We start from the raw sequence: 53,779 nt of genomic DNA, 5'->3' as shown, positions 1-53,779 counted from the left end.
TGCCGTCGACCTTCTGGTCGATCGCGTTCTGCACCAGGGTGGCCTGGGCGCCCGCGTTCGGGTCGGCGGAGTAGACGAGCTTGACGTTGTCCTTCGCCGCGGCCGCCTCCGCACCCTTGCGGACGATGTCCCAGAAGGTGTCGCCGGGCGACTGGTGGGTGACCAGGGCGACCGTCATCCGCGGGGTGTCGGCCTTTCCGGCCGAGGCACCGGCCGCGCTTTCCTCGGCCTTCTTGCCGCCGGAGCTGCTGGAGCAGCCCGCGAGGGTCAGCGCCGCCGCCGCGGCCACGGCCACGACGGGGGCGAATCTGCGGGAGCGGGAGTGCGAAGAGCGGTCCATCTTTCCTGCACCTCACTGTGCTACGGGGGAAAGGCAAGGCGGATCACGGGGATCCGAGGCCTGGATCTGCGATAAGTCCGGGTCGTACGCCACAAAAGCGGCTGCTGTGCTGGGACGGGATTCCACCCCTTGACGCGCCCGCTGTCAATACTTTGTTAAGACATCATTTCACGCTCAGGTCCGAATGTAAGTACAAAGTATTGACAGCGTCGCCCTCCCGGACCTACACCTGGGGGGCGGCAGGCCCCTCGGGACCCGCCGCCCCGGCATAGTTCGAGGAGCGTCGCACATGGCCGAGTCAGCACAGTCCTTCGATCTGATCACGATCGACCGTACCGGAGTCGATCTCTACCCCCTGCGGTCGGGCGTACCCCTCGCCCGGACGGCGGCCCTCCGGGGGACCTCCGGCCGTTCCGCCGCACGGGTGGCCGTGGCCGCCGCCCGCCTCGGCCGCACCAGCGTCGTGGTGCACGCCGACGCACCCGACTACTTCGCCATCCGCGCGGCCCGGATCTTCTGGGTCACCGGTACGGGCCTCAGCGAGGAGCCGAGCCGCTCCGCCACCCTCGCCGCCCTCAAGGCGCGCGGCCGGGCGGGCACCACCGTCTTCGACCTCGACTGGCGCCCCGCCCAGTGGGCCGACTCCGCCTGGAAGGACCCGGAGGAGGCCCGCCCCTGCTACGCCGAGGTGCTGCGGCACGCCACGGTCGCGGTCGGCGACCTCGACGCCTGCGAGATGGCCACCGGCTCACGCGAACCGCGCGCCTGCGCCGAGGCGCTGCTCGCGGCCGGCGTGGAGCTGGCGTTGGTCCGCCAGGGCTCCCGGGGCGTGCTGGCGGTGCACCGCGACGGCACCACCGCCGAGGTCGTGCCGGGGCCCGCCGGGACGGCCGACGGCCCGGACGCCGACGCGGACACCGACATGGACGACGCGTTCGGCGGCTCGCTGTGCCACGGACTGCTGTCCGGCTGGGAGCTGGACCGGACCCTGCGCTACGCCACCGCGGCCGGCCGGCCCGCCGCCGGCGAGGGCCCCGGCTGATCCCCGCCCGCCCCTGCCCGTTCCCCGTCGTTCTCCGTCGTTCCCCGTCCCTTCTCCGTGAGGTCCCCCCGATGAGCGAGTCCACGACCCGGCGCCTGACCGTCGCCCAGGCGCTGGTGCGTTTCCTGTCCGTCCAGTACACGGAGCGGGACGGGGTGCGCCGCCGGCTGATCGCCGGCACCTGGGGCATCTTCGGCCACGGCAACGTGGCGGGGATCGGCCAGGCGCTCCTGGAGGCGGGCGAGGCGGCGATGCCGTACCACCAGGGCCGCAACGAGCAGGCCATGGTGCACGCGGCCGTCGGATACGCGCGTCAGCTGGACCGTCTGTCCGCGCAGGCCGTGACGACGTCCATCGGCCCCGGCGCCACGAACCTGGTGACCGGCGCGGCCCTCGCGACGATCAACCGCCTGCCGGTCCTCCTGCTGCCCGGCGACTACTTCGCCACCCGCCCCGCCGATCCGCTGCTCCAGCAGCTGGAGCACCCCGTCGAGGCCGACGTGTCCGTCAACGACACCCTGCGCCCGGTGTCGCGCTACTTCGACCGGGTGACCCGCCCCGAGGCGCTGATCCCCGCCGCGCTGAACGCGATGCGGGTGCTCGCCGACCCGGCGGAGACCGGCGCGGTCACCCTGGCGCTGCCGCAGGACGTGCAGGCGCAGGCGTACGACTGGCCGGAGGAGTTCTTCGCCGACCGCGTCTGGCGGGTACGGCGTCCCGTGCCCGACCCCGCCGAGCTGGCCGAGGCGGTCCGCGTGATCCGGTCCGCCGCCCGCCCGCTGATCGTCGCGGGCGGCGGGGTGCACCACAGCGAGGCCGAGGAGGCGCTCAGGGCGCTGGTGGACACCACCGGCATCCCGGTCGCCTCCACCCAGGCGGGCAAGGGGTCCCTGCGCCACGACCACCCGGCCGACCTCGGCGGCATCGGCCACACCGGCACGGCGGTCTGCGACGACATCGCCCGCACCGCGGACCTGGTGATCGGCGTCGGCACCCGCTACAGCGACTTCACGACCGCGTCCGGCACGCTCTTCCAGCACCCGGACGTCCGGTTCGTCAACCTCAACATCACCGCGTTCGACTCCCACAAGCTGGCGGCCCGAACGGTCGTCGGGGACGCCAGGGCGGCCCTGGAGGCCCTCGGGGCGGCCCTGGGCGGGCACCGGGTGGACGGCGCGTACGAGGCCGAGTACCGGGCCGGGAAGGACGCGTGGGGGCGGGTCGTCGACGCGGCCTGCCGCGCCGACGACGACAGCGCCGTACCCACCCAGACGCAGCTGCTCGGCGCGCTGGACGCCGTCGTCGGCGACGAGGACGTGGTGATCAACGCGGCCGGTTCGCTCCCCGGCGACCTGCACAAGCTGTGGCGGGCCCGGAGCCGGCGCCAGTACCACCTGGAGTACGGCTACTCGTGCATGGGCTACGAGATCCCGGCCGCGATCGGCGTCCAGCAGGCCGCGCCGGGCGTCCCGGTCTGGGCCCTGGTGGGCGACGGCACCTACCTGATGATGCCCACCGAGATCGTCACCGCCGTCCAGGAGGGGCTGCCCGTCAACCTGGTCCTGGTCCAGAACCACGGGTACGCCTCCATCGGCGGCCTGTCGGAGTCGGTGGGCGGCGAGCGCTTCGGCACCGCCTACCGCCACCGGGCCGCCGACGGCACCTTCCGCGGGGCGCCGCTCCCGGTCGACCTCGCCGCCAACGCGGCCAGCCTCGGCATGGACGTGCTGCGCGCCAAGACCGTCCGCGAGCTGCGCGAAGCACTGGCCACGGCCCGCGCCTCGGACCGGCCGACCTGCGTGTACGTCGAGACCGACCCAGCGGCCACCGCTCCCGGCGCCGAGGCCTGGTGGGACGTGCCCGTGGCCGAGGTGTCCACGCGCGAGGCCGCGACGGAGGCCCGCGAGCGGTACGAGCGGGACGCCGCCGCCCGCAGGCGCCACCTGTGACCCCCGTGCCGGCCCCTTCTGACTCCTCCCAGGGAGGTACGTCCATGGTCAGGACCCACGGCTACCCGCGTGCCGTGACCGCCTCCGCACTCGACTCCGTGGACTTCGCCCTGGACCGGGGCAGTCCGGTGCCGCTGTACTACCAGCTCGCACGGCAGCTGGAGGCGGCGATCGAACACGGCGCCCTCGCCCCCGGAAACCTCCTGGGCAACGAGATCGACCTGTCCGTCCGCCTCGGCCTGTCCCGGCCCACGGTCCGCCAGGCCATCCAGACCCTGGTGGAGAAGGGGCTGCTGGTGCGCCGCCGCGGCGTGGGCACGCAGGTCGTGCACAGTCAGGTGAAACGCCCGCTGGAACTCAGCAGCCTGTACGACGACCTGGAGGCCGCCGGACAGGGGCCGACCACGCAGGTCGTGCGCAACGAGAGCGTGCCCGCCTCCGCCGACGTGGCCGCCGCCCTCGGCGTCGCGGAGGGCGCCGAGGTGACGATCCTGGAACGGCTGCGCAGCACCCACGGCCAGCCCGTGGCCCTCCTGTGCAACCACCTGCCCCCGGACCTGGTCGAACTCGACACCGGCCGGCTGGAGTCGACCGGCCTCTACCGCGTGCTGAGGTCCGCCGGCATCACCCTGCACAGCGCCCGCCAGACCATCGGCGCCCGCTGCGCCACCGCGCGGGAGGCGGCGCGCCTGGACGAGCGGGAGGGGGCCGCCCTGCTGACCATGCAGCGCACGGCCTACGACGACACCGGGCGGCCGGTCGAGTACGGCACGCACATCTACCGCGCGTCCCGGTACACGTTCGACTTCCAGCTGCTCGTCAGACCCTGACGGCGCCGTCGCCGGGTTCGGCGGGGCCGGCGAACGGCCCCTCCAGCGCCGCCCACTGGAGCAGCATGATGGTCTTGGCGTCGGCGATCTCCCCGGTGCGGATCATCTCCAGTGCGCGGTGGAAGGGCAGTTCGAGGATCTCGATGTCCTCGCCCTCCTCGTCCAGGCCGCCCCCCGCGTGGGTGCGGGTCGACGAGCCGTAGGCGGCGGCGTAGAAGCTGACGCGTTCGGTGACCGAGCCCGGACTCATGTAGACGTCGAAGACGTGCCGGACCTCGCCGATGGTGTGCCCGGTCTCCTCGACCACCTCGCGCCGGACGGCGACCTCCGGGTGCTCGTCCTCGTCGTCGAGGAGTCCGCCGGGCGTCTCGATCAGCATCCCGTCGGGATGGCCGTTGACGTACACCGGGAACCGGAACTGGCGGGTGAGCAGCACGGTCCGGCGTCGCGCGTCGTACAGCAGCATGGTGGCGCCGTTGCCGCGGTCGTGCGTCTCGCGTTCCTGGGTGCTCCAGGTGCCGTCGGCGTTCCGCACGTCGAAGGTCGTGGTGCGCTCGACGTACCAGTGGCTGGACAGGAGGGTCACGTCCCGGACCTTGACGCGCGGGTTCCCGGTCAGGTCGCGGCCGGTGCGGTCGAGCCCGGTGCGGCCCCGGCGGTCGGGGGTGTCGACGCCGGCGGTCATCGGGCACCCGCGGTGCGGGAGGAACAGATCAAGGTGGTCATGCTCGCTTCTACCATCCGTACGACACCGCGGTCGCGCGGATTCTCCCCCGCGCCGGTCCGGCGGGCGCCCGACGGCACCCACCGGACGGGAGTTCAGCGCAGGGCGGCGGGGCTGTCGTCGAGGAATCCGCCCGACTGGTGCCGCCACAGCTTCGCGTAGGCGCCGTCCGCGGCGAGCAGCTCCTGGTGGGTCCCCTGTTCGACGATCCGGCCGCGGTCCAGGACCACGAGCCGGTCCATGCCGGCGACCGTGCTCAGCCGGTGCGCCACCACGAGCGCCGTCCGCCCCTCCATGAGCCGCCACAGCGCCTTCTGGACGAGGATCTCGCTCTCCGAGTCCAGCGCGCTGGTCGCCTCGTCGAGCAGCAGGATCGGCGCGTCACGCAGGATGGCCCGGGCGAGGGCGACGCGTTGACGCTGTCCGCCGGACAGCTTGACGCCCCGCTCCCCCACCATCGTGTCGAAGCCCTGGGGCAGCCCGTCGGCGAACTCGGTGACGTGCGCCGCGTCGGCGGCCCGGCGGATCTCGGCGTCGGTGGCGTCCGGCCGGGCGAAGGCGATGTTGTCCCGCAGGGTGCGGTGGAACATCGCCGGGTCCTGCGGGACGTAGGCGAGCAGCCCGCGCAGGTCGGCCTGGCGCAACCGGCTGATGTCCCGGCCCCCGATGAGGATGCGGCCGGCGTCGATGTCCGTCATCCGCAGCAGCAGCCGGGTGAGCGTGGTCTTGCCGCCGCCGGACCGGCCCACCAGGCCGATCCGCGCCCCGCCGGGCACCGCCAGGTCGAGGCCGTCGAACAGCGGACGCCCGCCCCCGTGGGAGAACGTCACCCGCTCGAAGCGGACGTCGGCGTCCGCCGGCACCGGATCGGGCGACGGCGGGTCGAGCACGGTCGGCGGCACCAGCAGCAGTTCGGTGAACTGGGCGGCCTCCGTCATCGAGCTCTCCAGCCGGCGGTAGATCTGGTTGAACTCGAACATCATGCGGGTCGCGTTGGAGTAGTAGGTGAAGGCGACCACGACGGCCTCCACGCCGTGCCCACCGCCGGTGAGCGTGACCGCGAGCAACAGGCCCAGCCCGTTGGTCAGTACGGACATCGGCGCGACCAGTGTGTCGATGCGCAGGTTGCCGTAGTCCCACGACCGGAGGGTGAGGCGCCGTGAGGCCGCGACGCGCGAGCGGTGCTCGGCGGCCTCGTGCTTTTCGGCGGCGAACGCCCGGACGGTGTCCATGTTCATCAGGCTGTCGGCGACATGCCCGGAGACCCGCGCGATGGCCTCCTCGCGCCGGTCGACGAGCGCCTGACGGCGGCGGATGAGCGGCACCACGCACAGCGCGGTCAGGGTGATCATCACCAGCAGTCCCACGACCAGCAGCGGCTCGTAGCGCCACAGCACCACGGCGCCGAAGACCAGCGGGACCAGAGCGCCCACGACCTGGAACGTCATCGTGTCGACCCACTCCTCGAAGCGGGAGGCGAAGCTCAGCACCCGCTTGGTGAGCGACCCGGCGAAGTTGTCGTGGAAGAACGCGGCGTCCTTGGCGAACAGTTCGTCCATGCCGATCACGTACAGGTGCTCGATGCCGAGGGCGTCCAGGCGGTTGAGGTGGTGCAGGCCGAGGCGCCACAGCCCCTCCGCCAGCAGCAGCGTGCCGCCGAAGCCGAGGACGTAGGGCAGTGTCGGGCCGAGACCCGTCGCGCTGCCGCCGGCCAGCCGGCCGACGAGCTTGGCGACGATCAGCGGCGCGACGTAGTTGGTGCCGATGATGCCCAGGGCGGGCAGCAGCATCGCGGGGAGCGTCAGCCGCCGCAGGCGGACCAACTCCCGTCCGTAGTACCGCAGGGCGAGCAGCACCGCGCCCCTGCCCGGCGCGGACTCGCGTGGTCGAGGCGATCCCATCCCCACTCCGTGGTGTGTGGGCGGCGGCCCGCCCCCACACCGGTGGGAGGGGGTGCCGCCGCGTCGGTGGCCGGACGAAGCTTCGGTTCGGGTCGTGCTCCCGCGCGGAGCCGTCCGGCGGGCGGGCACGACGACAAAGCCCCCGCGCGACTCGCGGGTGAGCGGGCGGCAGGGGGGCCGGAGACCGAAGTGTCCCGCGACGCCGTCCGCACGGTCCAAGCGTTTTTCCCGGCCACCGGCCGGTCGCGGAACCCCGCGGTCCGTACGCGCGGGGTGGCGGGCGGGCTCACAGCGGAGGCCGTCTCCTCGTCCACGAGGAAACGGCCTCTGATCTGCGACTTCGTAAAGTCGGGACGACAGGATTTGAACCTGCGACCCCTTGACCCCCAGTCAAGTGCGCTACCAAGCTGCGCCACGTCCCGGTGCGTTGCCCGCGGCTGAACCGCGTGCACGCGCGGACAGTACTTTACCCCACACGGGGGCCCCGCCGGAGCGGTCCGGGGCGGGGGGACAATCGGGGCATGGGCAGCACATCGTCAGGACGGCCGGTGGACGCGCGGGACCGGGACAACGAGGGGCGGGCGCGCAACGCCAGGCCGCGGGACGGCCTCGGGCGGCCCCTGCCCTACGGCGCGACGGGAGTGGCCCGGCAGCCCGAGGGCGTGGTCCGGGCACCGGAGGCGAGCGTCACCGAGGCGCAGGAGCTGCTGGACGCCGGCCGCCCCTTCCACGCGCACGAGGTGTTCGAGGACGCGTGGAAGTCGGGGCCGCCGGAGGAACGTGAGGTGTGGCGCGGGCTCGCCCAGCTCGCCGTCGGTCTCACGCACTCCGCGCGGGGCAACGTCACGGGCGGCGCCCGGCTGCTGCGGCGCGGGGCCACGGCGGTGGAGGGCTGGGCGACGGCCACCGGACGCGGGCGGCCGTACGGCATGGATCTGACCGGCCTGGCCGACTGGGCGCGCGAGCTGGCGCGGGCCGTGGAACGGGGCGAGGGCCCGGTGGACGCGCGGGAGCGGGCACCGCGGCTGCGGGGGGCCGGGACGGCGTAGCGGCCGCACCGCGCCGGACACGTCACCGCCGGACCGGGCGCCCCGGATCACCGCATCGCCGGACCCGGCACCCCCGGATCACCGCATCGCCGGACCCGGCACCCCCGGGGCGCCGCACCACCGGGCCGGTACCCCCGGGCTCCGCATCGCCGCTCACCGGCGCCGACGCGGTGTGCCCGCTGTCAGTGGCGTGCGGCAGACTCGGGGCGTGCGAAAGATTCATGTCATCGGTATCGGCGCGGGCGACCCCGACCAGCTGACCCTCCAGGCGGTGCGGGCGCTGCGCGGCACGGACGTGTTCTTCCTGCTCGACAAGGGCGAGGTGAAGAACGACCTCGTGCAGCTCCGCCGGGACCTGCTGGACACGCATGTGCCCGAGGGGACGTACCGCGTGGTCGAGGCCCGTGACCCGGACCGGGACCGGTCCGCGGGCGGCGCCGCCTACTCCCCCGCCGTCGGGGACTGGCGCAGCGCCCGCGCCGGCATCTACGAGCGGCTGATCACCGAGGAACTGGGCGAGTCCGAGACCGGCGCGTTCCTGGTCTGGGGCGACCCCGCGCTGTACGACAGCACGCTGGGCATCCTCGACGAGATCCGCGCGCGCGGCGCGGTCGACTTCACCCACGACGTCGTGCCGGGCGTCAGCAGCGTCTCCGCGCTCGTGGCCCGGCACCGGACCGGCCTCAACCGGGTCGCGCGGCCCGTGCAGATCACCACCGGGCGGCGGCTGGCCGAGGGCTTCCCGGAGGGTGTGGACGACGTGGTGGTGATGCTGGACGCCCACCAGACCTTCCGTCAGTACGCCGACCAGGACATCGACATCTACTGGGGCGCCTACATAGGCACCCCGGACGAGATCCTCGACTCCGGCCCGATCGCGGAGGCCGCGCCGCGCATCGAGCGACTGCGCGCCGAGGCCCGCGAACGCAAGGGCTGGATCATGGACACGTACCTGCTGCGCAGGCATCCGCGGGAGTGAGACGCGGGACGCGCGGGGGCACTCGCGCGTTCCCCGCGCCCCTCTCGAAAACCGCGCGCCGGGCTGGGGCCGCCGCCGCGGGCGATCGACCCGATGCGGGGCTCGGTGATCACTCCGGGCTGAGGTCCCCGGCCGCCCGGCGGAAGGGGGCGGGTCCGGCGGCCAGTCGGTCGAGGACGCCCGCCACGTCGGGGACCGACACCACGCCCTCCGGCAGGGCGGGCCGCCGTACCACCACGACGGGCAGGGCGAGTTGTCGCGCGGCCGTCAGCTTGGCCGCCGTCGCCGCTCCCCCGCTGTCCTTCGTCACCAGGACGTCCACGCGGTGTTCGCGCAGCAGCGCCGACTCGCCGGCCACGGTGAACGGGCCCCGCGCGAGCAGCACCCGGGTCTGCGGAGGCAGCGGCGGCTCGGGTGCCTCCACCGACCGTACGACGAAGTGAAGGTCCGTCAGCCGGGCGAAGGCCGCCAGGCCCAGGCGTCCGGTGGTGAGGAACACCCGGCTGCCGAGCCGTGGCAGCAGGTCCGCCGCCGCGGCCAGGGACGCGACCGGGTGCCAGCGGTCCCCGGGACCGGCTTGCCAGCCCGGCCGGCGCAGCACCAGGGCCGTGACCCCGGTCGCCGCCGCGGCCCGCGCCGCGTTCGCCGTGATCGTCTCCGCGAACGGGTGGGTGGCGTCGACGAGCGCGTCCACCCGGTGCTCGCGCAGCCAGTGCGCGAGGCCGTCCGCACCGCCGAACCCGCCGACGCGGACCTCGCCGGGGAGCGCTCCCGGCCGTGCCACGCGGCCCGCGAGGGAGGTGGTGACGCGGGTCCCGGGGCGGGCGGCGAGTGCGGCGGCCAGCTCCCGGGCCTCGGTGGTGCCGCCGAGGATCAGGACGTGGGGGGACATGCGGACGAGCGTACGAGGGGTCTGTCCCGGGGGTGCGGGGCGGGTCAGCGCAGGAGGAGCTGCAGGCCGCCCACGACCGTCGCCGCGATCACCAGCCGCTCGAACAGCCGCTGGTTGATCCGGGTCACCGCCCACTTCCCGAGGAACGCGCCGGGCACGACGAACAGCACGAGCGCCGCGTCCAGCAGCAGCGAGCGGCCGTCGATCAGGCCGAGGCCGACGCTGAAGGGCACCTTGGAGACGTTGACGATCAGGAAGAAGAAGGCGGAGGTCCCGAGGAAGCCGAGCTTCCGGAAACCCGCGGACAGGAGATACAGCGACATCACCGGGCCGCCCGCGTTGGCGACCATCGTGGTGAAGCCGCCGAGGACGCCGTAGGAGCGCGCCCGGACGCGGCCGGCGCGGGTGGTGACCGACTCCGGGTCCGGCCGCGCGTCGGCGGCGCGGCGGCGCCACACCGTCACCGCGGCCATCAGCAGCAGGATCGCGCCGATCGAGGTGCGTACGACCGCGTCGTCCGCCCACACCAGGAACAGCGTGCCCGCCACCACGCCCGCCGCGACCGCGGGGAACAGCCGCCACAGCGTCGGCCAGTGCGCGTGCCGCCGGTAGGTGAGGACGGCCAGCACGTCCCCGGCGATCAGGATCGGCAGCAGCACGCCGGTGGAGGCGCGGGCCGGCAGCACGGCCGCGAAGACCGCGAGGCTGACCGTGTTGGCCCCGCTCACGGCGGTCTTGGAGAAGCCGACGAGCAGGGCCGCGGCGGCGAGGGCGGCGAACCCCCAGGCGGTGATGTGCCAGAGCGTCATGGTGTTCATGGGGACGCTGATGCTATGTGCACGCATCGACCCGGCGTAAGGAGCGTCTCGACAGGTGGCCGATGTCTGGGGCGGGCGCTGGGGGACGGTCAGTGGCGCTCGACCAGGATCGCGCTGCCCTGGCCGACGCCCACGCACATGGTCGCCAGGCCGCGGGCCGCCCCCGTACGCCGCATGCGGTGCAGGAGGGTCGTCAGGATGCGGGCGCCCGAGCAGCCCAGCGGATGGCCCAGGGCGATCGCGCCGCCGCTCGGGTTGACCAGGTCCTCGTCGATGCCGAGCTGGTCCACGCAGGCGAGTGCCTGGGCGGCGAACGCCTCGTTGAACTCGGCCTCCTGGAGGTCCCCGGTCTCCCAGCCGGCGCGGGCCAGTGCCTTGCGGGTGGCGGGCACCGGCCCGATGCCCATCACGTCCGGGTGGACCCCGGCCGAGGCGCCGGCGACGTAGCGGCCCAGGGATTCGAGGCCCAGCTCGCCGAGGGCCTCCTCGCTGACCAGGAGCAGACCGGCCGCGCCGTCGTTCATCGGTGAGGCGTTGCCGGCCGTGACCGTGCCGTCGGCGCGGAAGACGGGCTTCAGGCGGGCCAGCTTCTCCAGGGAGGTGTCCTCGCGGACGCACTCGTCGCGGTCCACGACCACGCCGTCGGGCCGCCGGACCGGCAGGAGTTCGTCGTCGAAGTGGCCGTCCTTGGTGGCCAGGGCGGCCAGCCGGTGGCTGCGCAGGGCGAAGGCGTCCTGCCGTGCGCGCGGGACGCCGTAGCGCTCGGCGACCTCCTCGGCCGTCTCCCCCATGGACAGCAGTCCGTGCTGCTCGCTCATCGCCGGGTTGACCAGGCGCCAGCCGAGGCGGGTGTCGACGGTCTCGATGCGGTGCGGCAGGGCCTCGTCGGGGCGGGGCAGCACGAACGGGGCGCGGCTCATCGACTCGGAGCCGCCGGCGAGGACGACGTCGGCCTCGCCGGCGGCGATCGTGCGGGCGGCGAGGGTGACCGCCTCGAGCCCGGAGGCGCACAGCCGGTTGACGGTGGCGCCCGGCACGGTCTCCGGCAGGCCGGCCAGCAGCGCTGCCATCCGGGCGACGTTGCGGTTGTCCTCGCCGGCCTGGTTGGCGGCGCCCCAGTACACGTCGTCGACGCGGGCCGGGTCGAGCGTGGGCACGTCGGCGACCAGGCCGCGGATGACGGTCGCGGCGAGGTCGTCGGGCCGGATGCCGCTGAGGGCCCCGCGCAGTTTGCCGAGGGGGGTGCGGCGGGCGGCGGCGAAGTGGACGGGACGCACGGCGGACTCCTGACAGTCGTCGCCGGCGCCGCGACAGGCGGCGGCACCGGCCGGGCGGAGCGCGCGGCCCACCCTTAATTAGCACTGCTAGTTTTACGACTATAGCCCGACCACCGGCCCCTGGGAAGCGGTGCTCCATCCTGCGCGGACGCGGGGCCCCGGCCGGGAAGGCACCGCGTTTGCGGGAATTCGCCCGGGGCACCCGCGTACGCATGGAGTGGTTGCGACAGGCGGCCTGCGTGGGCGAGGATCCCGACTTGTTCTTCCCCGTGGGCAACAGAGGGCCCGCGCTGCGGGACGTCTCCGCGGCGAAGCGCGTCTGCGCGCGCTGCCCGGTGAGCACCCAGTGCCTGGACTTCGCGCTGCACGCCGGGCAGACCGCGGGCGTGTGGGGCGGCACCTGTGAGGAGGAACGCGACGCACTGCTCCGGATCACCATGGACGACACACGAAGGAGAAGCGCGCTATGACGGTCGTGAAGAGCACGCTGCCGGACGACGCGCGCCGGGTCGCCGGCGCCGCGCTCCAGGACACCCTGGTCGATCTGCTCGGCCTGTCCCTGACGGCGAAGCAGGCCCACTGGAACGTGGTGGGGCCGAGGTTCCGCTCCGTCCACCTCCAGCTGGACGAGACCGTCACGGCCGCACGCGACTTCGCCGACACGGTGGCGGAGCGCGCCGCCGCCCTCGGCGTGTCCCCGGACGGCCGCCCGGAGACCGTGGCCGCCGCCTTCGGCCTGCCGGGTCCCAAGGACGGCTGGCTGCGCGACACGGAGGTCGTGCAGCTGATGGTCGACTCCCTGGGGGCGGCGATCGGCCGGCTGCGCGAGCGCATCGCGACGACCGAGGAGCCCGACCCGGTGACGCAGGACCTGCTGATCGGCATCACCGCGGAGCTGGAGAAGCAGCGGTGGATGTTCGAGGCGGAGAACTTCCCGCGCGACTGACCGGTGCCGGCACGGACACGGACGGACGTGACGAGACGAAGGGACCCCGATGACCGACGCCCTCGAACTCGACGCCCTGTGGGAGGACTTCCACCGCGTGGTGAACATGACCTCCGTGGAGCTGGCCACCTGGCTGCGGGTCCGGGACGCCGACGAGAACGCGGAGCCGCTGCCCGAGACCGCCGGCTCCCCCACCGGCGAGCACGTCCTGGCGATCCTGCAGAAGCGGCGCACCGACCTCACGGACGACGACATGCAGGTGATGTACGAGGTCGTGGACGCGGTCGACGCGATGGCGGACGCCGGGAACGAACCCGAGGCGGCGAGGACGCGCCGCCGGCACCGGCTGATGGCACTGGGCCACGACCCGTCGCGACCGTGAGTCGCCGCCGCGGGCACCGCGGCACGCGGCCGCCGGGCGTCCACCGATAGGGCGGACGCCCGGCCGTCGCGTGTTCGGCGGGGCCGGGCGCCCTTCGCACGGTCGCGCCCCAGCGTGCCCGTGAGCCCCTGGCCCGTACGGCGTCGTACCGTCAGCCGCCGTCAGCCGCCGTCTCGCTCGGCCAGCAGTCGTTCCAGCCGGTCGAAGCGGTCGTGCAGGGCGTGCGCGGCCTGCTCGCCCATCTCGTGGGCGTCGTGGGCGAGGCGGTGCCGGCGCCCCCGCTCGCGTCCGACGAACCAGGTCGCCAGGGCCGCGGTGACCATGCCGTACGTCGTGATGCCGACGACCATCACCACCGCGCCCACGGATCGGCCCCACCAGGTCACCGGGTAGAAGTCGCCGTACCCGACGGTCGTCGCGGTCTCCACCGACCACCAGACGGCCTTCGGGTACGTGGTCAGGTTGGCGTTCGGCGCGCCCCGCTCGGCGGCGACCGCGGCCCACGAGCCGGTCAGCATCACCACCAGCAGGACCAGGGTCGCGGCGCCCGCCGCCTTCACGTGCAGCGAGCGGCCCTCACGGGCGAGCAGTGACCGGACCGCCCTGGCGAGGAACGCGGGCAGCATGGCCACTCCTTCGGGTCGGGGTGCCGGTGTGGCCCGGGCCCCGGCGTGCGGCAAGTGTCCTCGCGCGGGCCCGGGCGGGCATCCCGGGCGGCGCGTTCGAGTTGCCGTACGACGTGCGGTGCTGTGCGCTGGGATCAGGGGTGCCGCTCCGGCGCCCGTCCGCACGACCGAGCCGACGAAGGACCACGCCCATGCCGGCGGAGCCCCGATCCGTGCCGGAGACGTTCGCGTTCGCCTGCGCGACCTGCGGCAACACCTGGCGGACCGCCTTCCGGGTCATGTTCTTCACCGACCCCCTCGACCCCTTCGGCCTCACCACGCAGGAGTACGTCGACGAGGCGGGCCGGGCGGTCAGGTCGCCGCTGTCGGAGGCGGTCTGCCCCCGCTGCGGGGGACGCCGGGTGCGGGTCCACGACGGCGACGCGCGGTGACGCGCCGCTCACCCGAACAGGTCCTTGCGCTGGTGGGCGGGCGGTGCCGGTGGTGCGCTGGAGGGCACGTACCTCGTCCCTCGGAGGCAGCCGCGATGACCCCTCGTCCGTCCCGTCCCGTCCGCCTCCTCGCCTCGGTCCTGACGGCGGGCGCGCTGCTGATCACCACGGCCTGCTCGGACGACGGCGACAGCGGCTCGGGCTCCGCCGGGGTGACCGACTCCCCCGCCGCCCTCACCCCGGCCGGGGCGCAGGCCGCCCTCGTCACCGCGGGCGACCTCGAGGACCACTGGTCCGAGGTGGGCGACGCGGCCGGCTGGCGCGACAGCATGCTCGTCGGCACCGTCGACGTGGCCGACTTCCTCACCGCGAAGGCGGACGCCGCCGACTGCCAGAAACTGCTCGACTCCCTCCACGGCCAGGACCTGCTGGGCAAGCCGTCGGGGGCGTCCGCGCTCACCGGCTTCGAGCAGAACGACTCCCGGCTGCTGTACCAGGTCGCCGCCTACGACCCGGCCGCGCTGGACACGTCCTTCACCTGGCTGAAGTCCCTGCCCGCCAAGTGCGACAGCTTCACCGTGACCGACGGCAAGGACAAGCGGACGGTGCAGGTGATCGAGACCTCGCTGCCCGAGGAGGGCGACGCCCGGCAGGGCCTGCGCGTGACCGTGCAGGGCACCTCCGGCGGCACGCCCGCCACCCTCGCCCTGGACGTCGCGGCCGTGCGCGTGGGCACCGACGCGATCACCGTCACCGGCGGCGGCCTCGACGGGAACGAGTCCGACTCCGTCCAGAACGCGGTGCAGCAGGGCACCCCACGCCTCGAGGACGTGCAGGCCGGCAAGACGCCCGCCGGCGAACCCAGCGAACAGGACTGACTCCCGCACCGCGCCCCCACCCGGCCACCGCCGCTCGACGCGTTCACCGGACAGCGTGATCACCGGACGGCACAATGGCGGTGAGGGCGACAGACGTGCGAAGGAGCAGAGACGTGAGCGAGAGCCACACCCCGGCAGGCGGGTCGGCGAGGCTGAACACCGGTGTGGCGCACAACGCCCGCGTGTGGAACTACTGGATCGGCGGCAAGGACAACTACGAGGTCGACCAGCGGGTCGGCGAGCACGTGGCGACCATGTTCCCGCTGATCAGGGACATCGCCCGCGCGGACCGCGACTTCCTCGGCCGCGCGGTGCGGTTCCTGGCCGAGGGGCGCGGGGTGCGGCAGTTCCTCGACATCGGCACCGGACTGCCGACGGCCGACAACACCCACGAGATAGCCCAGCGCGTCGCCCCCGACGCGCGGATCGTGTACGTCGACAACGACCCCATCGTGCTGGTCCACGCCCGCACCCTGCTGACCGGCAGCCACGACGGCGTCACCGACTACATCGACGCGGACGTCCACGATCCCCAGGCCATCCTCGAACGGGCCGCCCGCACCCTCGACTTCACGCGGCCGGTCGCCGTCATGATGCTGGGCATCCTCAACTTCGTGCTGGACACCGAGAAGGCGCTGGACATCGTGCGCGGGATCATGACCGCGGTGCCCTCGGGCAGCTTCCTGGTCCTGACGCACCCGACGTTCGAGGCGGACCTCGGCGGCGAGGGGCAGATCCCGGCGATGGAGTTCTGGAACGAGAACGCCACCCCGCCGATCACCGCCCGCAGCCGTGCGGACATCGCCGCGTTCTTCGATGGACTGGAACTGCTGGAACCGGGCCTGGTGTCGTGCGCGCAGTGGCGTGCGGAGCCCGATTCCCCCGCCCCGGTACCGCAGTTCGGCGCGGTGGCCGTGAAACCCTGACCCACGGCGGCCGCCGGCCCGACGCGGCGCCCGCACTCCCCGCGGGTGCCCGGCGCCCCAGGCCGGCGGGCGCGCCCGGACGCCACTGGGCGCCCGCCACGACCGGAAAGTATGATCAAGCAATGTCTGACATGACCGATACCACGCCGGGTTGGCTGACCGACGACGAACTCGGGATGGCCCGCGCCCGGATGCCCATCCTGTACGTCGAGGCGGTGCCCGTGCGTGTGGACGACAGCGGCGAAGTCACCAGCGTCGGCCTGTTGCTGCGCATCGGACCGGACGGAACGGTCAGCCGGACCCTGGTCTCCGGCCGGGTGCTGCATCACGAGCGGGTCCGCGACGCGCTCCTGCGGCACCTGGAGAAGGACCTCGGGCCCGTGGCGCTGCCCCGCGTCCCGACCTCCCTGCAGCCCTTCACCGTGGCGGAGTACTTCCCCACCCATGGGGTGACGCCGTACCACGACCCGCGTCAGCACGCCGTCTCGCTCGCCTACGTCGTGCCGGTGACCGGTGACTGCCGGCCCCGCCAGGACGCCCTGGACCTGGTGTGGTTCAGCCCGCAGGAGGCTCTGTCGCCCGCGGTGGAGAGCGAGATGCCCGGTGGTCACGGGGTGCTGCTCAAGCAGGCGCTGGCCCATGTGGGCTGCGTGATCTGAGGCCGGAGCGCTCAGATCCGGTCCCGGTCCGCGGTGTCCCTCGCGAGCATCTCGCTGAACGGGGTGACCGGGCGGGCCACACGTTCGCCGTCCACGGTGATGTCGACGGCCTCGTTGAAGAAGGCGAGCAGTCCGCGGACGGCCGCCACGTGGGGCAGCGGGTCGGGGTAGCTCCAGACGACGTTCGGCGGCACCCCGGCGTCGCCGCGCCGGGACCAGTAGCGGGCGGTGCCCTTGTACGGGCAGCCGGTGCGGTGCTCGGTGGGGGCGAACAGGTCGAGGCGGACGTCCTCGCGCGGGATGTAGTACCGGGTGGGCAGGCCGGTCTCGAAGAGGAGCACCGGGCGCCGGGTGTCGGCGACGGTCGTGCCGTCGATGTCGACGCGGACGTGCCGGCTGCTCGCCAGGGCGTCGACCCGCTTGTGCGGGTCGCGCGGGTGGATGAAGATCTCCTCCTCTTCCTCGTACCAGTGGTCGAGGCCCGTGTCCCGGCGGCGGACCCACTCGAAGGCGATGTGGCCGGCCAGGTCGTCGGCGGGGAAGGTCCAGGCCGCGTTCGGCGAGAGCTCCCCGCCGGCCTCCAGGTCGTAGAAGACCTGTGAGCCGGTGTGGGTGCCGGTCGGCGGGTTCTTCGCCGGGCGGAGCAGGTCCTCGCGGACGTCCTCGCGCGGGAAGGCGTACTGCGGCACGGGCAGGGCCGGTTCCCACACCAGGACGGGGCGGCGGCTGTCGACGACGGTGACGCCGTTCTTCGAGCCGCGCACCCAGCGGGTGCTCGGTTCCCACAGGATGCCTTCCGGCGTGCTGCGGATGGACCGCTCGGTGGGCAGGATCGTCATGGCCGCTCTCCTTCGTCCGCTCCTTCCCAGTCAGGCACAACCGGGCGGTGCCCGCCAGAGCGGCGGCGGCAGTCGGCGGCCCCGGCCGTCGCCGTACGCCGTGCGCGCCGCGCGGGGTCGGGCGCGGCGCGCGCCGGAGCGGACGGGTCAGGGGCGGGGTTCGTGCGTCGCGGCGAACTCGTCGGCTGCCGCGAGGTCGAAGTCCCCGTGGTCGCTGCCGAGTCCCCGCGCGACCAGCGCGGCCGCGGCGCTGCCGAGCACGGCGGCCTCGCGCGGGGAGCGGCCCAGCCCGATCCCGCGCAGGAAGCCGGCGGAGAAGGCGTCGCCGCACCCGGTGGTGTCCACCACGTCGACCTCGAAGGCGGGCACGGTCTCGGTGGTGTCGGCGGTGACCAGGACCGCCCCGTCCCCGCCGCGGGTGACCGCGACGGCGCCGGCGCCCGCGTCGATGAACCGGCGCGCGCCCCTCACCAGGTCGTCCTCGCCGCTGAAGCCGAGCACCTGGTCCTCGTTGGGCAGCAGGTGGTCGACATGGGGCAGGGCCGCCGCGAGCTGGTCGAAGGAACCGAGCACACCGGGCGCCAGCAGGTCCACGGAGGTGACCACGCCGTGCTCCTTCGCGTACGACAGGATGCGCGCGGCCACGTCGACGCCGATCAGCTCCGGGCCGCCGAGGTGCAGATGGGTGGCCTCGGCCAGCGCCTCCCAGGGCACGTCGTCGAGGCCGTAGGTGATGTTCGCGCCGAGCAGGTGCAGCGAGGGCCGGTCGCCGTTCGGGCGGATCGGCAGGACGCTCGCGGAGGTGGCGGTGTCCGCCCGGCGGACCAGGAACCCGGTGTCGATCCCCGCCCGGCCGAGGAGTTGCAGCAGCAGGTCGCCGGTGGGGTCGGTGCCGATCGCGCCCGCGCTGCGGACAAAGGCGCCGAGTTTGGCGAGAGTGAGGGCGGTTCCGCCCGCCGTGCCGGCGGCGGTCATCCTGATGTCCTCCACCAGGGTGGCCCCCTGGCCCTCGGGTATGGCCTCCACCGGCCGTACCAGCACGTCCAGGACGTGCACGCCCATCGTGACGACCTTCATCGGTGTCCCTCCTGCGCGGGTGGTACGGGGTGAGTGGTGCCGTAGTCGCGGGCGATCGCGGCCTCGATCACGGCGAGTTGCCGCCCTTCGTCGAGGACGCGGGGCGTTCCGAGGGCGGCCGCGCGCTGGTAGACGCCGCAGGCCCATTCGAGCAGCAGCGCGTGCTCGACGGCCTGGCCGAGGGTGGGCGCGTGGGTGAGCGCCCCGTGGTTGGCCATCAGCGCGGCGGCCCGGCCGTCGAGTGCGTCCAGGACCGACGCGGCGAGTTCGGGGGTGCCGAACGTCGCGTAGGGCGCGACCCGCACGGAGCCGCCGAGGGTGAGCAACTGGTAGTGGATACAGGGCAGTTCCTCGAGCACGCAGGACAGCGCGGTCGCCATCGGGGCGTGCGTGTGCACGACGGCGCCGGTGCCGTAGCGGCGGTAGACGCCGAGGTGGAGGTCGAGTTCGGAGGTCGGGCGCAGGGTGCCGGCCACGATCCGTCCGTCCAGGTCGACCACCGTCACCTGGTCGGCGGTCAGTTCGGCGAGCACGGCTCCGGTGGCGGTGATCGCGACCCGCTCCCCCACCCGCGCGCTGACGTTGCCGGCGGTGCCGATGAGCAGGCCCGCGGCTGCGAGGCGGCGGCAGGCGTCCACCACGGCGGCCCGCTCCACCCCCGGTTCGGAACTTGAGTCGGACATGCGCGCGACGGTAACGTAAACCTGAAACAAAGTCACGTTCAGATTCGGAGACCGACACATGGGAGAGCCGACCGCGGACGCCGGCCGGACGGCGCGGGGCCCGGCCCTGCGGCGCACGCCCCGCCAGGCGCGCAGCAGGGCGCGGCTGGCCGGGGTGCTGGCGGCCGCCGAACGCGTCCTGATCGCCGAGGGGGTCGAGGCGCTGACCACGACCCGGGTCGCGGCGGAGGCGAAGGTGTCGGTGGGCTCGCTCTACCAGTACCTGCCCGACCGGAACGCGATCATCGACGCCCTCGCTGCGGGCTACTTCGCGAAACTCGAAGCCGTCCTGGACGACCTCGTCCCGGCCGCCGCCGAGCAGCGCTGGGACGATCCGGTCGCGGTGCTCATCGACGCGTACACCGGGCTGTACCGCACCGAACACGGCTTCCGCGCCCTGTGGTTCGGCAGCGGCCTCACCGAGCGGACCCGGGAGGCGGACCGCGAGCACAAGCGCCGGATGGCCGACGGGATCCGCCGCCTCCTGCTCGCCCTCGACCTCGCCGAGGACGACGAGGCGCTCGGCCGGGCCTGCCACGCGGCCGTCCTCGCCGCCGACGCGCTCGCCCAGGAGGCGTTCCGCCGCGACGCCCACGGCGACACGGGCCTCCTGGACGAGGCCAAGATCATGCTGCGCGGCTACCTCGGCGCGATCGCGGGACGCTACGGGGACGGGACCCGTCGCTGACGGCGGCGGGGGCGGCGGCCGCGGCGGCACCCGGGCCTTCGCGCTGTCGCGTCACTCGTCGTTCACCCAGCGCATCAGTCGCTGGAGGGGGTAGAAGCCGTCATGGGAGAGGCCCGGTGGCATGCCGCCCGCCTTGCCGAGGGACACCACGCGCTGCACGCCGGCGCAGGCGAGGGCGTCGCGCAGTTCCGCCTTGCGGGCGTCGGGGTACACGCCGACCGTCTGCGTCGCGACCCCGGCGTGGCCGACCGCCGAGGACAGCGCGGCGACCGGGACCACGTTGACGATCTTCCCGTCCGGGTGGAAGTCCACCGGTTCGGGCGAGCGGATCACCAGGCCCCGGCCGTCGTACCCGCCCCACACCCGGTACTCGGGCGCCAGTGACCGCAGTACGTCGATCTCCTCACGCAGCTCCCCGGTCACCCGCGGCCCGCCGGCCGAGCTGAACTCCCTTGCCACGCCGAGGCGTTCGCACAGCAGTGCGGCGTAGCGGTCGGCCTGCTCCTCGGTTCCCTCGACGAACTGGAACCGGCTGGCCACGCATGCCTGCTGGTTGAAGAACGTCGCGTCCGCCGCGCCGGCGTCCGCCGCCCGCGCCAGGTCGTCCTCGGAGGCGAACGCCTCGCGGCCGATCACCGAGATCGAGGTCTTCGGGTCGAAGGAGACGAGTTCGAACCCCGGGCCGACGTATCGCAGCGCCCCGCGGATGGTGGACTCCCCGCCCCAGGCGACCAGTTTGTCGAAGAACTGCGGGCGGAACAGCACGCTCTCGACGCTGTCGTCGCCGCCGCGCCAGTACACGGCGGAGAACGAGCGCACCACCGGATGGCCCGGGGCGACCGCGGCCATGGTGCGCAAGACGGCGGTGGCGGTGAACAGGTCGTTGGAGGGCAGCTTCAGGAGGTTGACGCCCTTGGTGAGGGCGCCGCGCACCACGGACATGGCGGCCACGCCGGGCGCGTTGCCGGCGATGATGTGCACCAGGCGCGGCGGATAGGCGCGGGTGGCCGCGATCCGGCCCTCGGGCAGCCGCACTTCGCGCCAGCCGTCGAGCACGTCCGCCCCGCCGAGTTCCTGGTCGATCTGGGCGTGGAGGTGGTGCCGCTGGAAGCTGCGCCACAGGACGGCGTAGGCCCGCTCCAGCACCTCCGCGGGCAGCGGGCTGACCCGGCTCATCCGCTCCAGCGCCTCGGCGAGCAGGCCGTCCCGGTCGGCCCTGAGCGCCTCGCCGGTCTCCACCAGCAGGTCGACGATCTCGGCGACCGGCACCTGGAACGCCGGTCCGGGTTCGCCGCGGGGCCACACCAGTCGGTCGAGGTCGAGGACCGGCGCCGTGAAGGCGGCGCCGGGGCGGCCGTGCGCGACGTGCGGTCCCGGGTCGCTCTCGCCGCGCACCACGTGGACGACGGCCACCGGGCCGTCCCCCTCCTGCCGTACGGGCGTCCGGGTGCCGCCGGGGGTCGGGCCGCTCATCCGTGGATCATCCCCCGCACGTAGGAGTCGAGTGTCGCGGCGCAGGTGATCTTGTCCTCGCCGCCGAGGTCGCCGTAGCGCCGGATGTCGGGCAGGACGACCGGGCCGGATCTGCCGCAGGCGCACGGCGAGAAGTCCACGAGGACCCGGTCGCCGCTGATCAGACCGCCCCAGCGGCCCTCGAGGGAGACGTCGAGGAAGGCGAACCGCCCCTCCACCACGCCCTGTTCGGGGTTCAGCAGCTTCTCGCCCGGCTCGTCGAGGACCAACGGGATCACCCACGGCGGCACGTGGTAGTTGCCCTGTTCGCAGGCCAGGCAGGAGCCCTGGAGCTCCGTCATGCCGTAGCTGCGCACCCGTCGCACGCCGGCGTAGAAGGCGGCCAGCTGCTGCTGGTAGTCGTCGGGCAGCGCCCGGCCCTTGTTGCCGCCGCCACTGAGGACCAGGGTGTCGGGGTGGAGGCCGCCGTCCGGCACCCCGCGCGCCCGGAGCGCCTCGATCAGCGCGTACTGCTGGTTGTTCATGCCGGCGATCAGCATCGGCTCGTCGCGGTGCGCGGCGATGTCGTCGACGATCCGGTCGACGGCCGCGCCGAGTTCCGCCTCGCGGGCCTCGGACGCCGTCTCGAAGGAGCTGATCTCCTGCGGGGTAGCGGTGCCCTCCGCCATGCGGCGGCGCAGCAGGGCGCTGCGCATCAGCTCCGACACCCGCAGCGGTTCCTCGGTCAGCAGGCGGGTCTCGCCGGGCCGCGCGAAGACCTCCGCGTGCCAGCGGAAGCCGTCGACGGAGCGCATCGGGCCGCTCGCGGGTGCCAGCAGGTAGCCGCGTCGGGTGGGCTCGGGCGGGAGGGGGTCGGGCCAGCAGGTCAGGTTCTCCAGGATGTCGTGCAGGAAGCGCAGGTCGGCGGTGTCGCAGTTGAGGAAGGACACCTTTCCGGAGGTGCCGCTGGTGATGTAGGGGCGGTGGCCGGCGGCGGTGACGCGGTCGGTCCACTCGTCGATGTCGGCCACGCCCTCCACGTCGACGTCGCCGGGCTCCACCGCGGACACGGTGGTGTACCAGCGCAGCAGACGGTCCCAGCGGCCGCCGGTGATGAGGGAGAGGGGATACGACTTGTAGCTGGTGTGCGAGAAGAGCAGCGGGACGAGGTCGTCGAGGCCGGTGATCTCGCGGACCCCGGTCTCCTCGGCCCTGGTGCGCAGCAGCGGGACCCGTTCGCGGTGGGCTGCGAACGCCTCGCGGGCCGCCTCCAGTCGGGTCTCTCTCGTTTCCGCGGCCGGTCGTTCGAACGCGTCGCCGGACCTGACCAGGGAGCGGAGCTGTTCGCGTGCGCTGGTCACAGCAGTCACCTCATTCGGTGGTGAGAGTGGGTGTCTGCGCGAGGTAGGACGATTCGAGGGCGTCCAGGTTGCCGCGCAGTTCCTTCGGGGTGCCGGTCATGACGACCCGGCCGCGGCGCATCACGTAGACCCGGTCGGCGATGTCGAGCACCTTGCGCACGTGCTGTTCGACCAGCAGCGCGCCCAGACCGCGGTCCGCCGCCTCGCGCACCGCGCGCAGGAGGCGGTCCACGACGAGCGGGGCGAGTCCGAGGGAGAGTTCGTCCGCCAGGAGCAGGCGGGGGTCGCGGCACAGGGCCCGCGCCAGCGAGAGCATCTGCTGCTCGCCGCCCGACAGCATGCCTGCGCCGACCCCGAGCCGCTTGTGGAGTTCGGGGAAGAGCGCGAGGGCCCGGTCCGTCGTCACCCGGCCCACGCGCAGGTTGTCGGCGGTGTCGAGGCGGGTGAAGACCGCCCGTTCACCGACGAACGCCAGCCCCTGCCGGGCCCTGCGGTGCAGGGGTGCGCGGGTGGGCTCGCCCAGCCAGCGCACCTCCCCGCCCATCGGGGCCAGATCGCCCGACAGGGCCCGCAGTGCCGTGGTCTTGCCCGCGCCGTTGGGTCCGAGCAGGGCGACGACCTCACCGGGGCGGACTTCGAGGTCGAGGTCGCGCAGCACGGGCAGGGTGCCGTATCCGGCGGACAGGGCGCGGGCTTCGATCAGGGGCTGTCCGGTGTCGTCCACGAAGGTTCTCCTTCCTCGGTGCCGGGGCGTCGTCGCCCCGGCACGGTCAGCCGGCCGGGGTGGCGGTCAGCCGGCCGAGGCGGCCGTCAGGGCCTTGCGGACGTCGACGAAGGTGGAGCCGGACTTGGCCCACTCGATCTTTCCGTCACGGATGGTGAGTTCGGTGGCGGTGGTGTTGTGGATGCGGTTGAGGCCCTTCATCGGCAGGGCCGTCGCCGCGCTCCAGGTCAGCGGCGGGGTGAGGCCGCCGGTGCTGATGCCCGCCGTGGTGTCGAGCTCCTTCACCAGGGCCTTGGACGTGAGGGTGGGCAGCTTCTTCGCGGCCTCGGTGAAGACCTTGAAGGCGACCCAGGTGGTGGCGTTGGCGCCGTTGGTCGCGTCGATGTCCTTGCCCTTGGTGGCGGCGAGGAAGTCCTTCCAGGCGGGGTCGGAGGTCGGCGGGTAGTAGCCGGTGATCGCGGCGCCCTCCAGCGGGCTGCCGCTGCCTCCGGTGCTCGCGGCCAGTTCCGGGGTGAGGTTGCCGACGACGCTGCCGAGCTTCGTCTTCGCGCCGGACTGCACGTACGCCTTCACGAACAGGCCCGAGGCGGTGCCCAGGATGACGCTCACGCAGTCGCTGCCCTTGGTGGCGGCGGCGACCTGCGGGGCGAGGTCGGTGGCGGTGAGCGGGACCTTGAGGTCCTTGGGCGGCGCCCCGCCGGCGGAGACGGCGCCGAGGGTGAGGAACTGCGAGACGACGGCGGCGGCGGCCACGTCGTAGCGGACGCCGGAGATCTTCTTGCAGCCGCTCTGCACCAGTTGCCGGCCGTGGGCCGCGAACACCACCGGGGTGCCGCCGTTGACCGGGAACGACAGCGGGTTGGAGAACTCCGCCGCCGAGACCCCGGTACCGCCGAGGTAGGGGATGCCGGCCTTCTGCAGGATGGGCATGTAGCGGTCGCCGGCGAGGCTGTAGGAGCCCACCACCGCGACCACCTTCTCGGCGACCGCCTGCTGGGCGCACTTCTCGGCCTCGTCGGGGTCGTTCTTCTCGTTGCAGGTGAGGACCTTCAACGGACCGCCCTTGATGCCGCCGTTGGCGTTGATCCACTTTTCGTACGCCTGGGCGGTGAGCCGGACGCCGGGCTGTGCGCTGCCCTGGGTGTTCTCCGGCGTCCAGACCATCACCTTGACCGGTGCGCCCTTCAGCGAGGTCTCCGTCGAGCTGCCGGACGCCTTTCCGCCGCAGCCTGCGGCAAGCAGGACTCCGGTCACCGCGAGACAGCTCGCGGCGATCGTTCTGCGTCGGCGTGTGTCGTTCATGGTCCCTCCGCGGGGCTCGCGCCCGAAATGGGCGACGTCGAGATGCGCACAGCATGGAGGGCTCCGCTTGTTTAGTGAAGTACTCTCGGCACAATTATTTAAATAATTACGCTGTCTGTCTTGTCGGGGCGTCCGGTGTTCGCTACTCATGGAGCCTCGGGTGGACCCCGAGTCCTGGGAGGTTCCGCTGATGGGCGACATCCTGCGCTTCGCGCTGCTCGGCCTGGGGCTCGGTGCGCTGTACGCGCTCACCGCGCACGGCATCGTGCTGGTCTACCGCGGTTCAGGAGTCCTGAACTTCGCGCACGGCGCGATCGGCATGGCCGGCGCCTACGTCCAGTGGGAGCTCGCCGCCCACCACGGGATGCCGTACTGGCCCGCCACCGCCTGCGGGGTGCTCACCTCCGGCGTCCTCGGCGTCCTCACCCACCTGCTGGTGATCCGGCCGCTGCGCCGGGCCTCCTCGCTGGCCCGGCTGGTCGGCACCCTCGCGGTGTTCATCCTGCTCACGGCCGTCGCCGTGAAACGCTACGGCGACAGCCTGGAGCTGGTCCCCGGCAAGCTGCCCACCCGGCTGCTGAAGATCGCCGGGGCGACGGTCTCCGAGGACCGCGTCTGGCTGCTCGGCATCGCGCTCGCCGTCACCGGACTGCTGCACCTCGTCTACCAGCGCACCCTGTTCGGCCTGGGCACCACCGCGGTCGCCGAGAGCGAGAGCACCGCCGCCGCCCTCGGCTGGTCCGCCGATCTGGTCGCCGCCGCCAACTGGGGCCTGGGCTCGGCGCTCGCCGGACTGACCGGCATCCTGATCGTGCCCGTCATCGGCCTGTCGGTGACCGGCCTGACCACGCTGCTGCTGAGCGCGCTGGCCGCCGCCCTGGTCGGGCGGTTCTCCTCGTTCCCCGTCACGCTGGCGGGCGGTCTGGTCATCGGTGTCGTGCAGTCGGAGCTGACCCGCTTCAGCTCCGACATCACCGGGCTCGCCTCGTCGGTGCCCTTCCTGTTCATCGCGCTCGTGCTGATCGCGCGCGGCCGGGCGCTGCCGCTGCGGGGCACCTTCCTCGACCGGCTGCCCGCCCTGGGCGACGGCCGGGTCCGCCCCCTGGCACTGGCGCTCGCCGCCGCGGCCGGCCTGCTGCTGGTGAGCGTGTCCACACCGCTGTGGGCCGACGCGATCACCACCACCCTGGTGCTCTGTCTGATCATCCTGTCGATCATCGTGGTCACCGGGTACGCCGGACAGGTGTCCCTGGCCGCGTACGCCCTGGCCGGCACGGGGGCCTTCATCGCCGGGCACGCGGCGGCCGACTGGGGCTGGCCCTTCGAACTCGCCCTGCTCGCAGGCGTGTTGGGCACCGTTCCGATCGGGCTGCTGTTCGCGCTGCCGGCGGTCCGCACCCGTGGCGTCAACCTCGCCATCATCACGCTCGGCCTCGGCACCACGCTGGAGGCGATGGTCTTCCAGAACACCGACCTGGCCACGACACCGGGCAGCGACGGCATCGCGGTGGGCAGGCAGACCCTGTTCGGCGTCAGCATCTCGGGAGTCGACCATCCGCAGCGGTACGCGGCCGTGGTGCTGGTGATGTTCGTGGCCGCCGCGCTGGTGGTGGCCAACGTGCGGCGCAGCCGGACCGGCCGCCGGCTGGTCGCGGTGCGGGCCAACGAGCGCGCCGCGGCGGCCCTCGGCATCGACGTGCGCGCGGCCAAGCTGTACGCCTTCGGCCTCTCCGCGGCCATCGCCGCGCTGGCCGGGGTCCTCACCGGCTTCCGCTCGACCTCGGTGGTCTTCTCCGACTTCGCGAGCTTCGACTCCGTGACGGCGCTGGGCCTCGCGGTCATCGGCGGGGTCGGCTTCCTCGTCGGCCCACTGTTCGGCGCCACCTTCGCCGCGGGCACGGTCGGTGCGCGCTTCGGGGACTGGCTGGTGCCCGGGCTCAGCGAGTGGATGCCGCTGATCGGCGGGATCATCCTGGTGCTGACCCTGGTGGGCAACCAGGACGGCATCGCCCGGGAACTCGGCGGCCGGGCGGCGGGCGCGGAGCGCGCGTTGCGGTCCAGGCGCGCGGCCCGGGCGGCGGGGGCCGCGGACGGGCGGACCGGCGACACCGGGACCGCCCCGGGGGCGGCCGGCGGGGCGAAGGAGACGGCGGCCGTGCCGCGGGCGCACCGCGCCGACCCGCTGTCCCTGCGGGTGCGTGACCTCACCGTGCGCTACGGCGGTGTCGTCGCCGTCGACGGGCTGTCCTTCGACGTCGAGCCCGGCCGGGTGGTGGGGCTCATCGGGCCCAACGGCGCCGGCAAGACCTCCGCCATCGACGCCGTCACCGGCTTCACCCGGGCGGCGTCCGGCACGGTACGGCTCGGCGAGCGGGACGTGACCCGGGTGCCGGTGCACGCACGGGCCGCGGCCGGGCTGAGCCGGTCCTTCCAGTCGCTGGAGCTGTTCGAGGACATGACGGTCCTGGACAACCTGTACGCGGCCTGCGACCGGCCGGGTCCCTGGGCGTACCTCGGTGATCTGGTCCGCCCGGGCAGCCGCCCGCTCCCGGGCCATGTGGTTCTGGCGGTACGGGAGTTCGGGCTCCAGGACAGCCTGGACCGGCCGGTGGGCGACCTGTCGTACGGCGAGCGGCGGCTGCTGGCCATCGCCCGCGCCGTGGCGGCCTCTCCGTCGGTGCTGCTCCTGGACGAGCCGGCCGCCGGGCTGTCCGACGACGAGACGCGCGAACTGGCCCGTCTGGTACGGCGGCTCGCCGAGGACTGGGGCATGGGCGTGCTGCTGGTCGAGCACGACGTCGACATGGTGATGAGCGTCTGCGACCAGGTCGTCGTCCTCGACTTCGGCCGCCGCATCTGTGTCGGCACCCCGGACGAGGTGCGCGGCGACCCCGCGGTGCGCGCGGCCTACCTGGGCGACCTGGCGCCGGAGACGCTCACCTGAGCGGGAGCGGCCACGACGAAGGCGCCGCCGCCCTGTCCGGGTCGGCGGCGCCTTCGTGGTACGGCCCGTCAGGCGTCGCGCAGGTCCGCGACGTACGGCTGGTGGGAGAGCAGGCCGCCGTCCACGCGCAGCGTGTGCCCGGTGATGAAGGCGGACTCGTCGGAGGCGAGGAAGACGACCGCCGAGGCGACGTCCTCCGGCCGGCCCAGCCGGGGCGTGAGGTGATGGCGCAGCATCGCGTCCCGGATCGCCCCGTGGGCCGACCCCGAACTCGCCGGCGTGACGATGAAGCCGGGAGCGATGGCGTTGCAGCGCACCCCCTGCTTGCCGTACTGGGTGGCGACGTACTGCGTCAGGTTGATGAGCGCGGCCTTGGAGGCGCCGTACGCGGGATTGCGCAGGTCGCCCGCGAGTCCGGCACCGGACGAGGTGTTGATGACGGAGCCGCCGCCACGGGCGATCATGTGCGGGACCGCGGCCTGGATGGCGACCATGGTGCCGCGCAGGTTGATCCGCATGGTGTCGTCCCAGATCGCCGGGGCGGCCTCCAGCACGGCGAGGTCCTGCCGGGCGGCGAGGTGCGTGGCCGCCGCGTTGTTGTGCAGGACGTCCAGACCGCCGTACGTCTCGACGGCCGCCGCCACCATGGCCCGCACGCTGTCGACGTCGCCGAGGTCGACCGGCACCGCCGTCGCCGAGCCGCCCGCGGAGCGGATCTCCTCGGTGACCGTCCGGGCGCCGTCCAGGTTCAGGTCGGCGACCACCGTGTGCGCGCCCTCGGCCGCGAGCCGCCGGGCCGTGGCGGCGCCGATGCCCGACGCCGCCCCGGTGACGACGGCGACCTTGTCCTCCAGTCGTCCCATGGACGAACCACCCTTCTCAGTCGCTGCGTTCACTGCCGACGACCGACACGAAGGACACGCACTCGCCGGGCCCGCCACCGAGGTTGTGGGTCAGGGCGAGGGAGCGGCCCTCGGCCAGCGTCCGTACCGTCCGCTCGGGCGGGGCCTCTCCGCGCAGCTGGAGCCACGCCTCGAACATCATGCGCAGCCCCGAGGCGCCGATGGGGTGACCGAACGCCTTCAGTCCGCCGTCCGGGTTCACCGGCAGCGTGCCGTCCAGGTCGAACAGTCCGCTGGTGACGTCCTTCCAGCCCTGTCCGCGTTCGGAGAAGCCCAGGTCCTCCATCAGCACGAGTTCCGTGGGGGTGAAGCAGTCGTGGACCTCGGCGAGCGCGAGTTCGGCGCGCGGGTCGGTGACGCCGGCCTGCCGGTAGGCCTCCCGCGCGGACGCCACGACCTCGGGGAACGTGGTGAAGTCGTACTCCGGGTCGAGCAGACCGTCCGCCGGGCCGGCCGCGAAGGACAGCGCCTTCACGAAGATCGGCCGGTCGGTGTACCGGTAGGCGTCCTCGGCGCGCACCACGATCGCCGCGGCCGAACCGTCGGAGACCCCGGAGCAGTCGAACACGCCGAGCATGCCCGCGATGATCGGCGCCGACCGGATGCGTTCCAGCGGCACCTCCTTGCGGAACTGCGCCCGCGGGTTGCGGGCCCCGTTGACATGGTTCTTCCAGGCGATGCGGGTGATGACGTCCTTCATCTCCTCCTGGTCCAGGCCGTACTTGGCGGCGTAGGCGGGAGCGAGGAGGGAGAAGTTGGCCGGCGCGGTGATCTCGCCGCGGCTGTCGTCGCCGGCGCCGGGGATCGCGGTGCCGGAGAGCCCCGACATGCCGGAGTCCTTCAGCTTCTCCACGCCGACCGCCATCGCCACGTCGTAGGCGCCGCAGGCCACCGCGTAACAGGCGTTGCGCAGCGCCTCGGAGCCGGTCGCGCACATGTTCTCCACGCGGGTGACCGGCTTGTTGGGCAGCCGCAGCACCCGGCTCAGGGTGAGACCGGACACGCCGGACGCCTGGGTGCCGAACCAGTACGCGTCGATGTCGTCGAGGGTGATGCCGGCCGAGGTCGTGGCCGCGCCGACCGCGTCGATCAGCAGGTCGTCGGCCGACTTGGTCCAGTGCTCGCCGAACGGCGTGCACCCCATGCCGACGATCGCGACCCGGTCCCGAATTCCGTGCGAACCCATTGCCCCGCCCCCTCAGTTCCCGCCCGGCCGCACCGGCCGGGCCTTCCAGAAGTAGTTGTGGATGCCGGCCGCGGTGACCGTGCGGCGGAAGGTCATCTCCACCCGGGCGCCGATGACCGCGTCGGCCTCGGTCGCGTCGGTGAGCTGGCAGCGGAACCGGCCGCCGCCGTCGTAGTCGACGACCACGACGAGCATCGGCGGGCTGGGCGTGTGCGCCAGCCGGTCCACGGTGAAGGTGGCGACCGTCGCCTGAACGGCGTCCATCGGCTCGTCCGTCATGGCGTCCACGGCGTGGCAGGAGGCGCACACCCGCTCGGGCGGCAGATGCCGGGTGCCGCACTTGTCGCACCGGGCGGCGACGAAGCCGTACTTCCAGCCACTGCGGCGGTGCGCGGGCGGGGCGTAGGGCGGTTCGGGGTCCGGCCGGCGGGGCGGCTCGCGGTCGAGGAGTCCGCGCCAGGAGAGGTAGGTGGCGTACGGCAGCGGCGGGCCGCCCGCGGCGATCTGCGCGGCGACCGGGCGGGCGGCGCGGTGCGCCGGGAGCGCCTCGGTGGCGCGCAGCAGCAGCACGCCGGCGCCGTCGCCGAGCACCACGAGGGCGATGGTCTGCCCCGGCCTGGCCCGGTCGAGGACGTCGGCGAGCAGCAGTCCGGGCTGTGCGGTGCCCGCGTTGCCGATCACGCCGGCGAGGTCCGGGGCGAGGGCCTCGGGCCGGACGCCCGGGGTGCGCCGTACCGTGGCGCAGGCGCGCGCGTGCAGGCCGGACACCACGAAGTGGTCGATCGCGCCGATCTCCAGGCCGGCCTGGTCGAGGGCGGCGTCGAGCGCCTGGCCGGCGAGGGACACGTAGAGCTGCTCGGCGAAGCGCTCCTCCCAGACGCGGGAGGCGGGTGCGCCGGGCAGCCGCCAGCGTTCGAGGATCTCGTCGCTGACGGTGTCGTGGGCGAGGAGTTCCGCGATGACGGGTGCGCCGTTGCGGTGGCCGCCGAAGACGAACGCGGCCGCGCCGTCGCCGCCGGCCGACTCGTCGGCGCCGCCGGGCAGGCCGGTGCGCAGGTCTGACAGGACGGTCAGGGTCGGGACCGGGGAGCGGGCGGCGGTCACCAGCGCGCCGAGTCCGGAGCGCACGGAGCCCGCCATGTCGGCGGCGAGCACGTGCGGGTCGAGGCCGAGCGCGGCGTGGACCGCGGTCGCGTTGGTCTTGTCGAGGTAGGCGGGTGCGGCGGTGGCCAGGAACAGCTGGCCGATACGGGGGCGCAGGCCGTCGCGGGCGAGGGCGCCGCGGGCCGCCTCCACGGCCATCGAGGTGGTGTCCTCGTCGTAGCCGGCCACCGCCCGGGTGCCGCGGCCCGCCGCGGTCCCGAGGACGGCGGCGACGTCGGCGCGGGCGAGGCGGTGGTAGGGCACGTAGGCGCCGTACGCGATCAGTCCGGGCATCAGCGTCCTCCATGGACGTGGGGTGTGCGGGTGGGCCGTTCGAAGACCGCGGCCAGTCCCTGGCCGCCGCCGAGACACATGGTCTCCAGGCCGTAGCGGGCCTGGCGGCGGTCGAGTTCGCGCAGCAGGGTGGCGAGGATGCGGCCACCGGTGGCGCCGACGGGGTGGCCCAGCGAGATGCCGGAGCCGTTGACGTTGAACCGCTCGAAGTCGGCCTCGGTCAGGCCCCATTCGCGGGTGCAGGCCAGCACCTGGGCGGCGAAGGCCTCGTTGAGTTCGATCAGGTCGATGTCGGCGAGTTTCAGCCCGGCGCGTTCCAGGGCGCGGGCGGTGGCGGGCACCGGGCCGATGCCCATCGTCTCCGGCGGCACACCCACGACGGCCCAGGAGACCAGGCGGCCCAGCGGGCGCAGCCCGAGTTCCGCGGCGCGTTCGGGGTGGGTCACGACGCAGAGGGCGGCGCCGTCGTTCTGGCCGCTGGCGTTGCCCGCGGTGACGGTGGCGTCCGGGTCCTGCCGGCCGAGCACCGGACGCAGGCTCGCGAGCTTCTCCAGCGAGGAGCCGGGGCGCGGGTGCTCGTCGGTGTCGATGACCGTCTCGCCCCTGCGGCCGTGGACCGTGACCGGCACGATCTCGTCGGCGAACCGTCCCTCGCGCTGGGCGGCGACGGCCTTCTCGTGCGAGCGCAGGGCCAGCCGGTCCTGCTCCTCGCGAGGGATGCCGTACGCGCGCCGCAGGTTCTCGGCCGTCTCCAGCATCCCGCCGGGGACCGGGTGGTTGACGCCGCCGGAGGTGACCCGGCCGCGGGCGAGTCGGTCGTGCAGCGTGGTGCCCGCGCCGACGACGCCCCAGCGCACGTCGGTGGTGTAGAACTCGGCCCGGCTCATGGACTCCACACCGCCGGCCAGGACCAGGTCGCTCGCGCCGGTCTGCACCTGCATCGCCGCGGTGATGACCGCCTGGAGTCCGGAGCCGCAGCGGCGGTCGATCTGCAGTCCCGGCACGTCCACCGGCAGGCCGGCGTCGAGCGCGGCCACCCGGCCGATGGCCGGGGCCTCGCCGTTGGGGTAGCACTGGCCGAGCAGGACGTCGTCGACGGCGGTGGGCGGGATGCCGGTGCGCTCCAGCACGGCGCGGACGACCGTGGCGGCGAGTTCGGCCGCCGGTACGTCGCGCAGGACACCGCCGTAGCCGCCGACGGGGGTACGCACGGGTTCGCAGATCACCGCGTCACGCAGGAGGGGGGCGGGCATCCTTCGGGCCTTTCGTCGGGGGTGGTGGGGAGCGGGACGGCGGGGGCTCACATGTAGCGGCCGCCGGTCACCTCGACGACGGCGCCGGTGAGGTAGCTCGCCATGTCGGAGGCGAGGAAGAGGACGACCTGGGCGACCTCGGCCGGTTCGCCGGCCCGGCCCAGCGGGATCTCGGCGAGCTTCGCGTCCCACGCCTCCCTGGGCATCGCCTCGGTCATCGCGGTGCGGATCAGACCGGGCTGTACGGCGTTGACGCGGATGCCCGCCTTCGCGAGTTCCTTGGCGGCGGCCTTGGTGAGGCCGACGAGCCCGGCCTTCGCGGCGCTGTAGTTCGTCTGGCCGAAGTTGCCGACCTTGCCGGCGATGGAGGAGATGTTGACGATGCTGCCGCCGTGGCCGTGCGCGCGCATCGCCTCGGCGGCGTACCGGGTGCCGTTCCAGGCGCCGGTGAGATGGACGTCGAGGACGGCGCGGAAGTCGGCGAGGGCCATCCGGCGCAGTGTCGCGTCCCGGGTGAACCCGGCGTTGTTGACCATCACGCCGACCGGCCCGAAGGTCTCGCCGCAGTGCGCGACCAGGGCGGCGACCTCGCCCTCGTCGGTGACGTCGCAGCGCAGCGAGGTGGCCGGCACGCCCTTCTTCGCGAGGCGCTCGGCGGCGTCCGCCGCGGCCTCCTCGTTGACGTCGCCGAGGACCACGCGGGCTCCGGCGGCGCCCAGGACGCCCGCTATCTCGAAGCCGATCCCCTGCGCGCCGCCGGTGATCACCGCGTTGCGGCCGTCCAGCAGTCCCATGTCAGCCCGCCCTGGCTCGTCGCTATTCCTGTTAAATAGATAACCTATTATGCTGAAACAATCAATACGGCGACCCAGCGCCGCCAGGGGGCCGACACCGACCGCGGCGCCCCGCCGGCGAACAGAGCCACAAAAGAGAAGGGAGCCGCAGGTGGACATCAGCTATCCCCCGGAGACCGAGGCGTTCCGCACCGAGGTCAAGGCGTTCCTGTCCGCGGCGCTGCCGGCCGGCTGGCAGGGCATCGGCGCGCTCGGCGAGGAGGAGGCATGGGCCTTCGCCCGCGACTGGCGCCGGCGCCTGGCCGAGCGCGGCTACCTCTCCCTGACCTGGCCCGAGCGATACGGCGGCCGCGCGCTGTCCAAGCTGCACCAGGTCGTCCTGATGGAGGAACTGGCCCTGGCCGGTGTGCCGTTCGGGCTGCCGCAGGACACGTTCGGTGTGAAGATGCTGGCGAACACACTGCTGCGCTGGGGCACCGAGGAGCAGAAGAGCCACTTCCTGCCGCGCATCCTCAGCGGCGAGGACACCTGGTGCCAGGGCTACTCGGAGCCGGACGCCGGCTCGGACCTCGCCTCGCTCACCACCCGCGCGACGCGGGAGGGTGAGGAGTGGGTGATCGACGGCCAGAAGGTGTGGACCTCGGGCGCCCACCACTGCGACTGGATCTTCGTGCTGGCCCGCACCGACCGCGACGCCCCCCGCCACCGGGGCATCTCCTTCCTCCTGGTCCCGCTGCGCCAGAGCGGCGTCGAGGTGCGGCCGTTCCGCATGATGAGCGGGCAGCTGCACTTCAACGAGGTCTTCTTCGACGGCGCCCGCACCCGCGCCGACCTCGTGGTCGGCGGCGTCGACAACGGCTGGACGGTCGCCCAGAGCCTGCTGGGCGTGGAGCGCGGCGAGGAGGCCGCGACCAACCCCATCCTGTTCCGCGCCGAGGTGGAGCGGCTGGTGGCGCTGGCCCGCCAGTACGGCAGGGCCCAGGACCCGGTGATCCGGCAGCGGATCGCCTGGTGCTGGTCGAAGGTCGAGATCATGCGCTACCTCGGCTACCGCATCCTCACCGGCTGGCTGAAGGGCGCCGAGCCGGGCCCCGAGACCTCGATCGCCAAGCTGTACTGGAGCGAGTACCACACGAAGGTCACCGACCTGGCGCTCGACATCATGGGCCTGCACGGCCAGGTGCCGGACGGACGGCCGCCGCTGCGCACCTACCGCACCGACGACCCCGGCGCCGCCAACTCCTCGGCGTCCTGGGCGACGACGTATCTGATCGCCCGCTCCGGCACGATCTACGCGGGGACCTCGCAGGTGCAGCGCAACATCCTCGCGGAGAAGGTCCTCGGCCTGCCCCGCGAACCGAGGACACCGGCGAGCTAGTGCCGTGACCGGGAGGTTCACCGGCTCGCGACGCCCGGTAGACCTTTCCGGTCAGGGCACTGGACGGCGCACCGCCCCTCCCGCCGGGTGCACGGCGGAAGGGGCGGGACCCGGCCCGGGGGACGGGGCCGCACGACCCGGCCGCCCCTCAGGGTCGTTCGAAGGTGTCGAGGTGCGGGACCGGGCGGGGGCCGGTGCCCGGGCGCCAGCCGGCGTCCAGTTTGCGCAGGCCCACCCCGTCCGGCGCCCAGATGTGGCAGCTGTCGAGCACCCCCGCGGTGACGCGCGGGCCGTCGGCGGGCTCGCCCGCGTCCCGGCGCCGGGTGTTGGCCGACATGGCCGCCTGCACGACGGCGGGGCCCAGGACACGGGCCAGCTCGTACAGGTGCGAGCAGCCCAGGACCCCCCGGAAGCGTTCCTGGACGGCCCGGTTGTACCCGGCGGCGACACTGAGCCCGACCAGGCTGTCGAAGGCCGGCGTGATCAGGGGGCACTCGGCGTGCGGGAACGTCAGCATGTCCGCGCCGGCTGCGACCACGACCATGTCCGTGACGCGGACGCGCACCGCGAGCACCATCCGGTGCACGACGGCGGTCGCCGGCTCCGCCCACGGCCGCTCGTCGCACAGCTCCGCCTCGACGGAGATCTCCTCGCCGGTCTCCTGGTAGGCGGTGCAGGTGACGGTACGGCGGTGCAGCGGCAGTTCGGCGCGTGTCATGACGTGGCCTTCCCCGGAACCTGCGCGGTCTCCCCCAGCGGCGCGAACCGGGGCTGTCTGCGTTCGATGAAGCTGAGCACGCCCTCGCGGTAGTCCGGGGCGCGCTTCGCGGTGGCCAGCAGCGCGATCGCGTCGTCGCGGCTGCCGGTGAAGGTCTTCGCCTGGTCGTCGGCGAGCTGCCGCTTGATGAGGGACATCGCGTACGGACTGGCCGAGCGGGCCAGTTCGGTGGCGTAGGCGAGCGCCGCGGGGAGCAGGTCCTCCGGCTCGGCCAGCCGGTTGACCAGCCCCATGGCCAGCGCCTCGGTCCCGGTCAGGCGGCGCGAGGACAGCAGCAGGTCACTGGCGTTGCCGTAGCCGACGAGCCGGGGCAGCAGCCAGGACACGCCGTCCTCGGCCACCAGTCCGCGCGCGCTGAAGGCGGCGGCGAACTTGGCGTGCGGTACGGCGAACCGCACGTCGCACATGAGAGCCTGGTTGAACCCGATGCCCGCACAGGCACCGTTGACGGCCGCCACGACCGGCTTGGGGAGGAACAGGGGCCGCGAACGCGGGGGCAGCCGGTCGGTCGGCCAGGGGCGCGCGCCGGAGGAGGCTCCGTCCAGCACGCTCATGTCCATGCCGGGGCAGAAGCTGCGGCCGGCGCCGGTGAGCACCACCACCCGCACCGCCGGGTCCCGCTCGGCGCGGTCGAACAGCTCGTTGTAGAGCAGCTCCATCTCCAGCGTCCAGGCGTTGTGGCGCTCGGGACGGTTCAGGGTGAGCAGCAGGACCCCGTCGCCGGTGAGTTCGGTGAGGATCACCGGGCCGGGGCGCTCGGCCGCCTGGGCCGCCGGGTCCGTCGAGTCGATCGATGCCGTCGAGTCCATCGAGATCACTCCCGCGAGGCGGCCCATCATGGGGCTAATAGATAGATGAATCATCTATATACCCAAGGGGCGCCCGGGCGCCAGGGAGAACCCCGCCCGACGGGTGATCACCGCCCTCTTGACCTGGTACCCTCGATGCACTAAGCAGATTCATTTTGCTATATACGGCGAAACTGAACAGGGCAGACCACCAGCGAGGAGAGTGCACCGTGGCCGAGGCAGCCCGTGCAGCACAGACGCCGACCCTACCCGCGCCCTCCCGCGCCCGGGTCGGACGCCAGGTCCGCGTACCGAAGACCGCCGAGCTGGTCGCCGCCCACCTGCGCCGCCAGATCGTGCGGGGCGAGCTGCAGCCCGGCGACGCCCTGCCGCCCGAGTCGGGCCTGATGGAGCAGTTCGGCATCTCCCGGCCGACCCTGCGCGAGGCGTTCCGCGTCCTGGAGTCGGAGTCGCTGATCACGGTGCGCCGCGGCGCCCACGGCGGCGCCCGGGTGAGCGCCCCCGACTCCGACGTGGCGGCCCGCTTCGCCGGCCTGATCCTGGAGTACCGCGGCGCCACCCTCGGCGACACCTACCGGGCGGCCGCCGTCATCGAGCCGCCCTGCGCCCGGCAGGTCGCCGCCAAGAACTCTCCGGCCGACATCAAGCGGCTGCGGGACGCGGTGGCCACCGAGAAGGCCGCCCTGGACGACCCGCTCGCCCTGGTCGAGGCGCAGGACGCCTTCCACGCGCTGCTGATCGAGCTCACCGGCAACCAGACCCTGATCCTGCTGTGCGGGATGCTGCGCAACATCATCGACCGCGCCAACGCCTCGTACACCGCGGGCGCCACGGACGCCGAGGCGCAGAAGGCACAGGCCCTCAAGGGGCACCGGGCCCATGTCCGGCTGGTCGGCCTGATCGAGTCCGGCAAGGCGGACGAGGCCGAGAAGCTGTGGCAGCGGCACATCTCCAGCGCCGACGACGTCGTGAACTCGGCCGGCCCCAAGACGCTGCTCGAACTCCTCGACTGAGCCGGCCGCCACCTTCTCCGCACCGCGTCCCCCTCACCCCCTTGCGCCTTTGAATCAGTTAGATAATTATAGAAGGCGTACTGAATAGCTCAGGGGTCTCGGAGGCGACGGCCATGGCCGAACAGCGCAAGCGAATCTTCGACTGCGACCAGCACATGTACGAGGAACGGGACTCCTTCACCCGGTATCTCCCGAAGGAGTTCCTCGGCCAGGCAGTGGCCCCGGTGACACTGCCCGACGGCCGCGAGGTCATCCTCGCCGGGGACCGCATCGTCGTGTGCCTGGAACCGGAGTTCGGGCAGGTCTACCGGCCCGGCTCGCTCAAGGAGATGCTCAAGGCCATGGCCTCGGGCAACCCCGACGAGACGTACCAGTTCGAGCCGATGCACGAGTCGTACCAGAACCGCGAGGCCCGGCTGCGGGTCATGGACGAGCAGGGCCTGGACCAGACGATCATCTACCCCGGCGGCTGGGCACTGGTCGCCGAGGAGTACGTGCAGGGCGTCGAACCGCTCTACGCCAACTACCACTCGTTCAACCGCTACATGAACGAGGTGTGGGGCTTCAACCACCAGGACCGCATCTACTCCCCCGCGCTGCTGTCGCTGCGCGACCTGCCCAGTGCGGTCAAGGAGCTGGAGTACGTCCTGAACGAGGGCGCGCGGTTCATCATGCTGCCGACCGGGCCGCAGTACGGCCGCTCACCCGGCGACCCGTACTTCGACCCGTTCTGGAAACTGGTCAACGAGGCCAAGGCCAGCGTGTGTTACCACATCAGCGAGTTCTACTACAACTCGCACGTCGCCCCGGCCTGGGGCCATGACGCCAGCCCGATCCACTTCCGGATGTCGGCGTGGCAGTGGATGAACACCTACGGCCAGCGCCCCATCGAGGAGACGCTGTCCGCGCTGATCTTCGACAACCTCTTCGGGCGCTTCCCGGACATCAACGTCCTGGTGTCGGAGTTCGGCGCCGAGTGGGTGCCGCACTTCGTCCGGCACATGGACAAGAGCCGGGGCATGGGCCGCAACGGGCCGTGGATCGGCGGCCAGCTCGCCGAGCGTCCCAGCGAGGTCTTCCGCAAGCACGTGCGGGTGGTGCCCTACCCGGAGGACGACATCCCGAGCCTGGTGAAGCGGCTCGGCTACCACGAGTCCATCGTGATGGGCTCCGACTTCCCGCACGCGGAGGGCATCGCCAACCCGGCGGACTACCGCAAGCTCCTCGCGGAGCTCGACGAGTCGGTCCAGGACGACATCATGTACAACAACGCCCAGCAGCTGATCAGCCGCTGAGCCGCCCGGCGCACGGAGGCGGGCCCGGTACCGAGGTTCGGTACCGGGCCCGCTCCGCGCCGGCCGCCGGAACTCAGCCGGCGGGATCCGGGAGGTCGGTGAGGTCCGCCGCGAGGTTCGCGATGTTCGTCAGCAGCGCCTTGCCGCGCGGGGAGTGGTCGTAGCCGGCGAGCGGGTAGCCGTTGCTCAGACAGGCGAAGGACAGGCCGCTGGCCGGATCCATGAAGCCCAGCTGGTAGGCGGCTCCGGCGCTGCCGAAGAGCGCGGGAGACCCGGTGGACGGCAGCCCGCTGCCCGCGTCCGGCCCGGCCACGGTGACGAACAGGGCCATACTGGTCCGCGGGCCGCCCCCGCCGCCGTAGATCCGCTCCCCGTGCGGGTGGTCGGTCAGCCGGATCCGGGTGCCCTCGGCCACCGCCTCCGGCTTCCACAGACCCGAGTGCTCCAGTGCCTGGAAGTACAGCGCGACGTCGGCGGCGGTGGCGACCAGGGCGTGACTGGGCTCGCCCGCCGCGAGGACACGCGGGTCGGACAGGTACCAGGGGCCCCAGGGGTCGGCCTCCTGGTCGTCGCTGGTGCGGTCGGTGGCGGTCATCGGGGCGACGGTGCCCGGCTGCCGGTCCACCGGGACGCCGAGTTCGAGCGACGCCAGGCCGAGCGGCCGGGCGATCCGCTCGCGCAGGTAGTCGGCGAAGGCCAGACCGGTGCGCCGCTCGACGATCTCGGCGATCAGCCAGGCCGCCGAGGTGAGATGGAACTGGAAGCGGCTGCCGGGCGGATAATCGAGCCGCCAGCGGCCGAAGGCGGCGAGCCGCTGCTCACGGTCGAGCATCTTGGGGTGGCCGAGCGGCGCGAAGGGGAAGCCGGCGGTGTGCGTGAGCACCTGCTCGACCGTCACCGCCTCCTTCCCGTTCGGCGCGAACTCCGGGATGATCGCGGCGACCTCCTCCCGCACGTCAAGGAGTCCGTCGCCGATCAGCTTCCACACCGCGCCCGCGACGATCGACCGGCCGACGGACTGCAGGACGTAGCGGGTGTCGGGTTCGGCGTCGCCCCAGGTCTCGAAGGCCACCAGCCGGCCGCCGCGGGCGACGGCGACCTGCGCCGACGGCAGCGGCCCGTGCTCCACCTCCAGGCGGACGCGCCGCAGCAGGACGTCCAGCCGGTGCGGGTCGACGCCGGCCGCCTCGGGGGCGACGAGCGTGTGGTCAGGCGTCACGAGTCTCTCCTTCGCGTGCGGCGGGCTCCCGCAGACTGCGCCGCAGGACCTTGCCGTTGGCGTTGCGCGGCAGGTCGTCGGTGAACCACCAGCGGACCGGGACCTTGAACCCGGACAGCCGGTCCCGGGCGTACGTCCTGAGGGCCGCGGGGTCCGGCGGGGCGCCGGAGTCGGACGGCACGACCCAGGCGACCACCGTCTGGCCGAGCCGTTCGTCCGGGGCGCCGGCGACCGCCACGTCGGCGATGCCGGGGTGGGCGGCCAGGACGGTCTCGACCTCCAGCGGATGGACGTTCTCACCACCGCGGATGATCATGTCGGAGTGCCGGCCGGACAGGTAGAGGTAGCCGTCCGCGGCGATCCGGCCCAGGTCGCCGCTGTGCAGCCAGCCGCCGGCGTCCACCCGGAAGAGGTGGTCGGCGCGGGCGTGGATCTCGCCGACACCGTCCGGGCCCGCCTCGTGCAGGCGCAGCTCGACGCCGGGGGCGGCGCGGCCGACGGACCGCAGCAGCTCGGTGCGTCCGGCGACCGCCTCCCGGTGGTCCTCGGGTGTCAGGACGCTGATCGGGGAACCCTCGGTCTGCCCGAACATGTTGAGCATGCGGACGCCGGGCATGGCCTCGTAGGTCCGCCGCAGCGTCTCGGGGCGGACCGGCGCGCCGCCGTACTGGAGGACCCGCAGGGTCTCGTGGCGGGCCCGGCCGGCGGCCAGCAGGGTCTCCAGCATGGCCGGGACCATGCTGGTGTGCGTGGTGCCGAGCTCCCGCAACAGCGTCCAGCCCTCCACGGTGAAGCGGGGCAGTCCGGTGACCAGGGCGCCCGCGGCGAGGGCCACGGCGATGTTGCCGAGGCCCGCGATGTGGTGGAAGGGCGCGCTGCCGCCGTAGAAGCTGTCGGGGGCGAGGGCGCACAGCCGTCCGTTGACGCGGGCGCGGGCGGCCAGCCGCCGCTGCGTCATGGTGACGGGCTTGGGGCGTCCGGTCGTCCCGGAGGTGTGCAGCACGGCGGCGAGGTCGTCCGGGCCGGCCGCCAACCGCCGTGTGGACGGCTGTAGTTGCGGTACCGGCACCGCGCGGCGGCCGGACAGGGCGGCCACCTGGCGGCCCAGCGCGGCGAACTCGGGCTGGACGACGAGCACCTGCGACCCCGTCGCCTCGACGACGGTGGCGATCTCGTACGCCGTCATGCGCACGCCCAGCGGCGCGAGCGGATGGCCCGATCCGGCGCCGCCGATCACCAGCGCGAGAGCCTCCGCGGAGGTGGCGACCAGGGCGGGCACCGGGGCGCCGGGCTCCAGGCCGAGCGTGTCGAGCCAGTCGGCCGCGCCGGCCGCCCGGTCCAGGAGTTCGCGTCCGGTCCAGGTGAGGTCACCGAACCGGACGGCGGAACGGGTGTGGTCGTGGGCCAGGCCGACCATGGCGGTCCAGGTGTCCGCCGTCGCGGTGTCCTGCGCGGCGCCCACCGGTTCAGGGCTCCAGGCGGGCCGTCGCGGTGCCGGTGACCACCTCGGCGCCGTCCTGGGTGACGGTGCGCAGCGAGAAGTGGGCGACCGGGCCGTCCGGGGTGTCCTCCACCGACTCGACGGTGGCCGTCGCGGTCAGCGTGTCGCCGGGCCAGACCTGCGCCTTGAAGCGGACACCGAAGCTCAGCAGCGCCTCGGGGCCGACCCAGTCGGTGAGGACCCGCCCGGTCATGCCCATCGTCAGCATGCCGTGCGCGAAGACACCGGGATATCCGGCCGTCTCGGTGGCGAACCGGTCGTCGGAGTGCAGCGGGTTGAAGTCGCCGGACGCGCCGGCGTACTGCACGATCCGGGTCCGCTTCAGATCCTCGACCAGCACGCTCTCACGGGTCTCGCCGACCTTGACGTCGGCCGCGTGCACGCTCATCGGGTGTCCTTCGGGGTTGCGGGGCCCTCGGGCACGACGGCCAGGGTCAGGGCGCTGACGACCGGTTCGCCGTCGGCGTCCCGGTACTCGGTGATCCGCTCGCTGAACAGCAGCCGGCCGGTGCGGCCCTGCTTCTCCCAGCTGCGTCCGGGCACGGTGTGCGCGTGCAGCGTCTCGCCGGCGCGCACCGGCCGGTGGTAGGTGAAGTGCTGCTCGGCGTGCAGCCCGCCGCCGCCCTCCGGCATCACGCCGGGGCCGGCGCCCGAACCGAACCACTCCTGGCCCGGCTTGGGCCGCAGGTGGTAGTCGGGGTCGTAGTGGGCGCTCGCCATGGTGAAGGTGGGCGGCGCGAGCGCCGACTCCCCCTCATACGCCGGGTTCTCGTCGCCGATGGCGCGGGCGAACATCATGATGTGCCCGGCTTCGACGGGGAACGGCTGCCCTGTCATCGTCCAGTCTCCTCGGTCGGTACGGCGGGTCCGTACGGCTTCCGCTGCGGGGTGCTGCGGGGTGCTGCGGGGTGCTGCGGGGTGCTGCGGGGTCAGTACGGCAGGAACGCGTCGCGCGTCGCCTCGTCGGGGTCGAAGTCCGGTGGCAGCCCCTCGAACTTGGGCTCCCGCTTCTCGGTGAAGCTCGCCACGCCCTCGCGGAAGTCCGGTGAACCGGCGAAGAACTCCATCGCGGAGTAGGAGCGGGCGAGGGCGTCGGTGAAGGGCCGGTCGAGATCGCCGTACACCTGGTGCCGTACGACGGCCATGGCGCGCGGGGAGCAGTTGCGGGCGATGTCCCGGGCGTAGGCGCGGGCGGCGTCCAGCAGGTCCTCGGCTTCCACCACACGGCTGACGAGGCCGAGTTCCCTCGCCTCGTCGGCGTCGACGACGCGGCCGGACAGCAGCAGGTCGAGCGCGTTCTCCAGGCCGACGATACGGGGCAGGACGTACGGCAGGTTGTACTCGCCGGCCAGGCCGCGGCGGGTGAAGGCGGTGGTGAAGCGGGCGCCGCGGGCCGCGAAGCGGACGTCGCAGATGAGTGCCTGGATCAGGCCGATACCCGCGCAGGCGCCGTTGACGGCGGCGATCATCGGCTTGGGCAGGTTCCGCCTGCTGTACATGGGCACGCGGGCCTGGAGGTTGAGGGACTGGCCCGGCTGCGCGTTCTGCTCCAGCCGCTGCATGTCCATGCCCGGGCAGAACGCCCGGCCGGCCCCCGTGACGATCACGACCCGGACGGCCGGGTCGTGCGCGGCCTCGTCCAGGAGAGCGAAGAAGCGGCGCTCCATGGGCAGGCTCCAGGCGTTCTTGCGTTCGGGGCGGTTGAGGGTGACGGTGGCGACGCCGTCCTCGTCGACCTCGTACAGCACCAGGTCCAGGTCCTCGGCGGACACCTCGGGCTCCTCGGGCATCACGTCACTCCTCGGTCAGCGGTTCGATGGGGTCGCCGACGCCCGGCCGTTCGCCGGAGATGGTCACCACCACCTGGCCGCGGGCGCAGATGCGTCCGTCGGTCATCACGTCGACGTCGGCGAAGTGCACGCGGCGGCCCCGGCGCACACAGCGGGCGTAGGCCACGGCCTCGCGGCCGCGGGCGGGTGCGAGGTACTGCACCGACATCGACACGGTGCTCAGCCGGCTCCCCTTGTCGAAGTCGTGCCCGGCGATCACGGCGCCGGCGCCGGCGGTGTCGATGAGGGCGGAGACCACTCCGCCGTGGAAGATGCCCTCGTGGGCGGAGAGGGACTCCGCGTAGGGCAGCACGATCTCGACGCCGTCCGGGTCCCAGCGCGTCACGCGCAGCCCGCAGCGGCGGTTGAACGCGACCCCGCGCTCCCAGCGGGCCCGGAACCACTCGCGGCGTTCGAGCTGTTCCTGGTCGGTGAGGGACCTCGCTGCGACGGTCATCCGCATGCCCTCCGGTCTCGGCGCTCAGCCGATCGATATAGTTACATGATTTAACAGATGAGGCAATCATACGGGACGAGCCTCGACGTCAGATGTATTATTTATATAACTCATTCGCCTGTTCGTCACGCAGAGAGGAACTCCCCGATGCCGTCGACCGCACTGGCCGGTGTCCGCGTCCTCGACCTGTCCCGCATCCTCGCGGCCCCGCTGGCCACCCAGATGCTGGCCGACCTGGGAGCCGAGGTGATCAAGGTGGAACGCCCCGGCGGCGGTGACGACTCCCGGACCTACGGCCCGCCCTTCGCCGGCGGACCGGGCGGTGACCGGACGGACACCGCCGCCTTCTACCTCTCCTGCAACCGCAACAAGCGGTCGGTCACCGTCAACCACGCCTCCGCGGAGGGGCAGGAACTCATCCGCGCCCTGGCGGCGCGCTCGGACGTCGTGGTCGAGAACTTCCGCGCGGGCACCCTCGCCAAGTACGGTCTCGACCACGAGAGTCTCCGGGCGCTCGACCCGCGGCTGGTGTACCTCTCGGTGACCGGCTTCGGCCAGACCGGGCCGTACGCCGAACGCCCCGGCTACGACGGCATCTTCCAGGCCATGTCCGGCATGATGAGCGTCTCCGGGCACCCCGACGAGCCGATGAAGGTCGGCGTCAGCATGGTCGACATCCTCACCGGGCTGTACGCCTCCACGGCCGTGCTGGCGGCGCTGCGCCACCGGGACGCCACCGGCGAGGGGCAGTTCATCGACCTGTCCCTGCTGGACTGCGGGCTGGCCTCGCTGTCGCACTTCGCGATGAACTACCTGGTATCCGGCGAGGTCCCGCGCCGCCGCGGCAACGGCGGCTACGGCGGAATCCCGTCCCAGGCGTTCGCCTGCGCGGACAAGCCGATCTTCCTGGTCGCGGGCAACGACAAGCAGTTCGCCGGGTTCTGCGCGGCGGCCGGCCGCGCCGACCTGCTCCAGGACGAGCGGTTCGCCACGACCTCCGCCCGGATCGCGCACCGCGAGGAGATCGTGCCCGTCCTCGAAGCGGTCCTGCGCACCCGGACCCGGGACGAGTGGCTGGCCGTGCTGGACGAACACGACGTGCCGGCGGGCCCGTTCAACGAGTTGCCCGAGGTCTTCGCCGACCCCCAGATCCGCCACCGCGAGATGCTGGTCGAGGTCGAGGACCCGGTGTCGGGCCGCCTGCCCCTGCTGGCCAACCCGATCCGCCTCTCGGCCACCCCGGTCGAGGGCTACACCCCGCCGCCCGCCCTGGGCGAGCACACGGCCGACGTCCTGACCGAACTGGCCGGCGTCTCGGAGGACCGGCTGGCGGGACTGCGGGCCCGGGGAGTGGTGTGAGGGGGCTGCGCCGCGGCCGGAAGTGCGCGCACCGACCGGCCGGGCGGGGGCGGGAAGCAGTCCCCTCCCGGCCGTCCCCCGGACGCCTCACCCGAGCAGTGTCCGCCCGCCCTCCAGCATCAGGGTCGCGCCGGTCAGATAGGCCATGTCGTCGCTGACCAGGGCGGCCACCGCCCGGCCGATGTCCGTCTCCGGGTCGCCCATCCGACCCAGCGGGATCGCGGCCAGGACCCGTTCGGCCTTCTCCGGGTTGGCGGTGAGGTACTCCTCGGCCGCCGGACTCAGCGCCGCCGGACAGACGACGTTCACGCGGATGCCGTACGGCCCCCACTCCCGCGCGGCGACCCGGGTGAGCCCGCGGACGGCCTCCTTGGCCATCGCGTAGGCCGCGAAGGTCACCTCGCCCTGCACGGCCGCAGAGGAACCGAGGTTCACCACGCTGCCGCGGCTGGCCCGCAGATGGGGCAGGGCCGCCTGCATGGCGTGAAAGGCGGCCAACGGCCCGCTGCGGTAGGTGAGTTCGACGTCGTCGTACGAGGTCGTCTCCAGCCGCCGCTGCACCGAGCTCTGCGCGTTGTTGACGAGCACGTCCAGGCCGCCGAACTCCGCCACCGTCTCGGCCACCATGCGGTCGACGTCCTCGCGTTCGCCGACGTCCCCGACCACGGTGTGCGCGCGCCCGCCGCGCCCGGTGATCTCCGCGGCGACCTCCTTCAGCTTGCCCTCGGTGCGGCCGGTGACGACCACGGCCGCCCCCTCGGCGGCCAGCGCGAGCGCGATGCCGCGGCCCACGCCCTGTCCGCCGCCGGTGACCAGTGCCGTCCTCCCGGCGAGCCGGGTCCCTCGCCCTGTCACGTCGTCTCCTTCCAGAAGCCCGCCCAGGAGGGGAAGGCGCCCGGGAGCGCCGGTTCACCGGCCCCCTCCCAGCCCTGGAATCCCACCGCCTGCGGGCGCTCGGTCGTGTCGGCCGCGTACCAGTGCTGTTCGCGGCGCCGGGAGAAGTACCACTCGCCGTCCACCCGCGCGTAGTCGTCGAGGTAGCGGATCGCCATCACGATCCACCGCTCCCCCACCTCGTGCTCGGCCCGGCAGTACACCGAGCCGGTCGCGGTGTCGCGGCCGGTGAACTCGATGTGGTGGCCGCAGATCTGGTGCACCGACCGGCGGAAACCGCGCACCAGCGGCTCGATGTACGCCACCAGCGCCTCCCTGCCGCGGCCCAGGCGCCCCATCTCCACGTCGGGCCGGAAGCAGCCGGCCCAGGCGCCGAGGTCGCGGGCGTCCACGGCGAGGGCGTAGCGGACGGGCAGCTGCTGGATCGCCAGGTGCGACTCGACGCGGTCGACCCGGTCCTCGATGGACGGCCCCGCGCCGCCGTCGGGCGCCGTCACGGCCGGGGGTCCTTCGGCAGGCCGAGGAGCTGCTCCCCGATGATGTTCCGCTGGATCTCGCTCGACCCGCCGTAGATCGTCTCCGCGAGCGAGAGCAGGAACGAGCGCTGCCGCCGGTCCAGGCCGTAGTCCTCGCCGACGATCTGCGCGGCCGGACCGGCCAGTTCCATCGCCAGGTGGCCGAGGTGCTGGTGGCGGGTGGAGGCGTACAGCTTGGCGGTGGTGGCCTGCGCGCCCGGTGCGCGGCCGGTGGTGAGTTCGCCGATGGTCCGCAGGTTCGTGGTGCGCATGATGCGTACCGAGATCCAGGCGTCGACGATCCGGCCGCGCAGCATGGGGTCGTCCAACGCGCCCCGCCGCCGGGCCAGTTCGACCAGCGCCTCTGCCTCCCGCTCGAACCCGAGCTGCTGGGGCAGCAAGGTCGTGCCGCGTTCGATGCCGAGGGTGGCCATCGCGGTGCGCCAGCCCTCGCCGACCTCGCCGACGACCAGGTCCGCGCCGGTGCGCGCGCCGGACAGGAAGACCTCGGCGAACTCGTCCTGGCCGGCGAGGTTGCGGATGGGCCGGATCTCCACGCCCGGCTGGCGGGCCGGCACGAGCAGCATGGTCAGCCCCCTGTGCCGGTGGGAGTCGGGGTCGGTGCGGGTGAGGACGTAGAGCCAGTCGGCGTGCAGGCCGAAGGACGTCCACACCTTCTGTCCGTCGATCACCCACTGGTCGCCGTCCAGCGTGGCCCGGGTGCGGACCGAGGCCAGGTCGGAGCCGGCGCCCGGTTCGCTGAAGCCCTGGCCCCAGAGTTCCTCGACGGCGAGGATGGACGGCAGGAACCGTTTGCGCTGGGCCTCGCTGCCCGCCTTCAGGAGCATGGGCCCGAGCAGGTCGAGGGCGTTGCCGGTGGCCCGGTAGGGGGCGTCGGCCCGCGCGTACTCGTACTCGAAGACGATCTCCTCGACGAGGCCGAGGCCGCGTCCGCCGTACTCCCGCGGCCAGCCCACGCCCAGCCAGTTCCCGGCGGACAGCTCCCGGTCCCAGGCGAGGCGCACCTCCCAGGCGGCGCCGTCCGTGGGGCCGCCGACGCCCCGGTGCTCGGCGAACTCCCCCACGAGGTGGTCCGCCAGCCAGTCCCGCAGCTCCTGGCGGAACTCGTGTACGGCGGGCCCGAAGTCGAGCTCCATGCCGGCTCCTTCACTAACGGTCGGGCGGTCGGGTCTGGGATTCAGATGCCGAGCCGGGTGGCGAGCAGTTCCCGGTGGTACGACGGCGGTCCGAGGAGCACCTCGGAGCTCTTGGCGCGCTTGAAGTACAGGTGGGCCGGGTGTTCCCAGGTGAAGCCGATGCCGCCGTGGACCTGGATGTTGTCGCCGGTGACCCGGGTGAAGACCTCCGAGCAGAAGGTCTGGGCGAGGGCCGCCGCCACGGCGATCTCCGTCTCGTCGCCGTCCTCGAGCGCCCACAGTCCGCCGTACGCGGCCGAGCGGGCGGACTCGATCTCCGCCAGCATGTCGGCGCACTTGTGCTTGATCCCCTGGAACGAGCCGATGGCCCGGCCGTACTGGACGCGGATGCGGGCGTAGCCCACCGCGGCCTCCAGGGCGGCGGCGGCTCCGCCGGTCTGTTCGGCGGCCAGCAGGACGGAGGCGGTGGCGAGGGTGCGCTCCAGGGCGGGCCAGGCGGTGCCCTCGGTGCCCAGGAGCCGGGCGGGGGTGTCCGTGAAGCGGACGCTCGCCTGTTTGCGGGTCTGGTCCAGGGTGGGCAGCGGGGTGCGGACCAGGCCGGGCGCGTCGGCGCCGACGGCGAAGAGGCTGATGCCCGAGGGGGTGCGCGCGGCCACCAGCAGCAGGTCGGCGAGGTGGCCGTCGGGGACGTAGGTCTTGACGCCGGTCAGGCGCCAGCCGTCGGGCCCCTCGACGGCCGGGAGGTCGATGCCGCGCTCGTCCCAGCGGCCGGTGTCCTCGGTGAGGGCCAGGGTGGCCACCGTCGAGCCGGCGGCGATGCCCGGCAGCAGGTCGGCCCGGGCCCGCTCGTCGTCGCAGCGCAGCAGCGCCTCGGCGGCCAGCGCCACGGTGGCGAAGTACGGTCCGCCCAGCAGGGCGCGGCCGGCCTCCTCGAAGACGACGCCGAGTTCGACGTAGCCGAATCCGGAGCCGCCGTACTCCTCCGGTACCGCGAGGCCCTGGAGGCCGAGTTCGGTGGCCATGCGCCGCCAGACGACGAGGTCGTAGCCGCGCGGGTCGGCGGCCAGCCGGCGCACGTCCGGCTCGCCGGAGTACTTGCCGAGGAACGACCGCACGACCTTGCGCAGTTCGTCCTGCTCCTCGCTGAAGGTGAGATCCATGCCGAGCTTCCCGTCCTGAGTGTGACCCGCTCGCCCGTCCGTCTGCCGGGCGGCTTGTCGACCCGCCCTCGATACAGTTAGATAATTATAGTATCCACACTGAATGCACCAGGAGCGTGACGTGACCGATCTCTACGACCAGTTCACGAGCCTGACCTTCGAGCGGCCCGCGCCCGGCGTGCTCCGTCTCGTGCTGGACGCCCCGAACCTCAACGCCGTGGACCCCCGGATGCACGGGGAACTGGCCGACGTCTGGCCGGTGATCGACCGGGACGAGCAGACCCGCGCGGTGGTCGTCCAGGGCGCGGGCAAGGCGTTCTCGGCCGGCGGGACCTTCGACTCCATCGAGGCCATGACCGGGGACCACGCGGTCCGTGCCCGGGTGATGCGCGAGGCCAGGGACATGGTCTACGGCGTGATGAACTGCTCCAAGCCGGTGGTCTCCGCGATCCACGGCCCGGCGGTCGGCGCGGGGCTGGTCATTGGTCTGCTGGCGGACATCTCGATCGCCGCCCGCACCGCGAAGATCGTCGACGGTCACACCCGTCTCGGGGTCGCGGCCGGTGACCACGCGGCCATCTGCTGGCCGCTGCTGTGCGGCATGGCGAAGGCCAAGTACTACCTGCTGACCTGCGAGGTGCTCACCGGCGAGGAGGCCGAGCGGATCGGTCTGGTCTCCCGGTGCGTGGACGCCGGCGAGGAGCACGCCGAGGCGCTGCGGGTGGCCGGCGCGCTGGCCGCCGGACCCGCCAGCGCCATCAGCTGGACCAAGCGCTCCCTCAACCACTGGTACCGCACGGCCCAGCCGATCTTCGAGGCCTCGCTCGGCCTGGAGTTCTTCGGGTTCGCCGGACACGAGGTCGTCGAGGGGCTGGCCGCCCACCGCGAGAAGCGCGCCCCGGACTTCGAGGGCGTCGGCGAGAAGCACCCGATCGACCTGTGACGCCCCGACCCACGAAAGGAACCGCCATGACCACCGAGCACACCGTCACCGACGTCCCCCCGCTGGTACGGGGGCTGACCTACGAGGACATGCCGGTGGGGCAGGTCTTCCGGACCGCCCGCCGCACCGTCACCGAGACCGACCTGGTCAACTTCGTCACCTGGGGCGGCTTCACCGAACCCCTCTTCTGGGACGCCTCGCACGCCGCGGAGGGCGGCTACACCGGACGGCTGGTGCCGGGCGGACTGACGTACTGCCTGGCGGAGGGGCTCGTGCTCCAGACGAACGTGCTGCACGGCACCGGTCTGGCGTTCCTGCACATGGAGCTGAGCGTGCGGGGGCCGGTGTACGTCGGCGACACGGTGTACGCGGTCGTGGAGACCACCGGCAACCGCCCCTCGAGCAAGCCCGGCCGGGGCGTGGTGACCAGCCGGATCAGCGTCCGCAACCAGCGGGACGAGGAGGTCCTCGTGTACACGCCGGTGCGGCTCATCCGGGGCCGGGACTACGGGGCCGGAACGCCCTGAGACCGGGCCGCGGCGGCCGGCACCAGCGTCAGCCGGCCCGTGGGATCGGTGACCACCGCGTCCGCGAACACTCCCCGGTGCACCCAGTCCGAGGGGATCGCGGGGCGCGGCGGGGCCTCGTGGTCGGGGACCGCCATCGCGTACAGCCGGGTGTAGCGGAACTTGGCCTCCAGGTTGTCCAGCACCGACCAGTACTCGTAGCCGCACACCTCGACCCCGGCCGCGACCAGTCCGGACAGCCAGGACAGCCGGGCGCGCAGCAGGGACCGCCGCCGGGTGTCGTCGCTGTGTCCGCTGTCGTCGACGAGATCCAGGTCGGCCATGCCGTTGTCGATGACGGACAGCGGCGGCAGCAGCTCCCCGTACAGGTCGTGCAGCCCGGCGACGGCGTCGGCGAGGCCCTCGGGGATGATCGGCCAGCCGTACGCCGTCGTCTCCACGTCATCGAAGGGGACGACCGCGAAGCCGAGGCCGACGAGCAGCCGGTTCACCTCGTTCAGGGCGCCGGGACAGCGCGTGGTCGGCAGCACCCGGGGCAGGTTCTCCGGCGCGGTGACGCGGAACGGCGTGTGCCAGGACAGGCCCAGCAGGTCCTGTCGCGTGGCGATGGTCTCCAGGTCCCCCGGGCGCACGCAGCCGGTCGCCTCGACGGGTGAGACGTCGTCCTCGGTGACCATGTGCCCGCCCAGCAGCAGCGGGTCCAGGAACAGCTGGTTGGTCCAGCCCTCCAGGCGTTCCACGGCGAGGCGGTCGTAGGGGTCGTCGGTGGCCGGGTAGCCGCCGACGAGGGTCACCGTGGTGCCGATCCGGCCGCGCACGCCGGCGCCCCCGAGCGCCTGCACGGCGAGCCCGTTGGCCAGCAGGATGTGGTGGACCGAGGCCAGCCCGGCCAGGCCGATGCCCCGGCGGGGCGGGTACATCCCGGCCACGTGGTCGGCCAGGGTGGGGCCGGCCAGGTCGGTGGAGGTGATCCAGCGCTCCACCCGGTCGCCGAAGCGGCGGCCCAGCTCGGCGGCGTACGCGGCGAAGTGCTCGGCGGTGTCGCGGTCCAGCCAGCCTCCGGCCGCGTCCAGCCAGGGCGGGAGGTTGCGGTCGAGCAGGGTCACGGCGGGTCGTACACCGTCCGCGAGCAGGGCGTCGAGCGCGCGGTCGCAGCGGTCCAGCGCCACCGGGTCCCAGGTGCCGGGGCCCTCGGGCTGGAGCTGCGGCCAGCCGGCGACCATCCGGTGCGTGTCGGCGGTGACGCCGAACAGCTGCCGCATGTCCTCGGTCCACTGCCGGAAGTGCCCGCCGCGCTCCGACGGGGGTGGCGGCGGTGCCGCGAGAGCGTCCGCGGTGGCGACACCCCAGTCGAGTCCGCGGAGGGGATCGTGCAGGAAACCATCGTTCATGGTTGCCGTCCAGGCGGTAAATGGTTCAGCGCATTCAACTGAATGCCCGCCGTCCGGACGCTAACAGTTCAAGCAAACTACGACAATGTTTCGGCCGGATCTCCTGAAATCAGCCGGTTGCGAGCATGAGATCCGCCACCCGCCGTCCGTACCCCACGGCGTCCCCGGGCGGCCCTACTCACCGAGGGGGCGGAACTCCTCCTCCCGCCACCAGGGGTAGACCCCCGGCATGTCCTTGCTGACCAGGCCGGGGAAGGCGGGCGGGCGCTTGGCGAGGAACGACTCGACGCCCTCGGTGGGGTCGGGGCCGCCGCCGATCTGGCTCATGATCCGCGAGTCGAGGCGGTGCGCCGCCATGGGGTGCGGTTCGCCGAGCATCCGCCACATCATCTGCCGGGACAGGGCGACCGAAACGGCGGAGGTGTTCGCGGCGATCTCGCGGGCCAGTTCGTGGGCCGCTGGGAGGAGCTCGCCGGGGGCGTGGACGGAGCGCACAAGGCCGGCCGCGAGGGCCTCGTCGGGGCCGAAGAGCCTGCCGGTGGCCACCCACTCCATCGCCCGCTGCATGCCCACCGCGCGCGGCAGGAACCAGCTCGCCGCCGACTCCGGCACGATGCCGCGGCGGGCGAAGACGAACCCGAACTTCGCCGAGGTCGAGGCCAGCCGGATGTCCATGGGCAACGTCATGCTGGCCCCGACGCCGGCGGCGGGCCCGTTGACCGCCGCGATCACCGGCTTGGTGCAGGCGAAGATCCGCAGCGCGACCCGGCCGCCCGTGTCCCGGTGCCAGGCGCCCGCCGTGCGGTGGTCGAAGGTGGACCGGCCGCCGCTGACGTCGGCGCCCGCGCAGAAGCCGCGCCCCGCGCCGGTCACCACGATCACCCGGATCTCGTCGTCGGCGTCGGCCGCGTCCAGGACGTCGAGCAGGTCCTGCATCATCTGCGGGCCGAAGGCGTTCAGCTTCTCGGGCCGGTCGAGGGTGACGGTGAGGATCCGGTCCTCCACCTCCGCACGCACGGTCTCGTAGGTACGACTCGACATGGCGCGTCCTCCGTCACTCGGCTGCCCGGTTCTCAGAAAGCTTAATTAGTTATAGCATTCAACTCTACTGACTCATTCATGATCGAGGGCTGTGGAGATGGCGGACCTGGTGGAAACGGATCTCGTGGTGACGGCCGTCGGACCGGTCAGGCTGGTCGAACTGAACCGGCCGGAGCAGCTCAACTCGATGAGCGAGCGGCTGCACACCTCGCTCGCCTCGGTCTGGGACGAGCTCGCCGCCGACCCCGGGGCCCGGGCCGTGGTGCTCACCGGGCGCGGCCGGGCCTTCAGTGCCGGCGGCAACTTCGACATCATGACCCGGGTCCAGCGCGACAGTGCCTTCCGGCAGCAGAACGTCGACGAGGCCCGCCGCATCATCACCGGCATGGTCCGCTGCCCGCTGCCGGTGATCTCCGCGGTCAACGGGCCCGCCGTGGGCCTGGGTTGCAGCCTGGCCCTGCTCAGCGACCTGGTGCTGATCGCCGACGACACCTACCTCGCCGACCCGCACGTCCAGGTGGGCCTGGTCGCGGGCGACGGCGGGGCCCTCGTGCTGCCGCTGCTCGTCGGGCTCACCCGCGCGAAGGAACTGCTGTTCCTGGGCGAGCGGGTGAGCGCCGAGGACGCGGTGCGGCTCGGGGTCGCCAACCGCGCCGTCCCCAGGGACAAGCTCCTGGACGAGGCCATGGACCTGGCCGGACGGCTCGCCGCGCTTCCCGCGCAGGCGCTGCGCGAGACCAAGCGGGCGGTGAACCTGCACCTGGAGCAGGCCCTGGCCACCGTGCTGGAACCGGCCCTGCTCGCGGAGCGGGACAGCATGCACGCCCCCGACCACATCGCAGCCGTGGAGAAGATCATCGCCGCGCGCGGCCGTCGCTGAGCGGCAGGCCGAGCAGAAGCCGAGCAGGAAGAGGAGGACCGAGGTATGGACTTCGCGTTCAGCGACGAGCAGGAGGAACTGCGGCGCACGGTCCGGGCGTTCCTCGCCGACACCTCGCCCGAGACCGAGGTGCGGCGGCTGATGGAGACCCCGGAGGGCTTCGACCGGACGCTGTGGCGCCGGATGGGAACCGAGCTCGGCCTCCAGGGCCTGGCCGTCCCCGAGGAGTACGGCGGCGCCGGCTGCGGGCCGGTCGAGACGGGCGTGGTCATGGAGGAGGCGGGCCGGGCGCTGCTGTGCGCC

General features: G+C 73.1%; 55 protein-coding genes and 1 tRNA gene (2 of these 56 only partly in view). 22 read left to right on the top strand and 34 right to left on the bottom strand.

All coding sequences use genetic code 11. The features are described from left to right. Positions 1-340, bottom strand: partial view of a sugar ABC transporter substrate-binding protein gene (locus ABZT03_RS14140; protein WP_356038252.1) — the beginning only. It extends 680 nt beyond the left edge of the window; 340 of the gene's 1,020 nt are visible here — the first part of the coding sequence; its start codon is at positions 338-340; its stop codon lies off the left edge, out of view. Positions 341-629: 289 nt separating this feature from the next. On the opposite strand from ABZT03_RS14140, the gene ABZT03_RS14135 reads away from it, so the two are divergent. The 3 genes from ABZT03_RS14135 to ABZT03_RS14125 all read left to right on the top strand — a co-directional run bounded on the left by ABZT03_RS14135 (position 630) and on the right by ABZT03_RS14125 (position 4,161). After that, on the top strand, positions 630-1,382 hold the full coding sequence (locus ABZT03_RS14135) for a PfkB family carbohydrate kinase (protein WP_356038249.1): 753 nt from the start codon (positions 630-632) through the stop codon (positions 1,380-1,382). A gap of 71 nt (positions 1,383-1,453) precedes the next feature. Further along, positions 1,454-3,331, top strand: coding sequence for a 3D-(3,5/4)-trihydroxycyclohexane-1,2-dione acylhydrolase (decyclizing) (gene iolD / locus ABZT03_RS14130; RefSeq protein ID WP_356038246.1), 1,878 nt, complete (start codon positions 1,454-1,456; stop codon positions 3,329-3,331). A gap of 44 nt (positions 3,332-3,375) precedes the next feature. Beyond that, complete coding sequence (locus ABZT03_RS14125; protein WP_356038244.1) at positions 3,376-4,161, top strand: GntR family transcriptional regulator; 786 nt, start codon at positions 3,376-3,378, stop codon at positions 4,159-4,161. Here the strand turns inward: ABZT03_RS14125 and ABZT03_RS14120 are convergent. The 3 genes from ABZT03_RS14120 to ABZT03_RS14110 form a co-directional block, all read right to left on the bottom strand. Continuing rightward, positions 4,151-4,846, bottom strand: coding sequence for an NUDIX domain-containing protein (locus tag ABZT03_RS14120; RefSeq protein WP_356038241.1), 696 nt, complete (start codon positions 4,844-4,846; stop codon positions 4,151-4,153). The genes ABZT03_RS14125 and ABZT03_RS14120 overlap by 11 nt on opposite strands. A gap of 134 nt (positions 4,847-4,980) precedes the next feature. Continuing rightward, complete coding sequence (locus ABZT03_RS14115; RefSeq protein ID WP_356038239.1) at positions 4,981-6,786, bottom strand: ABC transporter ATP-binding protein; 1,806 nt, start codon at positions 6,784-6,786, stop codon at positions 4,981-4,983. 348 nt (positions 6,787-7,134) lie between these two features. Continuing rightward, a tRNA-Pro gene (locus ABZT03_RS14110) sits at positions 7,135-7,208 on the bottom strand. 99 nt (positions 7,209-7,307) lie between these two features. Here ABZT03_RS14110 and ABZT03_RS14105 point away from each other — a divergent pair. Further along, complete coding sequence (locus tag ABZT03_RS14105) at positions 7,308-7,835, top strand: DUF309 domain-containing protein (protein ID WP_356038236.1); 528 nt, start codon at positions 7,308-7,310, stop codon at positions 7,833-7,835. 208 nt (positions 7,836-8,043) lie between these two features. Continuing rightward, positions 8,044-8,814 carry a precorrin-6A synthase (deacetylating) gene (gene cobF / locus ABZT03_RS14100; protein ID WP_356038233.1) on the top strand — a complete coding sequence of 257 codons (771 nt, stop codon included), beginning with the start codon at positions 8,044-8,046 and terminating at the stop codon, positions 8,812-8,814. Between the two features lie 109 nt (positions 8,815-8,923). On the opposite strand, the gene ABZT03_RS14095 is transcribed toward cobF, so the two are convergent. From ABZT03_RS14095 to ABZT03_RS14085, 3 genes are all read right to left on the bottom strand, one after another. Continuing rightward, positions 8,924-9,706 carry a cobalt-precorrin-6A reductase gene (locus ABZT03_RS14095; RefSeq protein ID WP_356038230.1) on the bottom strand — a complete coding sequence of 261 codons (783 nt, stop codon included), beginning with the start codon at positions 9,704-9,706 and terminating at the stop codon, positions 8,924-8,926. Positions 9,707-9,750: 44 nt separating this feature from the next. Further along, entirely contained in the window at positions 9,751-10,524 is a 774-nt protein-coding gene (locus ABZT03_RS14090) for a sulfite exporter TauE/SafE family protein (protein ID WP_356038227.1), read from the bottom strand. Positions 10,525-10,613: 89 nt separating this feature from the next. Then, complete coding sequence (locus tag ABZT03_RS14085; RefSeq protein WP_356038225.1) at positions 10,614-11,801, bottom strand: thiolase family protein; 1,188 nt, start codon at positions 11,799-11,801, stop codon at positions 10,614-10,616. A gap of 212 nt (positions 11,802-12,013) precedes the next feature. On the opposite strand from ABZT03_RS14085, the gene ABZT03_RS14080 reads away from it, so the two are divergent. Genes ABZT03_RS14080 through ABZT03_RS14070 form a run of 3 tightly spaced genes read left to right on the top strand, consistent with a single transcriptional unit; the run spans position 12,014 to position 13,129 of the window. Continuing rightward, positions 12,014-12,271, top strand: a complete 258-nt coding sequence (locus ABZT03_RS14080; RefSeq protein WP_356038222.1) for a WhiB family transcriptional regulator — start codon at positions 12,014-12,016, stop codon at positions 12,269-12,271. Then, complete coding sequence (locus ABZT03_RS14075; RefSeq protein WP_356038220.1) at positions 12,268-12,747, top strand: DNA starvation/stationary phase protection protein; 480 nt, start codon at positions 12,268-12,270, stop codon at positions 12,745-12,747. The genes ABZT03_RS14080 and ABZT03_RS14075 overlap by 4 nt, the downstream gene beginning before the upstream one ends. 49 nt (positions 12,748-12,796) lie before the next feature. Continuing rightward, positions 12,797-13,129: a DUF3140 domain-containing protein gene (locus ABZT03_RS14070; protein WP_356038217.1), complete on the top strand. Its 333-nt coding sequence runs from the start codon at positions 12,797-12,799 to the stop codon at positions 13,127-13,129. 161 nt (positions 13,130-13,290) lie between these two features. On the opposite strand, the gene ABZT03_RS14065 is transcribed toward ABZT03_RS14070, so the two are convergent. Continuing rightward, the gene (locus ABZT03_RS14065) at positions 13,291-13,755 is read right to left on the bottom strand and encodes an ion channel (RefSeq protein WP_356038214.1); all 465 of its coding nucleotides are present in this window, start codon (positions 13,753-13,755) and stop codon (positions 13,291-13,293) included. A gap of 191 nt (positions 13,756-13,946) precedes the next feature. On the opposite strand from ABZT03_RS14065, the gene ABZT03_RS14060 reads away from it, so the two are divergent. The 4 genes from ABZT03_RS14060 to ABZT03_RS14045 all read left to right on the top strand — a co-directional run bounded on the left by ABZT03_RS14060 (position 13,947) and on the right by ABZT03_RS14045 (position 16,649). Next, positions 13,947-14,186 (top strand): hypothetical protein, encoded by a 240-nt coding sequence (locus ABZT03_RS14060; RefSeq protein WP_356038212.1) that lies wholly within the window; start codon positions 13,947-13,949, stop codon positions 14,184-14,186. 95 nt (positions 14,187-14,281) lie between these two features. Then, positions 14,282-15,064: a hypothetical protein gene (locus ABZT03_RS14055; RefSeq protein WP_356038209.1), complete on the top strand. Its 783-nt coding sequence runs from the start codon at positions 14,282-14,284 to the stop codon at positions 15,062-15,064. A 113-nt stretch (positions 15,065-15,177) separates the two neighbouring features. Then, positions 15,178-15,990 (top strand): SAM-dependent methyltransferase, encoded by an 813-nt coding sequence (locus tag ABZT03_RS14050; RefSeq protein ID WP_356038207.1) that lies wholly within the window; start codon positions 15,178-15,180, stop codon positions 15,988-15,990. 131 nt (positions 15,991-16,121) lie between these two features. Next, positions 16,122-16,649 carry an NUDIX hydrolase family protein gene (locus ABZT03_RS14045; RefSeq protein WP_356038204.1) on the top strand — a complete coding sequence of 176 codons (528 nt, stop codon included), beginning with the start codon at positions 16,122-16,124 and terminating at the stop codon, positions 16,647-16,649. Positions 16,650-16,660: 11 nt separating this feature from the next. On the opposite strand, the gene ABZT03_RS14040 is transcribed toward ABZT03_RS14045, so the two are convergent. From ABZT03_RS14040 to ABZT03_RS14030, 3 genes are all read right to left on the bottom strand, one after another. Beyond that, a complete protein-coding gene (locus ABZT03_RS14040; RefSeq protein WP_356038201.1) occupies positions 16,661-17,488 on the bottom strand; it encodes a DUF427 domain-containing protein in 828 nt (275 codons plus the stop codon). A gap of 147 nt (positions 17,489-17,635) precedes the next feature. Then, positions 17,636-18,565 (bottom strand): carbohydrate kinase family protein, encoded by a 930-nt coding sequence (locus tag ABZT03_RS14035; RefSeq protein WP_356038199.1) that lies wholly within the window; start codon positions 18,563-18,565, stop codon positions 17,636-17,638. Further along, the gene (locus tag ABZT03_RS14030) at positions 18,562-19,248 is read right to left on the bottom strand and encodes a class II aldolase/adducin family protein (protein ID WP_356038196.1); all 687 of its coding nucleotides are present in this window, start codon (positions 19,246-19,248) and stop codon (positions 18,562-18,564) included. Before ABZT03_RS14030 ends, ABZT03_RS14035 begins: the two co-directional genes overlap by 4 nt. Before the next feature lie 58 nt (positions 19,249-19,306). Between ABZT03_RS14030 and ABZT03_RS14025 the strand changes: the two genes are divergently transcribed. Continuing rightward, complete coding sequence (locus ABZT03_RS14025) at positions 19,307-19,975, top strand: TetR/AcrR family transcriptional regulator (protein ID WP_356038193.1); 669 nt, start codon at positions 19,307-19,309, stop codon at positions 19,973-19,975. Between the two features lie 51 nt (positions 19,976-20,026). On the opposite strand, the gene ABZT03_RS14020 is transcribed toward ABZT03_RS14025, so the two are convergent. The 4 genes from ABZT03_RS14020 to ABZT03_RS14005 form a co-directional block, all read right to left on the bottom strand. Beyond that, positions 20,027-21,448: an acyl-CoA reductase gene (locus ABZT03_RS14020; protein ID WP_356038189.1), complete on the bottom strand. Its 1,422-nt coding sequence runs from the start codon at positions 21,446-21,448 to the stop codon at positions 20,027-20,029. Further along, positions 21,445-22,788: a hypothetical protein gene (locus tag ABZT03_RS14015; protein WP_356038186.1), complete on the bottom strand. Its 1,344-nt coding sequence runs from the start codon at positions 22,786-22,788 to the stop codon at positions 21,445-21,447. The genes ABZT03_RS14020 and ABZT03_RS14015 overlap by 4 nt, the downstream gene beginning before the upstream one ends. A gap of 10 nt (positions 22,789-22,798) precedes the next feature. Further along, the gene (locus ABZT03_RS14010; RefSeq protein WP_356038184.1) at positions 22,799-23,512 is read right to left on the bottom strand and encodes an ABC transporter ATP-binding protein; all 714 of its coding nucleotides are present in this window, start codon (positions 23,510-23,512) and stop codon (positions 22,799-22,801) included. A gap of 66 nt (positions 23,513-23,578) precedes the next feature. Next, entirely contained in the window at positions 23,579-24,814 is a 1,236-nt protein-coding gene (locus ABZT03_RS14005) for an ABC transporter substrate-binding protein (RefSeq protein ID WP_356038181.1), read from the bottom strand. Between the two features lie 160 nt (positions 24,815-24,974). Here ABZT03_RS14005 and ABZT03_RS14000 point away from each other — a divergent pair, with 160 nt between their 5' ends. Then, positions 24,975-27,758: a branched-chain amino acid ABC transporter permease/ATP-binding protein gene (locus ABZT03_RS14000; protein WP_356038179.1), complete on the top strand. Its 2,784-nt coding sequence runs from the start codon at positions 24,975-24,977 to the stop codon at positions 27,756-27,758. Positions 27,759-27,826: 68 nt separating this feature from the next. On the opposite strand, the gene ABZT03_RS13995 is transcribed toward ABZT03_RS14000, so the two are convergent. The 5 genes from ABZT03_RS13995 to fabG are packed head-to-tail and all read right to left on the bottom strand — an operon-like array spanning position 27,827 to position 33,330. Beyond that, positions 27,827-28,621 (bottom strand): glucose 1-dehydrogenase, encoded by a 795-nt coding sequence (locus tag ABZT03_RS13995; protein ID WP_356038177.1) that lies wholly within the window; start codon positions 28,619-28,621, stop codon positions 27,827-27,829. A gap of 16 nt (positions 28,622-28,637) precedes the next feature. Then, a complete protein-coding gene (locus ABZT03_RS13990; RefSeq protein WP_356038174.1) occupies positions 28,638-29,846 on the bottom strand; it encodes an acetyl-CoA acetyltransferase in 1,209 nt (402 codons plus the stop codon). Positions 29,847-29,858: 12 nt separating this feature from the next. Continuing rightward, positions 29,859-31,283 (bottom strand): OB-fold domain-containing protein, encoded by a 1,425-nt coding sequence (locus ABZT03_RS13985; RefSeq protein WP_356038171.1) that lies wholly within the window; start codon positions 31,281-31,283, stop codon positions 29,859-29,861. Next, positions 31,283-32,536 (bottom strand): acetyl-CoA C-acetyltransferase, encoded by a 1,254-nt coding sequence (locus ABZT03_RS13980; protein WP_356038169.1) that lies wholly within the window; start codon positions 32,534-32,536, stop codon positions 31,283-31,285. The genes ABZT03_RS13985 and ABZT03_RS13980 overlap by 1 nt, the downstream gene beginning before the upstream one ends. A gap of 47 nt (positions 32,537-32,583) precedes the next feature. Beyond that, complete coding sequence (gene fabG, locus ABZT03_RS13975) at positions 32,584-33,330, bottom strand: 3-oxoacyl-ACP reductase FabG (protein WP_356038166.1); 747 nt, start codon at positions 33,328-33,330, stop codon at positions 32,584-32,586. A gap of 151 nt (positions 33,331-33,481) precedes the next feature. On the opposite strand from fabG, the gene ABZT03_RS13970 reads away from it, so the two are divergent. Continuing rightward, a complete protein-coding gene (locus ABZT03_RS13970) occupies positions 33,482-34,708 on the top strand; it encodes an acyl-CoA dehydrogenase family protein (protein ID WP_356038163.1) in 1,227 nt (408 codons plus the stop codon). Between the two features lie 148 nt (positions 34,709-34,856). Here the strand turns inward: ABZT03_RS13970 and ABZT03_RS13965 are convergent, their stop codons facing one another. After that, the gene (locus ABZT03_RS13965) at positions 34,857-35,426 is read right to left on the bottom strand and encodes a DUF2889 domain-containing protein (protein ID WP_356038161.1); all 570 of its coding nucleotides are present in this window, start codon (positions 35,424-35,426) and stop codon (positions 34,857-34,859) included. Continuing rightward, a complete protein-coding gene (locus ABZT03_RS13960) occupies positions 35,423-36,295 on the bottom strand; it encodes an enoyl-CoA hydratase-related protein (RefSeq protein ID WP_356038158.1) in 873 nt (290 codons plus the stop codon). Before ABZT03_RS13960 ends, ABZT03_RS13965 begins: the two co-directional genes overlap by 4 nt. 209 nt (positions 36,296-36,504) lie before the next feature. Between ABZT03_RS13960 and ABZT03_RS13955 the strand changes: the two genes are divergently transcribed. Beyond that, positions 36,505-37,308 (top strand): FCD domain-containing protein, encoded by an 804-nt coding sequence (locus tag ABZT03_RS13955; RefSeq protein ID WP_356038156.1) that lies wholly within the window; start codon positions 36,505-36,507, stop codon positions 37,306-37,308. Positions 37,309-37,421: 113 nt separating this feature from the next. Beyond that, positions 37,422-38,603: an amidohydrolase family protein gene (locus ABZT03_RS13950; RefSeq protein WP_356038154.1), complete on the top strand. Its 1,182-nt coding sequence runs from the start codon at positions 37,422-37,424 to the stop codon at positions 38,601-38,603. Positions 38,604-38,676: 73 nt separating this feature from the next. Here the strand turns inward: ABZT03_RS13950 and ABZT03_RS13945 are convergent, their stop codons facing one another. From ABZT03_RS13945 to ABZT03_RS13920, 6 genes are all read right to left on the bottom strand, one after another. Continuing rightward, entirely contained in the window at positions 38,677-39,822 is a 1,146-nt protein-coding gene (locus ABZT03_RS13945; protein ID WP_356038151.1) for a serine hydrolase domain-containing protein, read from the bottom strand. Continuing rightward, the gene (locus ABZT03_RS13940; RefSeq protein ID WP_356038148.1) at positions 39,812-41,284 is read right to left on the bottom strand and encodes a class I adenylate-forming enzyme family protein; all 1,473 of its coding nucleotides are present in this window, start codon (positions 41,282-41,284) and stop codon (positions 39,812-39,814) included. Before ABZT03_RS13940 ends, ABZT03_RS13945 begins: the two co-directional genes overlap by 11 nt. 4 nt (positions 41,285-41,288) lie before the next feature. Then, on the bottom strand, positions 41,289-41,711 hold the full coding sequence (locus ABZT03_RS13935) for a MaoC/PaaZ C-terminal domain-containing protein (protein WP_356038145.1): 423 nt from the start codon (positions 41,709-41,711) through the stop codon (positions 41,289-41,291). Continuing rightward, entirely contained in the window at positions 41,708-42,160 is a 453-nt protein-coding gene (locus ABZT03_RS13930) for a MaoC family dehydratase N-terminal domain-containing protein (protein WP_356038142.1), read from the bottom strand. The genes ABZT03_RS13935 and ABZT03_RS13930 overlap by 4 nt, the downstream gene beginning before the upstream one ends. A gap of 92 nt (positions 42,161-42,252) precedes the next feature. Then, on the bottom strand, positions 42,253-43,113 hold the full coding sequence (locus tag ABZT03_RS13925; protein WP_356038140.1) for an enoyl-CoA hydratase-related protein: 861 nt from the start codon (positions 43,111-43,113) through the stop codon (positions 42,253-42,255). A gap of 4 nt (positions 43,114-43,117) precedes the next feature. Next, on the bottom strand, positions 43,118-43,609 hold the full coding sequence (locus tag ABZT03_RS13920) for a PaaI family thioesterase (protein WP_356038137.1): 492 nt from the start codon (positions 43,607-43,609) through the stop codon (positions 43,118-43,120). Positions 43,610-43,756: 147 nt separating this feature from the next. On the opposite strand from ABZT03_RS13920, the gene ABZT03_RS13915 reads away from it, so the two are divergent. After that, the gene (locus ABZT03_RS13915; RefSeq protein WP_356038135.1) at positions 43,757-44,968 is read left to right on the top strand and encodes a CoA transferase; all 1,212 of its coding nucleotides are present in this window, start codon (positions 43,757-43,759) and stop codon (positions 44,966-44,968) included. Positions 44,969-45,055: 87 nt separating this feature from the next. Here the strand turns inward: ABZT03_RS13915 and ABZT03_RS13910 are convergent, their stop codons facing one another. Genes ABZT03_RS13910 through ABZT03_RS13895 form a run of 4 tightly spaced genes read right to left on the bottom strand, consistent with a single transcriptional unit; the run spans position 45,056 to position 48,694 of the window. Continuing rightward, positions 45,056-45,823, bottom strand: a complete 768-nt coding sequence (locus ABZT03_RS13910) for an SDR family oxidoreductase (protein WP_356038132.1) — start codon at positions 45,821-45,823, stop codon at positions 45,056-45,058. Further along, positions 45,820-46,359: a nuclear transport factor 2 family protein gene (locus tag ABZT03_RS13905; RefSeq protein ID WP_356038129.1), complete on the bottom strand. Its 540-nt coding sequence runs from the start codon at positions 46,357-46,359 to the stop codon at positions 45,820-45,822. The genes ABZT03_RS13910 and ABZT03_RS13905 overlap by 4 nt, the downstream gene beginning before the upstream one ends. Beyond that, complete coding sequence (locus ABZT03_RS13900; protein ID WP_356038126.1) at positions 46,356-47,534, bottom strand: acyl-CoA dehydrogenase family protein; 1,179 nt, start codon at positions 47,532-47,534, stop codon at positions 46,356-46,358. Before ABZT03_RS13900 ends, ABZT03_RS13905 begins: the two co-directional genes overlap by 4 nt. 41 nt (positions 47,535-47,575) lie before the next feature. Then, entirely contained in the window at positions 47,576-48,694 is a 1,119-nt protein-coding gene (locus tag ABZT03_RS13895; RefSeq protein ID WP_356038123.1) for an acyl-CoA dehydrogenase family protein, read from the bottom strand. 121 nt (positions 48,695-48,815) lie between these two features. On the opposite strand from ABZT03_RS13895, the gene ABZT03_RS13890 reads away from it, so the two are divergent. Together ABZT03_RS13890 and ABZT03_RS13885 are read left to right on the top strand one after the other, a co-directional pair. Continuing rightward, a complete protein-coding gene (locus ABZT03_RS13890) occupies positions 48,816-49,637 on the top strand; it encodes an enoyl-CoA hydratase/isomerase family protein (protein ID WP_356038121.1) in 822 nt (273 codons plus the stop codon). 26 nt (positions 49,638-49,663) lie between these two features. Further along, positions 49,664-50,164 (top strand): MaoC/PaaZ C-terminal domain-containing protein, encoded by a 501-nt coding sequence (locus ABZT03_RS13885; RefSeq protein WP_356038118.1) that lies wholly within the window; start codon positions 49,664-49,666, stop codon positions 50,162-50,164. Here ABZT03_RS13885 and ABZT03_RS13880 read toward each other — a convergent pair. Together ABZT03_RS13880 and ABZT03_RS13875 are read right to left on the bottom strand one after the other, a co-directional pair. Next, the gene (locus ABZT03_RS13880; protein WP_356038115.1) at positions 50,143-51,555 is read right to left on the bottom strand and encodes a family 1 glycosylhydrolase; all 1,413 of its coding nucleotides are present in this window, start codon (positions 51,553-51,555) and stop codon (positions 50,143-50,145) included. The genes ABZT03_RS13885 and ABZT03_RS13880 overlap by 22 nt on opposite strands. Before the next feature lie 174 nt (positions 51,556-51,729). Further along, on the bottom strand, positions 51,730-52,596 hold the full coding sequence (locus ABZT03_RS13875) for a crotonase/enoyl-CoA hydratase family protein (protein ID WP_356038112.1): 867 nt from the start codon (positions 52,594-52,596) through the stop codon (positions 51,730-51,732). A 97-nt stretch (positions 52,597-52,693) separates the two neighbouring features. Between ABZT03_RS13875 and ABZT03_RS13870 the strand changes: the two genes are divergently transcribed. Together ABZT03_RS13870 and ABZT03_RS13865 are read left to right on the top strand one after the other, a co-directional pair. Beyond that, complete coding sequence (locus tag ABZT03_RS13870) at positions 52,694-53,476, top strand: enoyl-CoA hydratase/isomerase family protein (RefSeq protein ID WP_356038290.1); 783 nt, start codon at positions 52,694-52,696, stop codon at positions 53,474-53,476. Between the two features lie 45 nt (positions 53,477-53,521). Further along, positions 53,522-53,779, top strand: the 5' portion of a protein-coding gene (locus ABZT03_RS13865; protein ID WP_356038109.1) for an acyl-CoA dehydrogenase family protein. 894 nt of this gene lie beyond the right edge of the window; the window shows 258 of its 1,152 coding nt (coding positions 1-258); its start codon is at positions 53,522-53,524; the stop codon falls past the right edge of the window.

The organism is Streptomyces sp. NPDC005574 (assembly GCF_040605435.1).
Taxonomy (GTDB): domain Bacteria; phylum Actinomycetota; class Actinomycetes; order Streptomycetales; family Streptomycetaceae; genus Streptomyces.
Note: the sequence above shows the minus strand (reverse complement) of the source record. Positions and strands in the feature narration are given on the sequence as shown.

What these genes read in the sequence shown, in the direction of transcription:
- ABZT03_RS14135 (WP_356038249.1), top strand. Translation starts at nt 630, where the DNA reads ATGGCCGAGTCAGCACAGTCCTTCGATCTGATCACGATCGACCGTACC.
- iolD (WP_356038246.1), top strand. Translation starts at nt 1,454, where the DNA reads ATGAGCGAGTCCACGACCCGGCGCCTGACCGTCGCCCAGGCGCTGGTG.
- ABZT03_RS14125 (WP_356038244.1), top strand. Translation starts at nt 3,376, where the DNA reads ATGGTCAGGACCCACGGCTACCCGCGTGCCGTGACCGCCTCCGCACTC.
- ABZT03_RS14120 (WP_356038241.1), bottom strand. Translation starts at nt 4,846, where the DNA reads ATGACCGCCGGCGTCGACACCCCCGACCGCCGGGGCCGCACCGGGCTC.
- ABZT03_RS14115 (WP_356038239.1), bottom strand. Translation starts at nt 6,786, where the DNA reads ATGGGATCGCCTCGACCACGCGAGTCCGCGCCGGGCAGGGGCGCGGTG.
- ABZT03_RS14105 (WP_356038236.1), top strand. Translation starts at nt 7,308, where the DNA reads ATGGGCAGCACATCGTCAGGACGGCCGGTGGACGCGCGGGACCGGGAC.
- ABZT03_RS14095 (WP_356038230.1), bottom strand. Translation starts at nt 9,706, where the DNA reads ATGTCCCCCCACGTCCTGATCCTCGGCGGCACCACCGAGGCCCGGGAG.
- ABZT03_RS14090 (WP_356038227.1), bottom strand. Translation starts at nt 10,524, where the DNA reads ATGAACACCATGACGCTCTGGCACATCACCGCCTGGGGGTTCGCCGCC.
- ABZT03_RS14080 (WP_356038222.1), top strand. Translation starts at nt 12,014, where the DNA reads ATGGAGTGGTTGCGACAGGCGGCCTGCGTGGGCGAGGATCCCGACTTG.
- ABZT03_RS14075 (WP_356038220.1), top strand. Translation starts at nt 12,268, where the DNA reads ATGACGGTCGTGAAGAGCACGCTGCCGGACGACGCGCGCCGGGTCGCC.
- ABZT03_RS14070 (WP_356038217.1), top strand. Translation starts at nt 12,797, where the DNA reads ATGACCGACGCCCTCGAACTCGACGCCCTGTGGGAGGACTTCCACCGC.
- ABZT03_RS14065 (WP_356038214.1), bottom strand. Translation starts at nt 13,755, where the DNA reads ATGCTGCCCGCGTTCCTCGCCAGGGCGGTCCGGTCACTGCTCGCCCGT.
- ABZT03_RS14060 (WP_356038212.1), top strand. Translation starts at nt 13,947, where the DNA reads ATGCCGGCGGAGCCCCGATCCGTGCCGGAGACGTTCGCGTTCGCCTGC.
- ABZT03_RS14055 (WP_356038209.1), top strand. Translation starts at nt 14,282, where the DNA reads ATGACCCCTCGTCCGTCCCGTCCCGTCCGCCTCCTCGCCTCGGTCCTG.
- ABZT03_RS14045 (WP_356038204.1), top strand. Translation starts at nt 16,122, where the DNA reads ATGACCGATACCACGCCGGGTTGGCTGACCGACGACGAACTCGGGATG.
- ABZT03_RS14040 (WP_356038201.1), bottom strand. Translation starts at nt 17,488, where the DNA reads ATGACGATCCTGCCCACCGAGCGGTCCATCCGCAGCACGCCGGAAGGC.
- ABZT03_RS14035 (WP_356038199.1), bottom strand. Translation starts at nt 18,565, where the DNA reads ATGAAGGTCGTCACGATGGGCGTGCACGTCCTGGACGTGCTGGTACGG.
- ABZT03_RS14030 (WP_356038196.1), bottom strand. Translation starts at nt 19,248, where the DNA reads ATGTCCGACTCAAGTTCCGAACCGGGGGTGGAGCGGGCCGCCGTGGTG.
- ABZT03_RS14025 (WP_356038193.1), top strand. Translation starts at nt 19,307, where the DNA reads ATGGGAGAGCCGACCGCGGACGCCGGCCGGACGGCGCGGGGCCCGGCC.
- ABZT03_RS14020 (WP_356038189.1), bottom strand. Translation starts at nt 21,448, where the DNA reads ATGAGCGGCCCGACCCCCGGCGGCACCCGGACGCCCGTACGGCAGGAG.
- ABZT03_RS14005 (WP_356038181.1), bottom strand. Translation starts at nt 24,814, where the DNA reads ATGAACGACACACGCCGACGCAGAACGATCGCCGCGAGCTGTCTCGCG.
- ABZT03_RS13995 (WP_356038177.1), bottom strand. Translation starts at nt 28,621, where the DNA reads ATGGGACGACTGGAGGACAAGGTCGCCGTCGTCACCGGGGCGGCGTCG.
- ABZT03_RS13990 (WP_356038174.1), bottom strand. Translation starts at nt 29,846, where the DNA reads ATGGGTTCGCACGGAATTCGGGACCGGGTCGCGATCGTCGGCATGGGG.
- ABZT03_RS13985 (WP_356038171.1), bottom strand. Translation starts at nt 31,283, where the DNA reads ATGCCCGGACTGATCGCGTACGGCGCCTACGTGCCCTACCACCGCCTC.
- ABZT03_RS13980 (WP_356038169.1), bottom strand. Translation starts at nt 32,536, where the DNA reads ATGCCCGCCCCCCTCCTGCGTGACGCGGTGATCTGCGAACCCGTGCGT.
- fabG (WP_356038166.1), bottom strand. Translation starts at nt 33,330, where the DNA reads ATGGGACTGCTGGACGGCCGCAACGCGGTGATCACCGGCGGCGCGCAG.
- ABZT03_RS13965 (WP_356038161.1), bottom strand. Translation starts at nt 35,426, where the DNA reads ATGACACGCGCCGAACTGCCGCTGCACCGCCGTACCGTCACCTGCACC.
- ABZT03_RS13960 (WP_356038158.1), bottom strand. Translation starts at nt 36,295, where the DNA reads ATGGACTCGACGGCATCGATCGACTCGACGGACCCGGCGGCCCAGGCG.
- ABZT03_RS13950 (WP_356038154.1), top strand. Translation starts at nt 37,422, where the DNA reads ATGGCCGAACAGCGCAAGCGAATCTTCGACTGCGACCAGCACATGTAC.
- ABZT03_RS13935 (WP_356038145.1), bottom strand. Translation starts at nt 41,711, where the DNA reads ATGAGCGTGCACGCGGCCGACGTCAAGGTCGGCGAGACCCGTGAGAGC.
- ABZT03_RS13930 (WP_356038142.1), bottom strand. Translation starts at nt 42,160, where the DNA reads ATGACAGGGCAGCCGTTCCCCGTCGAAGCCGGGCACATCATGATGTTC.
- ABZT03_RS13925 (WP_356038140.1), bottom strand. Translation starts at nt 43,113, where the DNA reads ATGCCCGAGGAGCCCGAGGTGTCCGCCGAGGACCTGGACCTGGTGCTG.
- ABZT03_RS13920 (WP_356038137.1), bottom strand. Translation starts at nt 43,609, where the DNA reads ATGACCGTCGCAGCGAGGTCCCTCACCGACCAGGAACAGCTCGAACGC.
- ABZT03_RS13915 (WP_356038135.1), top strand. Translation starts at nt 43,757, where the DNA reads ATGCCGTCGACCGCACTGGCCGGTGTCCGCGTCCTCGACCTGTCCCGC.
- ABZT03_RS13900 (WP_356038126.1), bottom strand. Translation starts at nt 47,534, where the DNA reads ATGGAGCTCGACTTCGGGCCCGCCGTACACGAGTTCCGCCAGGAGCTG.
- ABZT03_RS13895 (WP_356038123.1), bottom strand. Translation starts at nt 48,694, where the DNA reads ATGGATCTCACCTTCAGCGAGGAGCAGGACGAACTGCGCAAGGTCGTG.
- ABZT03_RS13885 (WP_356038118.1), top strand. Translation starts at nt 49,664, where the DNA reads ATGACCACCGAGCACACCGTCACCGACGTCCCCCCGCTGGTACGGGGG.
- ABZT03_RS13880 (WP_356038115.1), bottom strand. Translation starts at nt 51,555, where the DNA reads ATGAACGATGGTTTCCTGCACGATCCCCTCCGCGGACTCGACTGGGGT.
- ABZT03_RS13875 (WP_356038112.1), bottom strand. Translation starts at nt 52,596, where the DNA reads ATGTCGAGTCGTACCTACGAGACCGTGCGTGCGGAGGTGGAGGACCGG.
- ABZT03_RS13870 (WP_356038290.1), top strand. Translation starts at nt 52,694, where the DNA reads ATGGCGGACCTGGTGGAAACGGATCTCGTGGTGACGGCCGTCGGACCG.